The organism is Geodermatophilus telluris (assembly GCF_900102745.1).
Classification (GTDB): Bacteria; Actinomycetota; Actinomycetes; order Mycobacteriales; family Geodermatophilaceae; genus Geodermatophilus; species Geodermatophilus telluris.
In genome coordinates this window covers 57,672-114,034 of record NZ_FMZF01000005.1, presented here as the reverse complement: position 1 = coordinate 114,034, position 56,363 = coordinate 57,672, and the positions used below count along the sequence as shown (strand labels likewise).

Below are 56,363 nucleotides of genomic sequence, written 5' to 3'. Positions count from 1 at the left end.
CGGCGGCGTCCGCGGCGTCGTCCGCGCCCGGGAGTGCGCCGCGCTCCTCTCCGGGCAGGCGATGTCCCGACCCGAGAGCCTGCTGCGGTACTGGCTGGTCACCAGCGACCTGCCCGTGCCAGAGGTCCAGGTCCCCGTCCTCGACCGCCGGGGCCGCGAGGTCGCCCACGCCGACCTCGGCTACGCCCGGTACCGGGTCGCCGTCGAGTACGAGGGGCGCCACCACGCCGAACCCGGACAGTTCGACCGCGACGTGGACCGGTACTCCCTGATGGCGGCCGGTGGGTGGCTCGTCCTGCGCTTCGCCCGGCGCCACTTGGGTGCCCCCGCGGTCGTCGTGGAGCGGACCCGGCGGGCCCTGCTGAGCCGGGGCTGGCGCCCGGTGGGCTGAGTCGCCCGGCGCGAGAGTGCACTCGTTGCCGCCGACACGCGAGGACTCGCCGGCGCGGACGGCAACGAGTGCTTCGTGGGCCCCGTCAGCCGTCGAGGCGGGCCAGCTGCTCGGGCGTCAGCTCCAGGTCGGCCGCGGCGGCGGAGTCCTGGATGGACGCCGGGCGCGAGGCGCCGGGGATCGGGACGACGACGTCGGCCTGCGCGAGGTGCCAGGCCAGCGTCACCCGGTACACCGAGACGCCCAGCTCGGCGGCGACCTCCGCGAACGCCGGCGCGGTGGCCTCCAGCGACCCGGCCGCCGAGACCCCGCCGAACGGGCTCCACGGCAGGAACGCCAGCCCGTGCGCCGCGCAGTGCGCCACCTCGTCGGCCGAGAACCGCCAGCCGGGGGAGAACTGGTTCTGCACGCTCACCAGCGCCGGGCCCACGATCGAGCGGGCGACGTCGATCTGCGCGACGTCGGCGTTGGAGACGCCGACCATCCGCACCAGCCCGTCGTCGGCGAGCTGCCGCAGCGCGCCCATCGACTCCTCCCACGGCGTGTCGGGGTCGGGCCGGTGGAACTGGTAGAGCCCGATCGCGTCCACGCCGAGGCGCCGCAGCGAGGCCTCGCAGGCCCGCCGCAGGTAGGCCGGTGACCCGTCGAGCAGCCAGTCGCTGCCCTGCCGGGTGTGCCCGCCCTTGGTCGCCACCAGCACGCCCGAGGTGTCGCCGCCGTAGGAGGCGAGCGCCTCGGCCACGAGCGACTCGTTGTGCCCGAACTCCGACTCGTCGGCGGCGTAGGCGTCCGCGGTGTCGACGAGCGTCACGCCGGCGTCGAGCGCGGCGTGCACGGTGGCGACGGCGTCCTCGCGGGACGGCCGGTCGGTCTTGGTGGACAGGGGCATCGCCCCGAGCCCGATGGCGCTGACGGTCTGGTGTCCGATGCGTCGCTGCTGCACGGGGGTGTCGTGCCCCGCGGGTAGCGTCGCTACCCGTGACGAGCCTGTTCGACGAGCCGGTGGAGGCCGGGGGCGAGGCCGTCGACCCGGGCGCGCCGCTGGCGGTGCGGATGCGCCCGCGCTCGCTCGACGAGGTCGTCGGCCAGTCGCACCTGCTCGGCCCGCGGGCGCCGCTGCGCCGCCTGGTCGAGGCCGACGAGCCGATGTCGCTGGTCCTCTACGGCCCGCCCGGCACCGGGAAGACGACGCTGGCGCACGTCATCTCGCTGGCCACCAAGCGGCAGTTCGTGCAGCTGTCCGCGCTCGACGCGGGCGTCAAGGAGGTCCGCGCGGTCATCCAGAGCGCCAAGCGGGAGCTCACCTACGGCGGCCGGCGGACCGTGCTGTTCATCGACGAGGTGCACCGCTTCTCCAAGACCCAGCAGGACAGCCTGCTGTCGGCGGTCGAGGACCGGATCGTCAGCCTGATCGCCGCCACCACCGAGAACCCGTTCTTCTCCGTGGTCAGCCCGCTGCTCTCGCGCAGCCTCGTGCTGGCGCTGCAGCCGCTGTCCGACGACGACGTCCGCACGCTCCTGCGCCGCGCGCTCACCAGCGACCGCGGCCTCGACGGCGCGGTGACGCTGTCCGCCGAGGCCGAGGAGCACCTGGTCCGCATCGCCGGCGGCGACGGGCGCAAGGCGCTGACCGCGCTGGAGTCCGGCGCCGGCGCCGCGCGGGCGGTCGGCGCGACCGAGGTCGACCTCGCCACCCTGGAGACGGCGGTCGCGCAGGCCGCCGTGCGCTACGACCGCCAGGGCGACATGCACTACGACGTCGCCAGCGCGCTGATCAAGTCCATCCGGGGCAGCGACGTCGACGCCGCGCTGCACTACCTGGCCCGCATGGTCGTGGCGGGGGAGGACCCGCGCTTCATCGCCCGCCGCCTGGTCATCTCCGCCAGCGAGGACATCGGCATGGCCGACCCCACGGCACTGCAGACCGCCGTCGCCGCGGCCGACGCCGTCGCCTTCATCGGCATGCCCGAGGGGCACTTCCCGCTGGCGCACGCCGTCGTCCACCTGGCCACCGCGCCGAAGTCCAACGCGGTCACCGTGGCGATCTCGGAGTCGGTGGCCGACGTCCGCGCCGGCCTCGGCGGACCGGTGCCGCCGGGACTGCGCGACGCCCACTACGGCGGGGCGGGGAAGCTGGGCCACGGGAGGACCTACGTGTACCCGCACGACGCGCCCGAGGGGATCGTGCCGCAGCAGTACCCGCCCGACGCGCTGGTCGGGCGCGACTACTACCGGCCCACCGGCCGGGGCGCGGAGGCCGGGATCGGGGCGCGGCTGGCGAAGCTGCGGGCCATCCTCCGGCGCGCCCGCTGACCGCCGGAGGCCGCGACTACTGTGACGACGCCGGTCGTGCCGTCCGGCCGCACGACGAGAAGAGGAGACGCCGCGTGTCCGCAGGAGAGTGGGCCGGACTGATCGCCGCCCTGGCGCTGGTGCTGCTGGTGGTGCTGCTGGCCGTCCCGCTGCTCAAGCTGGGGCGCACCCTGGACGAGACGACGCTGACGATCCGCCAGGTGCGGGAGCAGAGCCAGCCGATCCTCGGCCAGGCGCAGACGACGATCGCCCAGGTCAACAGCAACCTCGAGCGGGTCGACGACATCACCGGCAACGCGGCCAACGTGTCGAGCAACGTCGCGGCGCTGACCAGCGTCGTCGCGGCCACCGTCGGCAGCCCGCTGATCAAGGTCGCCGCGTTCAGCTACGGCGTGCGCAGCGCCGCGCGGAAGCGCCGCGAGGGCCAGGCGATCGCCGAGGCCGCCGCCCGTGACAAGGCCTCGCGCCGCGAGCGCCGCGCCGCCCGGCGGGCCGCCTGATGCGCCGGCTGTTCTGGCTGGCCATGGGCATCACCATCGGCGCGCTCGTCGTCCGCAAGGTCTCGCGCGCCGCCGAGCGGATGACGCCGGCCGGGATCGGCGCCTCGATCGCCGAGGGGCTGCGCGACCTCGCCGACGCCATCGGCGACTTCGGTGCCGACGTCCGCGCCGCCGCCGCGGCCCGCGAGGAGGAGCTGCGCAGCGGCACCGGCCTCGACGCGCCGCTGCCCGAGCGCGACCAGGCGCAGCTGCCCGGGGGGATGCTCCCCGGGCGCACCGGGCGGCACGGCGCCTGACCCGCCGTCCGCTGACCTCCCGGCGGCCGCGCGCCGACCGCGCCGCCGCCACCGCCCGCAGGAGACCCGAGCACTGATGCAGACCGCCGAGATCCGCCGCCGCTTCCTGCAGCACTTCGAGCAGCGCGGCCACACCGTCGTCCCCAGCGCGTCGCTGGTCTCGCCCGACCCCTCGTTGCTGTTCACCGTCGCCGGGATGGTGCCGTTCATCCCGTACCTGACCGGCCGCGAGCCGGCGCCGTTCCCGCGCGCCACGAGCGTGCAGAAGTGCGTGCGCACCCTCGACATCGAGGAGGTCGGCAAGACCACCCGGCACGGCACGTTCTTCCAGATGAACGGCAACTTCTCCTTCGGCGACTACTTCAAGGAGGGGGCCGTCCAGCACGCCTGGGACCTGGTCACCGGGCCGGTGGCCGGCGGCGGCCTGGGCTTCGACCCCGACCGGATCTGGGTGACCGTCTACCTCGACGACGACGAGGCCGCCGACGCCTGGCACCGCATCGCCGGCCTGCCCCTCGAGCGCATCCAGCGGCTGGGCAAGAAGGACAACTACTGGCACACCGGCGCCGACGGCCCCGGCGGCCCCTGCTCGGAGATCTACTTCGACCGCGGCCCGGAGTTCGGCCCGGACGGCGGCCCGCTGGTCGACACCGCCGGCGACCGGTTCCTCGAGATCTGGAACCTGGTCTTCATGCAGTACGAGCTCACCGACGTCCGGAGCAAGGAGGACTTCACGGTCGTCGGCGAGCTGCCGAAGAAGAACATCGACACCGGCATGGGCCTGGAGCGGGTGGCCTACCTGCTGCAGGGCGTCGACAACATGTACGAGATCGACGAGGTGGCGCCGGTGCTGCGCCGCGGCGCCGAGCTGGCCGGGGTGACCTACGGCAAGGACCACGAGGCCGACGTGCGGCTGCGCGTGGTCGCCGACCACGTCCGCAGCGGCCTGATGCTCATCGGCGACGGCGTCACCCCCGGCAACGAGGGCCGCGGCTACATCCTGCGCCGGCTGCTGCGCCGCGCCGTCCGCTCGATGCGGCTGCTCGGCGTCGACGCCGCCACGCTGCCCGAGCTGCTGCCGGTCTCCCGGGACGCGATGAGCCCCAGCTACCCGGAGCTGGCCACCGACTTCGACCGGATCGCCTCGGTCGCCTACGCCGAGGAGGAGGCGTTCCGGCGCACGCTGTCCTCGGGGACGGCGCTGTTCGACACCGCCGTGGCGCAGGCCAAGGCCGCCGGCACGCCGGCGCTGTCGGGCGAGCAGGCGTTCTCGCTGCACGACACCTACGGGTTCCCCATCGACGTCACCCTCGAGATGGCCGCCGAGCAGGGCGTGACCGTCGACGAGGCGGGCTTCCGCGCGCTCATGCAGCAGCAGCGCGACCGGGCCCGCGCCGACGCCCGCGCCAAGCGGACCGGCTCGGTCGACGTCCTGGCCTACCGCCGGCTGCTCGCCGAGCACGGCCCCACCGACTGGCGCGCCTACGACACCCTGCGCACCGACTCCCGCGTGCTGGGTCTGGTCGCCGAGCTCGACGGGGACGACGCCGGTGCCGCCGAGGCCGGTGCCGGCGAGGTCGTGCGGGTGGTGCTCGACCGCACGCCCTTCTACGCCGAGTCCGGCGGCCAGGTAGCCGACGCCGGCACGCTCACCTGGGACGGCGGCCGCGCCGAGGTGCTCGACGTGCAGCGCCCGGTCAAGGGCCTGGTCGTGCACCAGGTGCGGGTCCTCGAGGGGGCGCTCACCGCGGGTGCGGAGCTCGCCGCCGAGGTCGACCGCGAGTGGCGGCTGTCGGCCTGCCAGGCGCACTCGGGCACCCACGTGGTGCACGCGGCGCTGCGCCAGGTGCTCGGCCCGCAGGCGCTGCAGTCGGGCTCCTACAACCGCCCCGGCTACCTGCGGCTGGACTTCGCCTGGCAGGGCGCGCTCACCCAGCGGCAGCGCGGCGACATCGAGGACGTCGCCAACGCCGCCGTCCGCGCCGACCACCGGGTCAGCGCCAGCTACATGACGCTGCCCGAGGCGCAGGCCATCGGCGCGCTGGCGCTGTTCGGCGAGACCTACGGCGAGCAGGTGCGCGTGGTGGAGATCGGCGGGCCGTGGTCGCGGGAGCTCTGCGGCGGCACCCACGTCGCGGGCTCGGCGCAGATCGGCACGCTGGCGCTGACCGGCGAGTCCTCCGTCGGGTCGGGCTCCCGCCGCGTGGAGGCCGTCGTCGGCCTGGAGGGCTTCCGCTACCTGGCCCGCGAGCGCGACCTGGTGCGCCAGCTCGGCGAGCTGCTCAAGTCGCCTCCCGACGGGCTGCTCGACCGGGTCGGCGGCATCCTGTCGCGGCTGCGCGAGACCGACCGGGAGATCGCGGAGCTCCGCGCCCAGCAGACCCAGGCCGCGGCCGGGCAGCTGGCCGGGCAGGCGCGCGACGTCGGCGGGGTCGCCGTCGTCACCGCCGCGCCGGCGGGGCTCTCCGGCGGGGACCTGCGCACGCTGGCCCTCGACGTCCGCGGCCGGCTGGGGGAGCGCCCGGGTGTCGTCTTGCTCGCCTCGGAGGCCGGGGGCAAGGTGGCTCTCGTCGCGGCGCTCAACCCCGCCGCGCAGGAGCGCGGCCTGTCGGCCAACGACGTGCTGCGCGCCGCGGCGCCCGCGGTCGGTGGCCGGGGCGGAGGCAAGGCCGACGTCGCCCAGGGCGGCGGTACGGACCCGGGCGGCATCCCCGCTGCCCTCCAGGCCGGCGAGACGGCGGTCGCGACCGCCGCAGGGAGGTGACCGGAGTGCCCGAGCAGCGCCCCGACGAGACCGGTGACATGGGCGAGCGGCGGCAGCAGGGCCGCCCCGCGGTACCGCCCTCGCGCCCACGGCGGACCCCGCCGCAGCAGCCGGTGCACCACCCCACCGAGGCGATCGACCTGCGCGCGGGCTTCCCGCCGGTGTCCAACGAGACCACCGAGATCGACCTGTCGCGGGGGCTGCCGGCCGGGCTGCCGCTGCCGCCGCGGCGCACCCGCCAGGGCCGGCGGCTGGGCCTCGACGTCGGCACCGTGCGGATCGGCGTGGCGCTGTCGGACCCCACCGGCACGCTGGCCAGCCCGCTGGAGACCGTCGAGCGCCGCCGGGACGGCGCCGACCTCGACCGGATCGCCGCGCTCGTGGTGGAACACGAGGTGACAGAGGTGATCGTGGGGGAGCCGAGGCACCTCTCGGGTGCGTCGGGTGCCTCCGCTCGGGAAGCGCGTGCCTACTCTCGGTCACTCGCCGGGCGCATCGGCAGCGTGCCCGTGCACCTCGTCGACGAGAGGCTCTCCACCGTGACCGCAGCCAGTTCCCTGCGCGCGAACGGGCTCGACAGCCGTGCCCAGCGCCCCGTGATCGACCAGGCCGCCGCCGTGGTCATCCTCCAGGCGTATCTGGACAGCCAGCGGGGGCGCTCGTGAGCGGTCCGGTCCCGCCGTACGGGCGGGGCCGGCACGCGGGACCCGACGTCCTCGGCGCCACCGGCCGGGCCGGCGGCTGGTACGGCAACCAGGCCGCCGACGTCCCCCGCACGACCCAGCTGCCGGTGGGCCCGGTGCCCGCCCGCCCCGCTCCCGCCCGGCGCGGCGCCGACCTGCTCGACCGGTCCCCGGCGCTCAGAGGCCGGCACTCCGCCCCCAGCGACGGCGACGACCGCACCGGCCCGCTGCCCGGCGGCCCGAGCAGGCCGGGTCCGGCCCCCGGCCTCCCGCCCCGCCCGCCGGGCGCCTGGTCGCGGATGCCGCGCCGGCCGGCCGACGACGACACCGCGCAGATCGGCGACGACGGGCACGCCGACACCGCGCACATCGAGGCCGTCGACGGGCCCGCGCCGCTGCCGCCGGCCGCCGACCCGCACGGGGACGACGAGGACGCCACCGGCGGCCTCGACGTCCTCGGTGGCGGCCGTCGCGAGGAGCGCCGCCGCGGGCGCCGGGCCCGCCGGGCCGCTGCCGCGCACCCCGAGGACGAGCACCCGCACGACGACCACCTGCCCGACGACCACCTGCACGACGACCCGTACGACGGGTACGACGAGCAGCCGCACGACGAGCACCTGATCGACGAGCACCTGATCGACGAGCACCACGACGACGAGCACCACGACGACCCGCTCGCCGCCCACCTCGCCGGGCACGCCGACGACGACCGCGGGAGCGGCCGCCGGCGCACCCGCGGCGGGCGTCGCCGCCGCGGCCCGCTGGTCAACCTGCTCGCGCTGCTCGTCCTCGCCGGCCTCGTCACCGCCATCGTCCTGGGCGGCCGGGCGCTCATCGGCCTGGTCAACCCCGAGGCGCAGGACTACGCGGGCGCGGGCACCGGCACCGTCGAGGTCCGCATCGGCGGGGGCGACACCCTCAGCGACATCGCCCGCACGCTGGTCGACCAGGACGTCATCGCGTCGGCCGACCCGTTCGTCGAGGCCGCCGAGGCCGACCCCGCCTCGATGGGCATCCAGCCGGGCGTCTACTCGCTGCGCGCGCAGATGAGCGGGCAAGCGGCGCTCGACCTGCTGCTCGACCCCGCGAGCCGGCTGGTCTCCCGGGTCACCGTGCCCGAGGGCTTCACGGCGAGCGCCACGCTGCAGCGGGTCGCCGAGGCCACCGGCCTGCCGATCGAGGAGGTGCAGGCGGCCGCCGCCGACCCCGCCGCGCTGGGCCTGCCGGCCTACGCCAACGGGCAGCTCGAGGGCTTCCTGTTCCCGGCCACCTACGACGTCGAGCCCGGCGACAGCGCCACCGAGGTGCTGCGCGGCATGGTGGCCCGGTTCACCGAGGTCGCCACGGACCTGCAGCTCGAGCAGCGGGCCGCCGCGTCCGGGCGCTCGGTGTACGACGTGGTCGTGGTCGCCTCCATGATCCAGTCGGAGACCCGCCTGGACGAGGAGCGCCCCGACGTGGCGCAGGTCGTCTACAACCGGCTCGCCCAGGGCATCCCGCTCGGCATCGACGCCACCCTGGCCTACGGCCTGCAGAAGAACGGCAACGACCTCACCGTCACCGACCTGCAGACCGACGGCCCCTACAACACCCGCACGCGGGCCGGGCTGCCGCCGTCGCCGATCAGCTCCCCGGGGGAGGCCAGCCTGGAGGCGGCGCTGGTGCCGACCACCGGCGACCTCCTGTACTACGTGCTCGAGTCCGAGGACGGCCGGCACTTCTTCACCGCCGACTACGCGGAGTTCCAGGCCGCGCGGCAGCGGTGCGCCGACGCCGGCCTCGGGTGCGGTGGCTGACCGGCCCGTGCCCGACCCCGCGCCCGGCCGGGCGGCCGTCCTCGGCCGCCCGGTCGCGCACTCCCTGTCGCCGCTGCTGCACCGCGCCGCCTACGCCGCCCTCGGCCTGACCGGCTGGACCTACGACCGGCTCGACCTCGGCCCCGAGGACCTGCCGGTGCTGCTGGCCGGCCTGGGCCCGGAGTGGCGCGGCTTCTCGGTGACCATGCCGTGCAAGCAGGCGGCGGTCGCGGTCGCCGACACCGTCGAGCCGCTGCCCCGGCTGCTCGGCGCGGCCAACACCCTCGTGCACACCGGCCAGGGCTGGTGCGCGGAGAACACCGACGTCCACGGCGTGGGCATGGCGCTGCAGACCGGTGGCGTGCAGCGCGTCGCGCACGCCGCGATCGTCGGCGCCGGGGGGACGGCGGCCGCGGCGGCGGTGGCGCTGGCCGAGCTCGGCGCCGAGCACGTCGACGTCCTGGTGCGGGCGCCGGACCGCGCGGCCGACGTCGTCCGGGTGCTCGGCGCGCTCGGCGTCGGGGCCTCCGTCGCGCCGCTGACACCCGGGCCGGTCGAGGCCCCGGTGGTGGTCAGCACGGTGCCGATCGGCGCGCACCCCGACCTGGCCGGGCTCGGCTGGCGGTCGGGGCAGACGCTGCTCGACGTCCTCTACGCGCCGTGGCCCACGCCGCTGGTCGCGCGCGCACTCGAGGCCGGCGTCGCGGTGATCAGCGGCATCGAGGTGCTGTTCTGGCAGGCCACCGTCCAGGTGGAGCTCATGACCGGGCAGCCGGCGCCGATCGGTGCCATGCGCGCCGCGCTGGACGCCCGCTGACCCCCGCCGTCCCGCCCGCGCTGCTGCTCGCGGCCGCGCTGCTGACCGCCGCCGCGGCCGGCCCGCTGCTCGCCCGCACCGCCGTACGCCTCGCCGCCCGGGATCCCGCGGCACGGGCCGGCCGGACCCGGGCGGTGCTCAGCGCCGTGCTGCTCGCCGTCCTCCTGTGCGGGGCGGTGCTCCTCTGCGGCGCCCGCCCGGCGACGCTGGCGCTGGCCTGGGCCGCCGGGGCCGCCGTCGTCCTGGCGCAGGTCGACCTCGCCGTCCACCGGCTGCCCGACCGGGTCACCCTCCCCGCCGGCGCCGTCTGCGCGGCCGCGCTGCTCGCCGACGCCGCCCTGCTGGGCACCTGGCCCGCGCTGCTGCGGGCGCTGCTGGCCGCGGCCGCCGCCGGCGGGGTCGCGCTGCTGGCTGCGCTGGCCGCCCCCTCGGGCCTCGGCCTCGGCGACGTCAAGCTGCTCGCGCTGCTGGGGCTCGTCCTCGGCTGGGCCGGGTGGGGCGTGCTGCTGGCCGGCGTCCTCCTCGGCCTGCTGTGCGGCGCCGCCGTCTCGCTGGTCCTGGTGGCCACCCGCCGGGCCGGCTGGCGCACCCCGGTGGCGTTCGGCCCACCCCTGCTGCTCGGCGCCGTCCTCGCCCTGGCCCTCGAGGGCCCGCTGGCGTGATCCCCCGCGCGATGATCAGGTGACTGATCGTGGAGTGTCCCACCCGACGTCCCACGGTCGGGTAGGACGCTCGATGATCAGGTGACCTGATCGTGGCGGCCCCCGCCGCGGGAGGTCGGCGTCGGCGCGACTGGCACAATCCGGGGCATGTTGCGCTGGCTGACCGCCGGTGAGTCGCACGGCCAGCAGCTCACCGCCATCCTCGAGGGGCTGCCCGCCGGCGTGCAGGTGCAGACCGCCGACCTCGACGTCGACCTCGCCCGCCGCCGTCTCGGCCACGGCCGGGGCGCCCGGATGTCCTTCGAGCAGGACGTCGTCACGCTCACCGGCGGCGTGCGGCACGGGGTCACCCAGGGCGGGCCGGTCGCGGTGCAGGTCGGCAACACCGAGTGGCCCAAGTGGCAGACGGTGATGGCCGCCGACCCGGTCGACCCCGAGGTGCTCGCCGGGCAGGCGCGCAACGCCCCGCTGACCCGCCCGCGCCCCGGGCACGCCGACCTCGCCGGCATGCAGAAGTACGGCTTCGACGACGCCCGCCCGGTGCTCGAGCGCGCCAGCGCCCGCGAGACCGCGGCCCGCGTCGCCCTCGGCGCGGTCGCCAAGGCGTTCCTCCGCCAGGCGCTGGACGTCGAGGTCGTCAGCCACGTCGTCGGCATCGGACCGGTCACCGTGCCCGACGGCGTGCTGCCCGGCCCCCAGGACAACCCGCGCATCGACGAGGACCCGGTGCGCTGCGCCGACCCGGCCACCAGCGAGGTCATGGTCGCCGAGGTCGACGACGCCCGGAAGAACGGCGACACCCTCGGCGGCGTCGTCGAGGTCGTCGTCCACGGCCTGCCGCCGGGCCTGGGCAGCCACGTGCACTGGGACCGCCGGCTGGACTCCCGCCTGGCCGCCGCGCTCATGGGCGTGCAGTCGGTCAAGGCGGTCGAGGTCGGCGACGGCCTGGAGACCGCGCGGCGCCGCGGCTCGGTCGCCCACGACGAGATCATCTCCGAGGACGGCCGGCTGCGCCGGGTCACCGACCGCGCCGGCGGCATCGAGGGCGGCATGACCAACGGCGAGGTGCTGCGGGTGCGCGCCGCGATGAAGCCGATCTCCACCGTGCCGCGCGCGCTGGCCACCGTCGACGTCGCCACCGGGGACGCCGCCGTGGCCATCAACCAGCGCAGCGACGCCTGCGCGGTGCCCCGCGGGTCGGTGGTGATGGAGGCGATGGTGGCCCTCACGCTCGCCGACGCCGCGCTGGAGAAGTTCGGCGGTGACTCGGTGGCCGAGACCCGGCGCAACGCGCGGGCCTACCTCGACGCCCTCCCGTACCGGTGACCGCGCCGCTGCTGGTCCTCGTCGGCCCGCCCGCGTCGGGCAAGACCACGGTCGGGACGGCGGTCGCGGCCGCCCTCGGCCTGCCCTTCCGCGACACCGACGCCGACGTCGAGGCCGAGGCCGGCACCACCGTCGCCGACCTGTTCGTCACCCACGGCGAGCCGCACTTCCGCGCGCTGGAGGAGCGGGCGGTGGCCCGCGCGCTCGCCGGGCACGACGGCGTGCTGGCCCTCGGCGGCGGTGCGGTGCTCAGCGCGGGCACCCGGGCGCTGCTGGTGGCCCACGGCCGCGCCGGCGGCACCGTCGTCCACCTCGACGTCGACCTGGCCTCGGCGGTCCGGCGGGCCGGGCTGGCCCGCGACCGCCCGATCCTCGGGGTCAACCCGCGGGCGATGCTGCGCACCCTGCTCGAGCAGCGCGCGCCGCTCTACGCCGAGGTGGCCACCGTGGTCGTGCCCACCGGCGGCCGCGACCCGCAGGACGTCGTCGCCGAGGTGCTGGCCGCGCTGCCCGCCGGGGCCGACCGGTGAGGCGGGTGACCGTCGCCGGTGAGCGGCCCTACGACGTGGTGATCGGCGCCGGCGCGCAGGCCGAGCTGGGCCTGCTGCTGGCCGGGACGGCGAAGGCGGCCGTCGTGCACGCCCCGCCGCTGGCCGCGCTGGCCGGCGCCGCCGTCGAGACGCTGCAGACCGCGGGGGTGGCCGCCGAGGCCGTCGTCGTCCCCGACGGGGAGGCGGCCAAGACCGCCGCGGTCGCCGCCCGGCTGTGGGACGAGCTCGGCCGGCTCGGGCTGACCCGCTCCGACGCCGTCGTCGGCGTGGGCGGGGGAGCGGTCACCGACCTCGCCGGGTTCGTCGCGGCCACCTGGCTGCGCGGCGTGCGCGTGGTCCACCTGCCCACCAGCGTGCTCGGCATGGTCGACGCCGCGGTCGGCGGCAAGACCGGCATCGACACCGCCGCCGGCAAGAACCTCGTCGGCGCGTTCCACCCGCCGGCCGGCGTGCTCGCCGACACGGACGCGCTCGCCGGGCTGCCCGAGGCGGAGTTCCGCTCCGGCCTCGCCGAGGTGGTCAAGTGCGGCCTCATCGCCGACGCCGGCATCCTCGACCTGCTCACCGCCGACCCCACCGGCCGCCGCGACACGGAGGAGCTCGTCGAGCGCGCGGTGCGGGTCAAGGCCGACGCCGTGGGGCAGGACCTCTACGACACCGGTGTGCGCGAGTTCCTCAACTACGGGCACACGCTGGGGCACGCCATCGAGCGGGTGGAGGACTTCGGCTGGCGGCACGGCGAGGCGGTCGCCGTCGGGCTGGTGTTCGCCGCCGAGCTGGCCGGGCAGGCCGGGCTGCTGACCGCCGCGGAGGTCGCCCGGCACCGCGACCTGGTCGCCGCCATGGGCCTGCCCACGGTGTACCGCGGCGACTGGGCGGCACTGCAGGCCGTCATGCGGGTGGACAAGAAGGCCCGCGGCGCGACGCTGCGGTTCGTCGTCCTGGACGGGATCGGCAACCCCCGCATCCTCGCCGACCCCGAGCAGGCGTGGCTGGACGCGGCGTGGGCCGCGGTATCGGAGGCAGCGTGACGATCCAGGTGCTCAACGGCGCCAACCTCGGCCGGCTCGGGACCCGCGAGCCGGAGAAGTACGGGACGACGACGTACGCGATGCTCGTCGCGCTGGTCGAGGAGACCGCCCGCAGCCTCGGCGTGGCCGCCCGGGTGCGCCAGACCGACTCCGAGGGCGAGCTGCTCGGCTGGGTCCACGCGGCCACCGACGCCGGCGACCCGATCGTCATCAACCCCGGCGGCTGGTCGCACACCTCCGTGGTGCTGCACGACGCGCTGGCCGCCGTGCACGCCCCCGTCGTCGAGGTGCACATCACCAACATCCACCGGCGCGAGGAGTTCCGGCACCACTCCTACGTCTCGCGGGTGGCCGACGGCGTGATCGCCGGGCTCGGCGTGCAGGGCTACGAGCTGGCGCTGCGCTGGCTCGTGGCGCGGGGGGCCTCGTGAGGACGGCGGAGCGCCGGGAGCGGCTGCGGGCGACGGCTGCCGAGCGCGGCCTGGACGCCGTCCTGGTCACCACCCTGCTCAACGTCCGCTACCTGACCGGGTTCACCGGCTCGAACGGCGCGCTGCTGCTGCGCACCGACGGCGGCGACGTCTTCGGCACCGACGGCCGCTACACCACCCAGGCCGGCACCCAGGTGCCCGACGTCGAGCTGCTCGTCGACCGGGCGACCGTGGCCGGGCTCGCCCGGGAGGCCGTGCGCCGGGGCGCGGGCCGGATCGGCTACGAGAGCCACGAGGTCACCGTCGACGGCCTCGGCCAGCTCGAGCGGGTGCTCGTCGACGCCGCGGCCGGCGCGACGGTGCCCGAGCTGGTCAGCGTGCGGCGGGCGGTCGAGGTGCTGCGCGCGGTCAAGGACGACGACGAGGTCGAGGCGCTGCGCCGGGCCTGCGCGGTGGCCGACCGGGCGCTGGGCGAGCTGGCCGCCGAGGGGGCGCTGCGGCCCGGGCGCACCGAGCTGCAGGTGGGCCGCGAGCTCGACGCCCGGATGCTGGCGCTGGGCGCCGAGGCGCCGTCGTTCGAGACGATCGTGGCCACCGGCGCCAACTCGGCGATCCCGCACCACCGGCCCGACGGCACCGAGCTGCGCGGCGGCGACCTCCTCAAGCTCGACTTCGGCGCCACCGTCGACGGCTACCACTCCGACATGACCCGCACGGTGGTCCTGGGCTCGGCCGCGGACTGGCAGCGGGAGGTGTACGCGCTCGTCGCCGAGGCCCAGGCGGCCGGGCGGGCGGCGCTGGCCGTCGGCGCCGACGTCGTCGCCGTGGACGCGGCCTCCCGCGACGTCATCGTCGCCGCCGGGCACGGCGAGCACTTCACCCACGGCCTCGGGCACGGGGTGGGCCTGGAGATCCACGAGGCGCCGGGCATCGGCCCGCTGGGCGCGGGTACCCTGGCCGCCGGCATGGCCGTCACCGTGGAGCCCGGGGTGTACCTCCCCGGCCACGGCGGTGTCCGGATCGAGGACACGCTCGTCGTCACGGCGGACGCGCCGGAGTTGTTGACCCTCACGAGCAAGGAACTGCTGGTCCTCTAGATGGCTACCACCAACGACCTCAAGAACGGCATGGTCCTCAACCTCGACGGCCAGCTGTGGTCCGTCACCGAGTTCCAGCACGTCAAGCCCGGCAAGGGTGGCGCGTTCGTGCGGACGACGCTGAAGAACGTGCTCTCGGGCAAGGTCGTCGACAAGACCTTCAACGCCGGCACCAAGGTCGAGACCGCCACCGTCGACAAGCGGAACATGACGTACCTGTACAAGGACGGCACCGACTTCGTCTTCATGGACGGCGACACGTTCGACCAGATCCCGGTCCCGGCCGAGACGGTGGGCGACGGCGCGAACTACCTGCTGGAGAACACCGACGCCGTGGTCGCGGTGCACGAGGGCGTGCCGCTCTACGTGGAGCTCCCGGTGACGATGGAGCTCGTCGTCGAGCACACCGACCCGGGCCTGCAGGGCGACCGCTCCACCGGCGGCACCAAGCCCGCCACCCTGGAGACCGGCGCGCAGATCAACGTGCCGCTGTTCGTCAACACCGGCGACAAGCTCAAGGTCGACACCCGCGACGGCCGGTACCTCGGCCGCGCCAACTGACGCCCCCGGCCCCGCACCGCTGACATGGCTGCCCGCACCAAGGCGCGCAAGCGCGCCGTCGACGTCCTCTACGAGGCCGACCTGCGGGGCGCCGACCCGGTGGAGCTGCTCCGCGAGCGCGTCGCCGACCCCTCCCCGCCGGTGCCCGACCACGCGGTCCGGCTGGTGGAGGGCGTGGCCGCGCACGCCGCGCGCATCGACGAGCTGATCGGCCGGCACGCCCGCGGCTGGTCGCTCGAGCGGCTGCCCGACGTCGACCGCGCGATCCTGCGGATGGCGGTCTTCGAGCTGCTCTGGGCCGACGACGTCCCCGACGCGGTGGTCATCGACGAGGCCGTGGAGCTCGCCCGCGCGCTGTCGACCGACGACTCGCCGGCCTACGTCAACGGCGTCCTCGGCGCCATCCTCGACGCCGAGGTGCCCACCTCCTCCTGACCGCCGGGCCCCGCACCGTCAGCCGTGCCGGCCCACACCGGCCCCGGCGGCGGCCAGCATCGCGGCCATCCGCGCACTGGACTGCCGCCGGTGCGCGCGGCGCAGCGCCTCGCGACGGCGGGCGGCGAGCAGCAGGTCACGGTCGGGCAGGACGACCGGCGGGGTCGAGCTCATGGGTGCTCCTCGCGTCAGGGCGCCGGCATCCCGGCGCAGCCCGGACGCTAGGGGCACCCCCCGACAGTGTCGCGCGCTCCGCACCCGCCCGGTCGCACTCGGTGAGGCACCCCACGGTTGGCCGCGTGCACGCACTGCGGACGCGCAGGCCCGGAGACGGCGAGGCCCGCGCCGGCGGTGCCGGCGCGGGCCTCGGAGGGCTCCCCGCTCAGCGGGGGCCGCGGCGGCGGTCGCCCCAGCCCTCGTCCTCGTCGTCGGCCATGAGCGCGGCGCCGTCCATGCCCGGGTTGAGCACACCCCACTCGATGAGCCGGGTGGTCAGCTCGTCAGGGCTCATGTCGTAGATGATCGCCAGCGACTTGAGGTCCTCGGCGCGGATGGAGAGCACCTTGCCGTTGTAGTCGTGGCGCTGCGCCTGGATGGTCGAGGCGTAGCGGGCCAGCGGGCCGGCCTCGTCGGCGGGCAGCGAGCCCAGCGACTCGAGGTTGAGCACGATCTTCGTCGTCGACGTCACGGCCGACGACGGCCGCGGGTCGGGCAGCAGCTCCGACACCGGCACGCCGTAGAAGACGGCCAGCTCGGAGAGCCGCTGGACGGTCACCGCCCGGTCGCCGCGCTCGTAGGAGCCGACGACGACGGCCTTCCAGCGGCCGTGTGACTTGTCCTCCACGCCCTGCAGGGACAGGCCCTGCTGGTTGCGGATGGCGCGCAGCCGGGCACCGAGGGCCCGCGAGTAGTCGGTGCTCATGAGTGTCCGCTCACTGTCCGTCGTCGTGATCTCGGCAATGTCGTCACGCAGCGTACTGGGTGTTCGCACGAGACGACAGCGGCCTCATCCTCTCCGGTCATCGGGGACACCCGCGCCCACCTGCGGGGCTGCGGTGCGCGACGACGGTCACACGACGGGGTGCAGTACCGTCGGCACCGGTCCACCCACTCCTTTAACGACCCGTCCCGTGAGGCGGGGAAGGAGGCCTGATGGCCAGCTCGACCGAGCCTGCCCCCGGCCAGGCCGCACCCGCGGCACTGCTCGCCCCCGCCGACGTCGCCCGCGTGGTCGACCGGATGGCCCACCAGCTGATCGAGAAGGCCGGCGACGCCCTCGCCGACCTGGTGCTGGTCGGCATCCCCACCCGCGGCGCCCCGCTCGCCCGGCGGCTGGCCGCCCGCGTCGAGGCCTTCTCCGGCGCCCGCGTCGACACCGGCACCGTCGACATCACCCTCTACCGCGACGACCTGCGGCTGCGCGGCGTCCGCGCGCTGGAGGACACGGTGCTGCCGCCGGCGGGCATCGACGGCCGCCTGGTCGTCCTCGTCGACGACGTGCTGTTCTCCGGCCGCTCGGTGCGCGCCGCCCTGGACGCGCTGCGCGACCTCGGCCGGCCCCGGGCGGTGCAGCTGGCGGTGCTGGTCGACCGCGGCCACCGGGAGCTGCCGATCCGCGCCGACTACGTGGGCAAGAACGTGCCGACGTCGCGCGCGCAGACGGTGCGGGTGCACCTGACCGAGACCGACGGCACCGACGAGGTGCTGGTCACGGAGGGAGCCGCGTGAAGCGCCACCTGCTGGAGTCCGCCGACCTCGACCGCGCCGACGCCACCCTCGTCCTGGACACCGCCGCGCAGATCGACCAGGCGCTGGCCGGCCGCGAGGTCAAGAAGCTGCCCACGCTGCGCGGCCGCACGGTGGTCAACCTCTTCTACGAGGACTCCACCCGCACCCGCATCTCCTTCGAGCTGGCGGCCAAGCGGCTGTCGGCCGACGTCATCAACTTCTCCGCCAAGGGCAGCAGCGTGTCCAAGGGCGAGAGCCTCAAGGACACCGCGCTCACCCTCGAGGCGATGGGCAGCGACGCGATCGTCGTCCGGCACTCGGCGTCGGGCGCCCCGCACCGGCTGGCCCACTGGGTGCAGGGCAGCGTGGTCAACGCCGGCGACGGCACCCACGAGCACCCCACCCAGGCGCTGCTGGACGCCTACACGATCCGGCGCCGGCTGGGCCGCCTCGATGGGGTCCGGGTGGTGGTCGTCGGCGACGTGCTGCACAGCCGGGTGGCCCGCTCCAACGTCTGGCTGCTCACCACGCTCGGCGCGGAGGTCACGCTGGTCGCCCCGCCGACGCTGCTGCCGGTGGGGGTCGGCTCCTGGCCGGTGACCGTCTCCTACGACCTCGACGCCGTGCTGCCCAAGGCCGACGTCGTGATGATGCTGCGGGTCCAGCTGGAGCGGATGACCGCGTCGTTCTTCCCCAGCGCCCGCGAGTACAGCCGCCGCTACGGCCTCGACGCCGTGCGGATGGCCGCGCTGGGCGACGACGCGATCGTCATGCACCCCGGCCCGATGAACCGCGGCATGGAGATCGCCGCCGACGTCGCCGACTCGGTCCGCTCGACGATCGTCGAGCAGGTCGGCAACGGCGTCTCCGTCCGCATGGCCGTGCTCTACCTGCTCCTCGGAGGGAACGCGTGACCGTCCTGATCAAGGGCGCGAGGGTCCTCGGCGGCGAGCCCGCCGACCTGCTGCTCGCCGACGGCCGGGTCGCCGAGGTGGGGCAGCGGCTGGACGCCGCCGGCGCCACCGTCGTCGACGCCGGCGGGCTGGTCGCGCTGCCCGGCCTGGTCGACCTGCACACCCACCTGCGCGAGCCCGGCCGCGAGGACGCCGAGACCGTCGAGACCGGCAGCCGGGCCGCGGCGCTGGGCGGGTTCACCGCGGTGCACGCGATGGCCAACACCGACCCGGTCGCCGACACCGCCGGCGTCGTCGAGCAGGTGTGGCGGCTGGGCCGGAAGGCCGGGCTGGTCGACGTCGTCCCGGTGGGCGCGGTCACCGTCGGCCTGCGCGGCGAGCGGCTGGCCGAGCTCGGCGCCATGGCCGACTCCGCTGCCCGGGTGCGGGTGTTCTCCGACGACGGGCACTGCGTCGCCGACCCCGCCCTCATGCGTCGCGCGCTGGAGTACGTCAAGGCCTTCGACGGCGTCGTCGCCCAGCACGCCGAGGAGCCGCGGCTGACCGCCGGCGCGCAGATGAACGAGGGCGACCGCTCCGCGCGGCTGGGCCTGGCCGGCTGGCCGGCCGCCGCCGAGGAGGCGGTCATCGCCCGCGACGTGCTGCTCGCCCAGCACGTGGGCGCGCGGCTGCACGTCTGCCACGTGTCCACCGCCGGGTCGGTGGAGATCCTGCGGTGGGCCAAGTCGCGCGGCGTGCAGGTGACCGCCGAGGTCACCCCGCACCACCTGCTGCTCACCGAGGCCTGCGCCGAGAGCTACGACCCGGTGTTCAAGGTCAACCCGCCGCTGCGCACCGACGAGGACGTGCTCGCCCTCCGGCAGGGCCTGGCCGACGGCACGATCGACGCCGTCGCCACCGACCACGCGCCGCACGCGGTGGAGGACAAGGAGAGCGAGTGGGCCTCCGCCCGGCCCGGCATGCTCGGGCTGGAGCAGGCGCTCGCCGTCGTCGTCCAGGCGCTGGTGGAGCCGGGCCTGCTCGACTGGGCCGGCGTCGCCGACCGGATGTCGGTGCGCCCGGCGGCCATCGGCCGCCTCAGCGGGCTCGGCGACCGGGCGCACGGCCGCCCGCTGGCCGCCGGTGAGCCGGCCAACCTGCTGCTGCTCGACCCCGCGGCCCGGTCGGTCGTCGACCCGGCCGCGCTGGCCAGCCGCAGCCGCAACAGCCCCTACGCCGGCCGGGAGCTGCCCGGCCGGGTCGTCGCCACGTTCCTGCGGGGCGAGGCGACCGTGCTCGACGGAAAGGCAGTGCGTTGACAGACGCGATCCTCGTGCTCGAGGACGGGCGGACGTTCCGCGGCGAGGCCTACGGGCAGGTCGGGACGACGGTCGGCGAGGCGGTGTTCGCCACCGGGATGACCGGCTACCAGGAGACGCTGACCGACCCCAGCTACGCGGGCCAGATCGTCACGATGACCGCGCCGCACGTCGGCAACACCGGCGTCAACGGCGAGGACGACGAGAGCCGCCGCATGTGGGTGGCCGGCTTCGTCGTCCGCGACCCGGCCCGCCGCCCGGCCAACTGGCGGGCCACCGGCAGCCTGGACGACGAGCTGCGCGCCCAGGGCGTCGTCGGCATCAGCGGCATCGACACCCGCGCGCTGACCCGCCACCTGCGCGAGCGCGGCGCCATGCGCGCCGGGATCAGCAGCGAGACCACCGACGCCGACGCGCTGCTGGCCCGGGTGCGCGCCGCCGAGGGGATGGTCGGCGCCGACCTCGCCCCGCAGGTGAGCACCGAGCAGCCCTACGTCGTGCCGGCGGTGGGGGAGCGGCGGTTCACCATCGCCGCGCTCGACCTCGGCATCAAGACCGCCACCCCGCGGCACCTGGCCGAGCTCGGCGTCGAGACGCACGTGCTGCCCTCCACCGCGACGGCCGCCGACCTGCTCGAGCACGGCCCCGACGGCGTCTTCCTGTCCAACGGTCCCGGCGACCCGGCCGCGGCCGACTACGCCGTCGCCGCGGTGCGCGGCGTGCTGGACGCCGGACGGCCGCTGTTCGGCATCTGCTTCGGCAACCAGATCCTCGGCCGCGCGCTGGGCCTGGGCACCTACAAGCTGCGCTTCGGCCACCGCGGCCTGAACCAGCCGGTGCTCGACCGGGTCAGCGGCACCGTCCGGGTGACCAGCCACAACCACGGCTTCGCCGTCGACGCGCCGCTGGACCGGCCCACCGACACCCCGTACGGCCGGGTGGAGGTCAGCCACGTGGGCCTCAACGACGACGTCGTCGAGGGGCTGCGGCTGCTCGACGCCCCGGCGTTCAGCGTGCAGTTCCACCCGGAGTCGGCCGCCGGCCCGCACGACGCGGCGCCGCTGTTCGGCCGGTTCGTCGACCTCATGCAGTCCACCCGCGACGGGGGCCCGGCCGTCAGCCCGGCGACGACCGTCGAGCACAGCACCGGGGAGAGGGCCTGATGCCCAAGCGCACCGACATCTCGCACGTCCTGGTCATCGGCTCCGGGCCGATCCTCATCGGCCAGGCCGCGGAGTTCGACTACTCCGGCACCCAGGCCTGCCGCGTGCTGCGCAGCGAGGGCCTGCGGGTCAGCCTGGTCAACAGCAACCCGGCGACGATCATGACCGACCCCGACGTCGCCGACGCCACCTACGTGGAGCCGCTGACGCCGGAGTTCGTCGAGCGGGTCATCGCCAAGGAGCGGCCCGACGCGCTGCTGGCCACCCTCGGCGGGCAGACCGCGCTCAACATCGCCATCGGCCTCTACGAGAACGGCACGCTGGAGCGCTACGGCGTCCGGCTCATCGGCGCCGACGTCGACGCGATCAACCGCGGCGAGGACCGGCAGCTGTTCAAGGACATCGTCCGGTCGATCGGCGCCGACGCCCCGCGCTCGCGGGTCTGCGCCAGCGTCGAGGAGGCGCTGGAGACGGCGGAGGAGGTCGGCTACCCGGTCGTCATCCGGCCGAGCTTCACGATGGGCGGCCTGGGCTCGGGCTTCGCCACCGACGAGCCGATGCTGCGCCGGATGGCCGCGCACGGCCTGGCCGACTCGCCCGTCCACACCGTGCTGATCGAGGAGTCGGTGCTCGGCTGGAAGGAGTACGAGCTCGAGCTGATGCGCGACCGCAGCGACAACGTGGTCGTCATCTGCTCCATCGAGAACGTCGACGCGATGGGCGTGCACACCGGCGACTCGGTCACCGTGGCGCCGGCGATGACGCTCACCGACCGCGAGTACCAGCGGATGCGCGACGTGGGCATCGCGGTGCTGCGCGAGGTCGGCGTCGACACCGGCGGCTGCAACATCCAGTTCGCCGTCAACCCCGCCGACGGGCGGCTGGTCGTCATCGAGATGAACCCGCGCGTCTCCCGGTCGAGCGCGCTGGCGTCCAAGGCCACCGGCTTCCCGATCGCCAAGATCGCCGCGAAGCTCGCCATCGGCTACACGCTCGACGAGATCACCAACGACATCACCGGCGTCACCCCGGCCAGCTTCGAGCCGGCGCTGGACTACGTCGTGGTGAAGATCCCGCGGTTCGCCTTCGAGAAGTTCCCCGGCGCCGACCCGCGGCTGACCACGACGATGAAGAGCGTCGGCGAGGCCATGGCGCTGGGCCGCAACTTCCCCGAGGCGCTGGGCAAGGCCATGCGGTCCACGGAGACGAAGGTGGCCGGCTTCTGGACGGGGCAGCCCGACGGCCGCTCGGCCGCCGAGCTGCTGGAGGCGCTGCGCACCCCCGTCGACGGGCGGCTCTACACCGCCGAGGCCGCCCTGGCGGCGGGGGCCACCGTCGAGCAGGTGGCCGAGGCCAGCGGCTTCGACCCGTGGTTCGTCGACCAGGTCGCGCTGGTGCAGGAGGTCGCGGCGGAGGTCCGCGACGCGCCCGCGCTCACCCCGGAGCTGCTGCGCCGGGCCAAGCGGCACGGCCTGTCCGACCGGCAGGTGGCGGCGCTGCGGCCCGAGCTGGCCGGCGAGGACGGCGTCCGCAGCCTGCGCTGGCGGCTGGGCATCCGGCCGGTGTTCAAGACCGTGGACACCTGCGCCGCGGAGTTCGCCGCCCGCACCCCGTACCACTACTCCTCCTACGACGAGGAGACCGAGGTGGAGCCGCGGGAGAAGCCGGCGGTGCTCATCCTCGGGTCGGGGCCGAACCGGATCGGGCAGGGCATCGAGTTCGACTACTCGTGCGTGCACGCGGTCATGGCGCTGCAGGACGCCGGCTACGAGGCCGTGATGGTCAACTGCAACCCCGAGACGGTCTCCACCGACTACGACACCGCCGACCGGCTGTACTTCGAGCCGCTGACCTTCGAGGACGTCCTCGAGGTGGTCGAGGCCGAGCGCGCCGCCGGTCCCGTGGCCGGGGTCATCTGCACCCTCGGCGGGCAGACGCCGCTGGGCCTGGCGCAGCGGCTCAAGGACGCCGGCGTCCCGGTGCTGGGCACCTCGCCGGAGTCCATCGACGACGCCGAGGACCGCGGGGCGTTCTCCCGGGTGCTGGCCGACGCCGGCCTGCTCGCGCCCACGCACGGCACCGCGACCACCTTCGCCGAGGCGCGGGAGATCGCCGCGGGCATCGGCTACCCGGTGCTGGTGCGCCCCTCCTACGTGCTCGGCGGGCGGGGCATGGAGATCGTCTACGACGACGCCACGCTCGAGGCCTACATCGCCAAGGCCACCGACGTCAGCCCCGCCCACCCCGTGCTGGTCGACCGGTTCCTGGAGGACGCCGTCGAGATCGACGTCGACGCGCTCTACGACGGCGTCGAGCTCTACCTCGGCGGCGTCATGGAGCACATCGAGGAGGCCGGCATCCACTCCGGCGACTCCGCGTGCGCGCTGCCGCCGATCACCCTGGGCTCGGCCGACCTCGCCGGCATCCGCGCGGCCACCGAGGCGCTGGCCGCCCGGATCGGCGTCCGCGGGTTGATGAACGTGCAGTACGCGCTCAAGGACGACGTCCTCTACGTGCTGGAGGCCAACCCCCGCGCCAGCCGCACGGTGCCGTTCGTGTCCAAGGCGACCGCCGTCCAGCTCGCCAAGGCCGCGGCCCGCATCGCCGTGGGCGAGTCGATCGCCGACCTGCGCGGCGCCGGCGTGCTGCCGGCCACCGGCGACGGCACCGACCTGCCCGAGGACGCGCCGATCGCGGTCAAGGAGGCGGTGCTGCCCTTCCACCGGTTCCGCACCGTCGAGGGCCACGGCGTGGACACCGTGCTGTCGCCGGAGATGAAGTCCACCGGCGAGGTCATGGGCCTCGACGACGGTTTCGGCACCGCGTTCGCCAAGTCGCAGGCCGCCGCCTACGGCTCGCTGCCGACCTCGGGGGCGGTGTTCGTGTCGGTGGCCAACCGGGACAAGCGGGCCGCCGTCTTCCCGGTCAAGCGGCTGGCCGACCTCGGCTTCCGGGTGCTGGCCACCACGGGCACCGCGCGGGTGCTGCGGCGCAACGGGGTCGAGTGCGAGGTGGTCGGCAAGTACAGCGAGGGCCCGGGCAACGTGGTCGAGCGCATCCAGGCCGGCGACGTCGACATCGTCGTCAACACGCCCTTCGGATCGCCGGGCAACAGCGGGCCGCGGCTGGACGGCTACGAGATCCGCACGGCCGCCGTCGCCGCCGGGATCCCGTGCATCACCACGGTGCAGGGCCTGGCCGCGGCGGTGCAGGGCGTCGAGGCGCTGCTGCGCGGTGACCTGGGCGTCCGCAGCCTGCAGGAGGTCCACGCCGGTCTCGCCGCCGCGCTCACGGCCACCCCGTGAGCGTCGTCGGAGCCGTCGGCGGCGACCTGGTCGCGCGCGGGCTCCTCGACGGGCTGCCGGCGGCGTACCTGTCCGGCGTCACCCGGTTCGCCACGCCGCCGGCCGCGGAGCTCGACGCACTGCGGGCCGACGCCGAGGGCCTGGCCGCCCGGCTGGCGGCGGGGGAGGCCGGCGACGCCGACCTGCCGCTGCTCACCCGGGTGGCGTTCTTCGCCGGGCACGGCGCGGTGCTGGCCGGCTGCGGGGTGCGGACGCCGTCCTACGACCTGGTCGGCTCCTACCGGGACAACCTGCGCACGCCGGTCGGGCCGCGACTGGACGCCCGGCCGCGGGCGGGGGACCGGCGCTGGCGGGTGCTCGGCCGCGAGGTCGGCTTCCCGCTCGGCGTGCCCGCGTGCGTGCTCAACGGCGGGGAGGAGTGGGTGCGCTACCACGCCCGCAACGGGTTCAGCGTGCTCACCTACAAGACGGTGCGCAGCCGCGCCCACGAGCCGAACGCGCAGCCCAACTGGACGTTCGCGCCCCGCCCGCCCGGCGACGTCGTCGTCTCCGACCCGTGGGACTGGGTGGCGCCGGGTGACCCCGGCGTCAGCACGGTCAACTCCTTCGGCGTCCCCTCGCCGGCGCCCGAGGAGTGGGGGCCCGACCTCGAGCGGTCGCTGGCCGCCGTCGACGACGACCAACTGCTGCTGGTCAGCGTGATGGGCTCCGGCGACGGTCCCGCGCTGGTCGAGGACTTCGCCGCGACGGCGCGGCTGGCGCAGGACGCCGGCGCGGGCGTCGTCGAGCTGAACCTGTCCTGCCCGAACACGCTGTCGGCCTCGGCCGACGAGGGCGTGAAGCCGCCGCTGTGCCTGGACGCCGACGCCACGGTCGCCGTCGTCGAGGGCGTGCGCCGGGCGCTGGACGACCGCACCGGGCTGGTCGCCAAGCTGTCCTGGCTCGACGCCGGCCGGCTGGCCGCGCTCGTGCCGCGGCTGGCGCCGCTGGTCGACGGGGTCGCCGGCATCAACACCGTGGCCAGCCGGGTGGTGCGCGCCGACGGCGCGCCGACCTTCCCCGGCCGCGCGGTCGCCGGCCTGTCCGGGGCGGCGGTGCGCGACGCCGCGCTGGACTTCACCACGCGGCTGGTGGCGCTGCGGGAGGCCGGCGGGCACGCCTTCGACGTGCTGGCGATGGGCGGGGTCACCGACCCGGCCTCGTTCGCGGCGCTGTGGGCGGCCGGCGCCGACGCCGTCCAGTCGGCCGCCGGTGCCTTCGCCGACCCCTTCCTCGCCCGCGACTGCGTCGCCGCGCACGGCGACACGCTGTCCCGGTCGGTGCCGCGGTGAGCGCGCCGTTCGGGCAGCGGCTGGCCGACGCCGTCGCCGCCCGCGGGCCGCTGTGCGTCGGCATCGACCCGCACGCGCCGCTGCTGGAGCGCTGGGGCCTGCCCGACGGCCCCGAGGGGCTCGCCCGGTTCACCGACGCCGTCGTCGACGCGCTGGCCGGCACCGTCGCCGTCCTCAAGCCGCAGAGCGCGTTCTACGAGCGGCACGGCTCGCGCGGCCTGGCCGTGCTGGAGGACGGCGTCGCCCGCGCCCGTGCCGCCGGCGCGCTGGTGCTGCTCGACGCCAAGCGCGGGGACATCGGCTCGACCATGGACGCCTACGCCGACGTGCTGCGCCCCGACCACCCGCTCGCCGTCGACGCGCTGACCGTCAGCCCCTACCTCGGCCCCGGCTCGCTGCAGCCGGCCGTGGACACCGCGCGGGCGCACGGCGGCGGGTTGTTCGTGCTGGCCCGCACGTCCAACCCGGACGCGGGCACGCTGCAGCACGCGGTCGTGGGGGAGCGGTCGGTGGCCCAGGTCGTCGTCGACACCGTGCGCGGCTGGAACACCCCCGGCTGGGTGGTCGGCGACCCGCTGCCCGACCCCGCCGCGGTGCGCGACCTCGGCAGCCGCTGGGGCGCCGGCACCGGCAGCTTCGGCGTCGTCGTCGGGGCGACCCTGCGCGACCTCGACGTCGACCTGACCGGGCTCGGCGGGCCGGTGCTCGCGCCCGGGCTGGGCGCGCAGGGCGGGTCCGTGGCCGACCTGCGCCGGCTGTTCGGGCAGGGTGCCGCCGTGGTCCCCACCGTGTCCCGCGACGTGCTCGCCGCCGGACCCGACCCCGCCGCGCTGCGGGCGGCCGCCGCGCGCTGGGCCGGGGAGCTGGCCGCGTGAGGCGCGACCTGACGTCGGCGCTGCTGCTCGGCCTGGCCCTCGTCGGCGCCGGCGTGCTGGTCTCCCGGCAGGCGGGCACCGCGCCGCCCGCCGTCGCCCACAGCGGGTCCTACGCGCCGCTCACCGCCACCGACGCGTACGGCGGCGGCCGCACCGGTGGCTGGGCGGTGACCTGGACGACCGGTTCCCTGGTCGGGGCGGCGCTCGCCGTCCTCGGCCTGCTGGTGCTCGCCGCGGTCGGCGGGTGGGTGCTCGGCCGGCGCTCCCGGCTACCCGCGACCCCCGCCTGACCGGGCAGGCCCGGCGTGTCGCGCCGGACGGCCCGGGCGTGTCGCCACCCGGGCCGCGAGCGGACGTCCCGGTTCCGTATGCTGTCTGAACAGGGCTCCTGACTCTCCGTCATGCAACTGCTCGACGCAGCGTCACCTGCGCACGACGCGCGGTCGAAATCCTCGTCCGTCGGGCGCGTGACCTGCGGATTCCCGGTTACTAGGTTGATCGCCGGGCCCGAGCGCACGGGGACCGGACCCGCGGCACCACCGCCACACAGCACAGAGACGCCGGGCCGACCGGCGACGACACGATCGGACGCACCATGCCCCTCCCTGACCTGTCCCCCGAACAGCGCGCCGCCGCCCTGGAGAAGGCCGCCGCCGCCCGCAAGGCGCGCGCCGAGCTCCGCGAGCGGCTCAAGAGCAAGGGCACGACGGTCGGTGACGTCCTCCGCCAGGGGGAGACCGACGAGGTGATCGGCAAGATGCGGGTCTCCGCGGTGCTGGAGAGCCTGCCCGGTGTCGGCAAGGCGCGGGCTGCGAAGATCATGGAGCGGCTCGAGATCTCCCCGACCCGCCGGGTCCGCGGCCTGGGCGCCAACCAGCGCCGGGCGCTCGAGGCCGAGTTCGGTGGGGAGCAGGTGGTCGCCGAGCAGGTGCCCGCCGACTCGACCGCCTGAGCCGGGGGCCGACCCCACCTCCGCAGGACCGACGAGGACGACGCGTTGCCCGAAGCACCCGAACCACCCGCCACGGCGCGCCTGACGGTGCTGTCCGGCCCCTCCGGGGTCGGCAAGGGCACCGTCGTCGCCGAGGTCCGCCGTCGGTACCCCGACGTGTGGGTGTCGGTGTCGGTGACCACCCGGGGACGCCGGGCCGGTGAGGTCGACGGGGTGCACTACCACTTCCTCACCGACGCCGAGTTCGACCGGCTCGTCGCCGAGGACGGCCTGCTGGAGTGGGCCGAGTACGCCGGCAACCGCTACGGCACGCCGGTGGCCCCGGTGCGCGAGCGACTCGCCACCGGGGCCCCGGCCCTGCTGGAGATCGAGCTGCAGGGTGCGCGCCAGGTGCGGGCACGGGCCCCGGAGGCGCAGCTGGTCTTCCTCGCGCCGCCCTCCTGGGCCGAGCTGGAGAACCGGCTGGCCGGCCGCGGCTCCGAGCCGCCGGCGGTGCAGCAGCGCCGGCTGGCCATCGCGCAGGCCGAGCTGGACGCCGCCGGGGAGTTCGACGTCGTGGTGGTCAACGACGACGTCACCCGGGCCGCGGACGAGTTGGTAGGCTTGCTGACTGCGCCGTCGTCCGGGAGGTCGGTCGGCGCCTCCGAGTGACGGCCGCCCGAGGCCCCCACTCCCGCCGAACCAACGAGGAGCACGCCCGCCCGTGTCCGGAGTCGCACCTGCCCCCGAGGGCATCACCAACCCGCCGATCGACGAGCTGCTCGAGCGCACCAGCAGCAAGTACGGGCTGGTCATCTTCGCCGCCAAGCGCGCGCGGCAGATCAACGCCTACTACAGCCAGCTCTCCGAGGGCCTGCTGGAGTACGTCGGCCCGCTGGTCGACACCGCTCCGCAGGAGAAGCCCCTCTCCATCGCGCTGCGCGAGATCAACGAGGGTCTGCTGACCCACACCGCCGGCGAGAACTGAGCAAGGACCCCGTCGCCCCCCACCCTTCGCAGGCTCAGGGTGGGCCCCTGCGACGGGGCCGGCCGCCGGTGACGGATCGACGTCACCGCTCGTCGGTGTGACGCCCCCGGTACTCGGTACCGGGGGCGTCGGCCTGTCCGGGGCAGGATGAGGCCATGAGCCGGATCGTGCTGGGGGTCGCCGGCGGTGTCGCCGCGTACAAGGCCGCTCTGCTGCTGCGGGCGCTGACCGAGGCCGGGCACGACGTGCGCGTCGTCCCCACCCCGGGCGCGCTGCACTTCGTCGGCGCGGCCACCTTCGAGGCGCTGTCGGGGCACCCGGTCACCACCGACGTGTGGTCCGACGTCCCCGAGGTCGCCCACGTCCGCATCGGGCAGACCGCCGACCTCGTCGTCGTCGCCCCCGCCACCGCCGACCTGCTGGCCCGGGCGGCTGCCGGCCGCGCCGACGACCTGCTCACCGCCACCCTGCTCACCGCGCACTGCCCGGTGGTGTTCGTGCCGGCGATGCACACCGAGATGTGGCTGCACCCGGCCACCCAGGACAACGTCGCCACGCTGCGCCGCCGCGGCTCGGTCGTGCTGCCGCCCGCCGTCGGCCGGCTCACCGGGCCCGACTCCGGCCCCGGACGGCTGCCCGAGCCGCACGACGTCGCCGCGCTGGCCCAGGTGGCGCTGACCGCCGGGCCCGACGCGCTGCGCGCCGACCTCGCCGGCCGCCGGGTCGTGGTCAGCGCCGGCGGCACCCGCGAGCCCCTGGACCCGGTGCGCTACCTGGGCAACCGCTCCTCGGGGAAGCAGGGCTGGGCGCTGGCCCGGGTCGCCGCCGCCCGCGGCGCCGACGTCACCCTGGTTGCGGCCAACGTCGACCTGCCCGCGCCGTTCGGCGTGCGCGTCGTGCCGGTCGGGACGGCGGAGGAGCTGCGCGCCGCCGTGCTGGCCGAGGCCCCCGACGCGGACGTCGTGGTGATGACCGCGGCCGTGGCCGACTTCCGGCCGGCCACGGTCGCGGCCGCCAAGCTGAAGAAGAAGGACGACCCTGCCGAGGTCCCCGAGGTGCGGCTGGTGCGCAACCCCGACGTGCTCGCCGAGCTGGTGACCAAGCGCGCGGCCGGCCAGCTGGTGGTCGGCTTCGCCGCCGAGACCGGCGACGCCGACGGCGACGTGCTCGCCCACGCCCGCGCCAAGCTGGCCCGCAAGGGGTGCGACCTGCTGGTGGTCAACGACGTCTCCGGCGGCGGGGTGTTCGGCCGGCCGGACAACGCGGCGGTCGTGCTGGCCGCCGACGGCTCGGCCACCCAGGTCCCGCACGGGAGCAAGGACGCCGTCGCCGCGGCCGTGTGGCAGACCGTCCTCCCGCGGCTGGCCTGACCCGCACGCTGCCGGTGCACCGGACACGCCGGTAACGTCATCGCTCGGCCGGGCAGCCACCCGCGCCGCGACCTCAGTCACCGAAGCAGGGAGAACCGAGTGCCACGCCGCCTCTTCACGTCCGAGTCGGTGACCGAGGGCCACCCGGACAAGATCGCCGACCAGATCAGCGACGCCATCCTCGACCAGATGCTGGCGCAGGACCCGCGCAGCCGCGTCGCCGTCGAGACGATGATCACCACCGGGCAGGTGCACATCGCCGGCGAGGTGACCACCGCGGGCTACGTCGACATCGCCGAGGTCGTCCGCCGGACCATCCTCGGCATCGGCTACGACTCCTCGCGCAAGGGCTTCGACGGCGCCTCCTGCGGCGTGAGCGTCTCCATCGGCGCGCAGTCGCCCGACATCGCCCAGGGCGTGGACACCGCCTACGAGGCGCGCACCGCCGGCACCGCCGACGACGCGATCGAGCGCCAGGGCGCCGGCGACCAGGGCCTGATGTTCGGCTACGCCACCGACGAGACCCCCGAGCTGATGCCGCTGCCCATCGCGCTGGCCCACCGGCTCTCCCGCCGGCTGGCCGCGGTCCGCAAGGACGGCTCGGTGCCCTACCTGCGCCCCGACGGCAAGACCCAGGTCACCGTCGTCTACGAGGACGACCGGCCGGTCGGCGTCGACACCGTCGTCGTCTCCTCGCAGCACGCCGAGGACATCTCCATCGACCAGCTGCTCACCCCGGACGTGCAGGAGCTCGTCGTCGAGCCCGAGCTGCAGGCCCTCGGCCTGCCCGCCGAGGGGTACCGGCTGCTGGTCAACCCCACGGGCAAGTTCGTCATCGGCGGCCCGATGGGCGACGCCGGGCTGACCGGCCGCAAGATCATCGTGGACACCTACGGCGGCATGGCCCGGCACGGCGGCGGCGCGTTCTCCGGCAAGGACCCCTCGAAGGTCGACCGCTCGGGCGCCTACGCGATGCGGTGGGTGGCCAAGAACGTCGTCGCCGCGGGCCTGGCCCGCCGCTGCGAGGTGCAGGTGGCCTACGCCATCGGCGCCGCGCACCCGGTCGGCCTGTTCGTCGACACGCACGGCACCGGCACGGTGGCCGACGACGTCCTGGAGAAGGCGGTCACCACGGTGTTCGACCTGCGCCCGGGCGCGATCGTGCGCGACCTGGACCTGCTGCGGCCGATCTACGCGCCGACCGCCGCCTACGGCCACTTCGGCCGCACCGACGTCGAGCTGCCGTGGGAGCGCACCGACCGGGTCGAGGCCCTGCGCAGCGCCGTCGGCGCCTGACGGCCGCGCCCGCCTCGCGGTGGCCCACGCCAGCGCGCCCGAGGACCTCGCCCTGCACGGGGTGCGGGTCCTCGGGTTCCCGACCACGGCGCGCGTCGCGAGCCGCTTCGGCCTCGACCGCGGCGTCGTCGAGGAGGCCCTGCTCGACGCCGAGGCCCGCGGCTGGGTGCGGCGGCTGGCCTTCGGCGGCAGCGAGGGCTGGTCGCTGCTCGACGCCGGCCGCGCGGAGGGCGAGCGCCGGCTGGCCGCCGAGCTCGACGCCGCGGGCGCCCGGGACGCCGTCGCCGGCGTGCACGCCCGCTTCCGGCCGCTCAACCGCCGCTTCGGCGCCGCCTGCACCGACTGGCAGGTGCGCCCGACCCGGCTCGACCCGATGGCGGCCAACGACCACACCGACTGGCGCTGGGACGAGCGGGTGCTGCGCACGCTGCGGTCGGCGGGGGAGGGGCTCGCCGGGCTCTGCGCCGAGCTGACCGCCCACCTGGCCCGCTTCGGCGGCTACGCGGGGGTCTACGCCGCGGCGCTGCGGCGGGTGGACGCCGGTGAGCGCGGCTGGGTCGACGGGCCCGACCGCGACTCGCTGCACCTCGTGTGGATCCAGTTCCACGAGGACCTGCTGGCCACCCTCGGCATTGAGCGCGGCACGGACGCCTGACCGCCCGGTCCCGTCGGTGCGGGTGGGTAGCGTGCGACCACGTGCCCGCCGACCCCGCCGTCCCCGCGCCCGGGGGAGCGCCGCGGGTGGCACGGGTCGTCGTCGACGTGCCGCTGGCCCACCTCGACCGGCCCTTCGACTACGCCGTCCCCGACCAGCTGGCCGGGCAGGTGCGGGCCGGGTGCCGGGTGCGGGTGCGCTTCGCCGGCCAGCTGGTGGACGGCGTCGTGCTCGAGCTGGCCGACGCGAGCGACTCCGGCCGCAGGCTCGCGCCGCTGGCCAAGCTGGTCTCGCCCGAGCCGGTGCTCACCCCCGAGGTGGCCGCGCTCGCCCGCTCGGTGGCCCAGCGCTGGGCCGGCACCCTGACCGACGTGCTGCGGCTGGCCATCCCGCCGCGCCGGGCCGCCGCCGAGAAGCGCCCGCCCGGCGAGGCCCCGTCACCTCCCGCACCCCCCGACCCGGCCGGCTTCGCCCGCTACCCCGCCGGGCCGTCCCTGCTCGCCGCCGTCGCCGACGGGCGCCCGGCCCGGGCGGTGTGGACCGCGCTCCCCGGCGAGGACTGGCCGGCCCGGCTGGCCGAGCTGTGCCAGGCGGCCCTCTCCGGCGGGCGCGGCGCGCTCGTCGTCGTCCCCGACGGCCGCGACCTCGACCGGCTGGAGGCCGCGGCCGCCGCCCGGCTGCCGACGGGGTCGGTCGTCGTGCTGCGCGCCGACGCCGCCCCCGACGCCCGCTACCGGCGCTTCCTCGACGCCGTCCGCGGCAGCGCCCGGGTGGTGCTCGGCACCCGCGCCGCGGTGTTCGCGCCGGTCGCCGATCTGGGCCTGGTGGCGATCTGGGACGACGGCGACGACCTGCACGCCGAGCCCCGCGCCCCCTACGCGCACGCCCGCGACGTGCTCCTGCACCGCGCGCACCTGACCTCCTGCGCCGCGGTCGTGGCGGCCACCGCGCGGACCGCCGAGGCGCAGCTGCTCGTCGACAGCGGCTGGGCGCACGAGCTGACCGCCGACCGGCCCACCCTGCGCGCCGCCTCCCCGCGGGTGCAGGCCCTGGGCGAGGACTCCGAGCTCGCCCGCGACCCGGCCGCGCGCACCGCCCGGCTGCCCAGCCTGGCCCACCGGGTGGCGCGGGCGACGCTGGCCGAGGGCGCGCCGGTGCTCGTCCAGGTGCCCCGCGCCGGCTACGCGCCCGGGCTGTCCTGCGACCGCTGCCGCGCCCCCGCCCGGTGCGCGGTGTGCTCCGGCCCGCTCGGCGTCTCCCCGACGCCGGGACCGGGCGGCTCGCGCATCCCCGCGTGCCGCTGGTGCGCCCGCCCGGCCACCGTCTTCGACTGCCCGCACTGCCACGGCACGAAGCTGCGGGCCTCCGTCGTCGGCGCGGCCCGCACCGCCGAGGAGCTGGGCCGGGCCTTCCCCGGCGCCCCGGTGCGGGTGTCGGGGCGGTCGTCGGGCGTGCTGCCCTCGGTGCCGGCCGGGCCGGCGCTGGTGGTGGCCACCCCGGGCGCCGAGCCGGTCGCCGAGGGCGGGTACGGGGCGGCGCTGCTGCTGGACTCGTGGGCGCTGCTGGGCCGGGCCGACCTGCGGGCGGGGGAGGAGACGCTGCGCCGCTGGGCGAACGCCGCGACGCTGGTGCGCCCGCACGGCTCGGTGGTCGTCGCCGCCGACGCCGCCCACCCCGTCGTCCAGGCGCTGGTGCGCTGGGACCCGGGCTGGCTGGCCGAGCGCGAGCTCGCCGACCGCCGGGCGCTGGGCTTCCCGCCGGCCACCCGCATGGCGGCGCTGTCGGGCTCCCCGGCCGCGCTGGCGGAGTTCCTCGCGGCCGCCCGGCTGCCCGACGACGCCGACCTGCTCGGCCCGGTGCCCGAGCCCCCGCGGCCCGGCCAGGAGGGCGAGCGGGAGCGCTACCTCGTGCGGGTGCCGCGCGGTGCGGGCCTGGCGCTGGCCACCGCCCTGGCCGAGGTGCAGGGCGTGCGCAGCGCGCGCAAGGCGAGCGAGCACGTGCGCGTGCAGCTCGACCCCCTCGAGCTGGTCTGAGCGGCGCTCAGCGCCCGGCGGCCATCGCCTGCAGCTCGGCCTCCACGGAGGCTTCCCGCTCGACCTCGGCGGCGGCCCGGTCGGCCGCCAGCCGCCAGTGCACCGGCGCGACCGCCGCCGCGTGGGCGAGCCCGCCGGCCGCGCCCAGCCACCGGTGCGGGCGGAGGACGCCCCGGCGGGCGAGGGCGCGCTGCGCCGGCCGGTCGAGCGCCCACAGCAGCAGGCCGACGGCCCACCCGGAGACGCCGGCCCGGACCAGCGCCCGCCGCTCGTGCGCGGGGGTCGGCGGCACCTCGCCGGTCCGCCGGAACTCCCGCAGCGCGGCGGGCAGCTCCCCGCTGAGCTGGTCGGCCACGACCAGGGCGACGGCGCCGGCGCAGGTCCGCACCCGCGCGGGCGACCACGGCGGGGCGTTCCGGGAGGCGAGCACGGCACCGACGGCCACCCCCTCCGCGAGGGTGCTCACCACGGCACGGCACCGGTGGGCCAGGAGCGAGGTCACGGGGGCCACGGTAGGGCCGCCGCCTACGATCGGCGGGTGAGCGTGACCCCCATCCGGCTGCTGGGCGACCCCGTCCTGCACCGGCCCGCCGCGCCGGTCGTCGACTTCGACGCCGAGCTGCGCGGGCTGGTGGCCGACCTGACCGAGACCATGCACGCCGCCGGGGGCGCCGGCCTCGCCGCACCGCAGCTCGGCGTCGGCCTGCGGGTGTTCACCTGGTACGTCGACGGCGAGGTCGGCCACCTCGTCAACCCGTCGGTCGACCTGGTCGGCGAGGAGACCGAGGAGGCGCCCGAGGGCTGCCTGTCCATCCCCGGCTACCGCTTCGACTGCCGCCGCCACCTGCACGTCGTCGCCACCGGCTGGGACCAGCACGGCGACCCGGTGCGGGTCGAGGGCTCGCACCTGCTGGCCCGCGCGGTCCAGCACGAGGTCGACCACCTCGACGGCGTGCTGTTCGTCGACCGGCTCGACCCCGAGGCGCGCGCCGCCGCGCTCGCCGCGCTGGCCGAGGCCGAGTGGACCGGCATGGCCGCCTGGGTCCCGCGCGTGGAGGTGAGCCCCCACTGAGGCTCCTGTTCGCCGGGACGCCGGAGGCCGCCGTCCCCTCGCTGGAGGCCCTGCTGGCCTCCGGCCACGAGGTGGCCGCCGTGCTCACCCGGCCCGACGCCCGCTCCGGCCGCGGCCGCACGGCCAGCCGCTCCCCGGTGGCCGAGCGCGCCGACGCCGCCGGCCTGCCCGTGCTGCAGCCCCGCTCGCCGCGCGAGCCGGAGTTCCTCGCACAGCTCGCCGACCTCGCCGTCGACTGCGCGCCCGTGGTCGCCTACGGCGCGCTGGTGCCGCCCGCCGCGCTGGACGTCCCCGCGCACGGTTGGGTCAACCTGCACTTCTCGCTGCTGCCGGCCTGGCGCGGCGCCGCCCCCGTGCAGCACGCGGTCATGGCCGGCGACGAGGTGACCGGCGCCTGCACGTTCCGGCTCGAGCAGGGCCTGGACACCGGGCCGGTGTTCGGCGTGGTCACCGAGCCGATCGGCCCGCGCGACACCGCCGGCGACCTGCTCGGCCGGCTCGCCGTCAGCGGCGCCCGGCTGCTGGTGGCCACCCTCGACGGCATCGCGGCCGGCGAGCTCGTCCCGCAGCCCCAGCCGGCCGAGGGGGTCAGCCTGGCGCCGCGCATCGAGACCGCCGACGCCCGGGTGGACTGGGCGCTGCCGGCGCACGTCGTCGACCGGCGGGTGCGCGGGGTGACGCCCGCCCCGGGCGCGTGGACGACCTGGCGCGGCGACCGGCTGCGGGTGGGCCCGGTGCAGCCGCTGCCGGAGGCCCCGGAACTCGCGCCGGGGGAGGTCGCCGCGGGCCCCGGCGGGGTCGTCGTCGGCACCGGCCGCGGCGCGGTGCGCCTCGGCGACGTGCAGCCGGCGGGCAAGCGCCTGCTGCCGGCGGCGGACTGGGCCCGCGGCGCGCGCCCGGCGCCCGGCGAGCGGCTGGGCGCGTGAGCCGCCCGCCCCGGCGCCCGTCCGGCCGCCGCCCCGAGCGGCGCCCGCGGCGGGCACCCCTCGACGGCGCCCGGCTCACGGCCTACGACGTCCTCGACGGCGTCTCCGCGCGCGAGGCCTACGCCAACCTGCTGCTGCCCCAGCTGCTGCGCGAGCGCGACCTCGAGCCGCGCGACGCCGCCTTCGCCACCCAGCTGGCCTACGGGGCGCTGCGCGCGCAGGGCACCCTCGACGCCGTCCTTGCCACGCTGGTCGACCGGCCGCTGGCCGACCTCGACCGCCGGCTGCTGGACCTGCTGCGGCTGGGCGCCTACCAGCTGCTCGACCTGCGGGTGCCCGCGCACGCCGCCGTGGCCACCACCGTCGACCTCGTCCGCGCCATCGTGGGGCCCGGCGCCTCGGGCCTGGCCAACGCGGTGCTGCGCAAGGTGGCCGCCGGCGGCGACCGCGCCGCGTGGCTCGAGCGGCTCGGCGCGGGCGGCGACCGGCGGCTGGCGCTGGCCACCGACCACCCCGGGTGGATCGTGGCCGCCTGGCGCGACGCCCTGGGCGGGGATGCCGAGCTCGAGGCCGCGCTGCTCGCCGACGACGCCGCCCCCGAGGTGCACCTGGTCGCCCGGCACGTGGACCGCGAGGCGCTGGCCGCGGAGTCCGGCGGGACGCCCGGGCCGTGGTCGCCGTACGCGGTGCGCCTCGGCGGGGGAGACCCCGGGCGGCTGCCGTCGGTGCGCTCCGGTGCGGCCGCGGTGCAGGACGAGGGCAGCCAGCTCGCCGCGCTGCTGCTCACCCGGGCACCGCTGGAGGGACCCGACGCCCGCTGGCTGGACGTGTGCGCCGGCCCCGGCGGCAAGGCCGGGCTGCTGGCCGCCGTCCGCCCGGCCGGGGTGCACCTGACCGCCGCCGACCGGGCGCCGCACCGCGCCGAGCTGGTCCGCGGCGCGCTGGCCGGCGAGGACGACGTCGAGGTGCTGGTCGCCGACGGCCGCGAGCCCCCGTGGGCGCCCGGTTCCTTCGACCGCGTGCTCCTCGACGCGCCGTGCACCGGGTTGGGGGCGCTGCGCCGCCGTCCCGAGGTGCGCTGGCGGCGGGGACCGGAGGACGTCGGCCCGCTGGTGGAGCTGCAGACGGCGCTGCTCGACGCGGCGCTGGCCTCGGTGCGGCCGGGCGGCGTGGTCGCGTACGTGACCTGTTCCCCGCACACCGCCGAGACCGTCGCGGTCGCCGACGCCGCGGCCGCCCGCGACGACGTCGAGGTGCTGCCCGTGGCGCCGCTGCTCGACGGCGTGCCCGGGGTGGAGCGCGGGGCCTACGGGCAGCTGTGGCCGCACCGGCACGGCACCGACGCGATGTTCCTGGCCCTGCTCGGCCGCACCCGCTGAGTCGACCGACGACGCCGCGCGGTGTCGACCTGGTGCGGTCTCACCCGTCGGGAGGCGACCCCAGGTCGACACGGGGCGCCGGGGTGCGGCCGGCGCCGGACCTCGCGCACCCCGCGGCCGTCGCCTAGCCTGCCCCGTCGTGCCCTGGCTGCCCGACGACTTCGCCCACCCGCTGCGCGCCGACCTGCCCACCGGGCAGCACCTGCGCCCGATCCGCGCGGCCGACACCCCGATCGACCTCCCGGCCGTCATGGGCTCCCGCGAGCGGCTGTGGGCGGTCTACGGCGAGGCGTGGGGCTGGCCGCCGGCGACCATGACCGAGGAGCAGGACCGCGAGGACCTCGCCCGCCACGAGCACGAGATCGAGGCGCACGAGAGCTTCAACTACGCGCTGGTCGACGAGGACGAGACCGAGCTGCTCGGCTGCGTCTACGTCGACCCGCCGGAGAAGGCCGGGGACGCCGACGCCGAGGTCTCCTGGTGGGTGGTCGACCGGCTGGTCGGCACCGAGGTCGAGGCGGCCCTGGACGACTTCGTGCCGCGCTGGCTGGCACGGGAGTGGCCGCTGCGCGCCCCGAGGTACGTCGGCCGCGACCTGACCTGGGCCGAGTGGGTGGCGCTGCCCGACCGCGACTGACCCGGACGGACGGGCCGTCCGCACCCCGCACCTAGACTCGGCAGACGTGCCCCGCGCCCCGATGATCGCCCCCAGCCTGCTCTCGGCGGACTTCGCCCGGCTGGCCGACGAGGTGGCCCGGGTGGCCGACGCCGACTGGCTGCACGTCGACGTCATGGACGCCCACTTCGTGCCCAACCTGACCCTCGGCCTGCCCGTCGTCGAGGCCATCGAGGCGGTCAGCCCGGTCCCGCTGGACTGCCACCTGATGATCGAGGCGCCCGAGCGGTGGGCGCCCGGGTACGCCGAGATCGGCGCCCGCAACGTCACCGTGCACGCCGAGGCCTGCACCGGCGACCCCCGCGACGTCGCCCGCGACATCCGCGCCGCCGGGGCGCTGGCGGGGCTCGCGGTCAAGCCGGGGACGCCGCTGGAGGACTACGAGGACGTCCTGCGCGACTTCGACACCCTGCTGGTGATGACCGTGGAGCCCGGCTTCGGCGGCCAGGCGTTCATCGCCGAGGTGCTGCCCAAGGTGCGCCGGGCTCGGGAGCTGGTCGACGCCGGCCACCTCACCGTGCTGGTCGAGGTCGACGGCGGCGTCAACGCCGACACCATCGAGCAGGCCGCCGCGGCCGGCGCCGACGTCTTCGTCGCGGGCTCCGCCGTCTACGGCGCCGACGACCCCGCCCGCGCCATCGCCGCGCTGCGCGCGCGGGCCACGGCGGCGGCCGCCGGGTGACGCCCCAGGAACAGGCGGCGATGAGCCGGGCCCGGGCGCTCGGTGAGAGCGTCCTCGGCACCACCAGCCCGAACCCCGCCGTCGGCGCCGTGGTCCTCGACGCCGACGGCGCCGTGGTGGGGGAGGGCGCCACCTCCCCGCCCGGCGGGCCGCACGCGGAGGTGCACGCCCTGGCGCAGGCCGGCGAGCGGGCCCGCGGTGGCACCGCCGTCGTCACCCTCGAGCCCTGCGCGCACACCGGCCGCACCGGCCCGTGCGCCGACGCGCTGCTCGCCGCCGGCGTGGCGCGGGTCGTCGTCGCGGTGCCCGAGCCCACGCGGCTGGCCGTCGGCGGCGCCGGGCGGCTGCGGGCCGCCGGGGTGGACGTCGAGGTCGGCGTCGAGCAGCGGGCCGCCGAGGAGGGCGCGCTGGCGGCCTGGCTGACCGGCGTCCGCGAGCAGCGCCCGCAGGTGGTCTGGAAGGTCGGCGCCACCCTCGACGGGCGGGTCGCCGCCGCCGACGGCACCAGCCGCTGGATCACCGGGGAGACCGCGCGCGCCGCCGTCCACCGGCTGCGCGCCACCTGCGACGCCGTGCTCGTCGGGTCCGGCACCGTCCTCACCGACGACCCGCAGCTCACCGTCCGTGACGCCGAGGGCCGTGACGCCGCCCGCCAGCCGCTGCGGGTGGTGCACGACCGCCGCGGCCGCCTGCCGGCCGGCGCCCGGGTCCTGGACGACGCCGCCCCCACCCACGTCAGCCGGGCCGGGAGCCCGGCGGAGCTGCTGGCCGAGCTGTTCGACCGGGACGTGCGCCGGGTGCTGCTCGAGGGCGGCCCGACGCTGGCCGCGGCCTTCCTGCGCGAGGGGCTCGTCGACGAGGCCGTCGTCCACCTGGCCCCCAAGCTGCTCGGCGCCGGTCCCTCGCTGGTGGGGGACCTGGGAATCCCGACGATCGCCGGCGCGCTTGCCCTCGAGGTGCGGGACGTGACCCTGCTGGGCGGGGACGTGCAGATCCGCCTGCGGCCCACCCGTCACACTGGGGGCCGAGGGCACGCGGACGGGAGGGGCTGAGGTGTTCACCGGCATCGTCGAGGAGGTCGGCTCCCTCGCCGCGCGCGAGGACGCCGGCGACGCCGCGGTCCTGCGCATCCGCGCCGACCGCGTGCTCGAGGACGTGCACCTCGGCGACTCGATCTCGGTCAACGGCGTCTGCCTGACCGTGACCGCCAGCGACGGGCAGGAGTGGACCACCGACGTGATGGGCGAGACGCTGCGCCGCAGCAGCCTCGGCGCGCTGGCCGCCGGCGACCCGGTCAACCTGGAGCGGGCCGTGGCCGCGGGCGGGCGGCTCGGCGGGCACGTCGTGCAGGGCCACGTCGACGGTGTCGGCACGGTGCTCTCGCGCACCCCGGCCGAGCACTGGGAGGTCGTCCGGGTGGCGCTCCCGCCGGAGCTGGCCCGCTACGTCGTCGAGAAGGGCTCGATCACCGTCGACGGCGTCTCGCTCACCGTCAGCGCGCTGAGCGCCGCCGACGACCCCGAGCCCTGGTTCGAGGTCAGCCTCATCCCCACGACCCTGCGCGAGACCACGCTGGGCCGGCGCGCCCCGGGGGACCCGGTCAACCTGGAGGTCGACGTGATCGCCAAGTACGTGGAACGCCTGCTCGGAGCGCGGTCGTGACCGGCCCCGTGCGCCTCGACTCGGTCGAGAGCGCCATCGCGGCGGTCAAGGCCGGCCGGCCCGTCGTCGTCATCGACGACGAGGACCGGGAGAACGAGGGCGACCTGATCTTCGCCTCCGAGCTGGCCACCCCCGAGCTGGTGGCGTTCATGGTCCGCTACACCTCGGGCTACATCTGCGTGTCGGTCACCGAGGCCGACGCCGACCGCCTCGACCTGCCGCCGATGTTCCGGGTCAACCAGGACCGCCGCGGCACCGCCTACACGGTGACCGTCGACGCCCGCGAGGGGATCACCACCGGCATCTCGGCCAGCGACCGCGCGCACACCATCCGGCTGCTCGCCGACGCGCAGACCTCCTCGGCCGACCTCGCCCGCCCCGGCCACATCGTGCCGCTGCGCGCCAAGGACGGCGGCGTGCTGCGCCGGCCCGGCCACACCGAGGCCGCCGTCGACCTCGCCGTCCTCGCGGGCCTGCGCCCCTCCGGCACGCTGTGCGAGCTGGTCAGCGAGAAGGACCCCACCGGCATGGCCCGCGCCGAGGAGCTGCGCGTCTTCGCCGACGAGCACGACCTGTGCCTGATCTCCATCGCCGACCTCATCGCCTACCGCAAGCGGTTCGACAAGCTGGTCGAGCGGGTCGCCGAGGCCACCGTGCCGCTGGCGCCGGGCACCTTCACCGCGGTCGGCTACCGCAGCTCCTACGACGAGCGGGAGCACGTCGCCTTCGTCTACGGCGACATCGGCGACGGCGAGGACGTGCTGGTGCGCGTGCACTCCGAGTGCCTCACCGGCGACGTCTTCGGCTCGCTGCGCTGCGACTGCGGCCCCCAGCTGCAGGCGGCGCTGGCCGCCGTCGCGCACGAGGGCCGCGGCATCGTGCTCTACATCCGCGGGCACGAGGGCCGGGGCATCGGCCTGCTGCACAAGCTGCAGGCCTACCAGCTGCAGGACGCCGGCGTGGACACCGTCGACGCCAACCTCGACCTCGGCCTGCCCGCCGACGCCCGCGACTACGGCACCGGCGCGCAGATCCTCGTCGACCTCGGCGTGCACACCATGCGGCTGCTGACCAACAACCCGGCCAAGCGCGCCGGCCTGGAGGGCTACGGCCTCAAGGTGACCGGCCGGGTGCCGCTGCCCAGCCACGTCACCGCCGAGAACCTGGCCTACCTGCGCACCAAGCGCGACCGGATGGGCCACCTGCTCGACATCATCGAGCCCGAGACCGAGTCCGGACCCGCCGACGTCCCCACCGCGGCCACCGTGCCGGGCACCGACGTCCCCCTGCGGCAGACGGAGCAGCAGCTGTGAGCGGCACCGGACGGCCGGAGGCCGGCGCGGTCGACGCCGCGGGCCTGTCGCTGGGCATCGTGGCCACCACCTGGCACGCCGAGATCACCGACGCGCTGCTCGAGCGGGCGCTCGCCGCCGCCCGGGCCAGCGGGGTCCCCGAGCCGACCGTCGTCCGGGCGCCGGGCGCGGTGGAGCTGCCGGTGGTCGCCCAGGCGCTGGCCGAGCGGCACGACGCCGTCGTCGCGCTCGGCGTGGTGATCCGCGGCGGCACCCCGCACTTCGAGTACGTCTGCGACGCCGTGACCGCCGGGCTGACGCGGGTCGCGCTCGACGCCGGCCGGCCGGTCGGCAACGGCGTGCTCACCTGCGACACCGAGGAGCAGGCGCGCGACCGCGCGGGGCTGCCCGGGTCGGCGGAGGACAAGGGCTGGGAGGCCGCCGTCGCCGCGCTGGCCACGGCGCTGACCCTCCGCGCGCTGCGCACCCCGCCGCGCGCCACCGGCTTCCAGGCCGTGCCGGTGGCCGGGGAGGCCCGCGCGTGAAGACCTTCGACGAGCTGTTCGCGGAGCTCTCGGGCAAGGTCGCGACCGGCGACCCCGCGTCGGGCACCGTGACCGCCGTCCGCGACGGCGTGCACGCCGCCGGCAAGAAGGTGGTCGAGGAAGCCGCCGAGTCGTGGATGGCCGCCGAGCACGAGGGCCCCGAGCGGACGGCGGAGGAGATCAGCCAGCTGCTCTACCGGGTGCAGGTCCTCATGCTCGCCCGCGGGCTGACGCTCGACGACGTCTACACCCACCTCTGAAGAAGGACCCCGTCCTGCTCACCCCTCGCACGCTCGGGGGGAGCCTCCGGACGGGGCCGAACCGCTCCCCGAAGGAGAGACCGTGCTGCGTGTGGCCGTCCCGAACAAGGGCGCCCTGAGCGAGCCCGCGGCGGCGATGCTGGCCGAGAGCGGCTACCGGCAGCGCCGCAGCACCAAGGACCTCGCCGTCTACGACCCCGACAGCGACACCGAGTTCTTCTACCTGCGGCCGCGCGACATCGCCGTCTACGTCGCCTCGGGCACGCTCGACGTCGGCATCACCGGCCGCGACATGATGCTCGAGACCGCCCCGGCCGACGGGGAGGGCCCGACCGCCGTCGAGGTCATGTCGCTGGGCTTCGGCCGGTCCTCCTTCCGCTTCGCCAGCCCGGTGGAGTCGGCGATCGACTCGGTCGAGCAGCTGGCCGGCAAGCGGATCGCCACCGCCTACCCGGTGCTGCTGCAGCGCTTCCTCCAGGAGTCGGGCGTCAAGGCCGGCGTGGTCAAGCTCGACGGCGCGGTGGAGACCGCCTGCCGGCTCGGCGTGGCCGACGCCGTCTGCGACGTCGTCGAGACCGGCACGACGCTGCGCGCCGCGGGCCTGCGGATCATCGGCGAGCCGGTGCTTAGCAGCGAGGCGGTGCTCGTCCGCCGCGAGGGCGCCGAGGAGATCCCCGCCGTCGCCCAGCTGCGGCGGCGGCTGCGCGGCGTCCTGGTGGCCCGGCAGTACGTGCTGCTCGACTACGACTGCCCCAACGAGCTGCTCGCCCGGGCGACCGCGCTGACGCCGGGCCTCGAGGGGCCGACGGTCAGCCCGCTGCAGACCGAGGGCTGGTCGGCGGTGCGGGCGATGGTCCGCCAGAGCGACACCAACCGGGTCATGGACGAGCTGTGGGAGCTCGGCGCCCGCGCCATCCTGGTCACCAGCATCCACGCCTGCCGGCTCTAGCCGTGCGCACCGTGGTGCTGGCCGTCGTGCTGCTGGCGCTGGCCGGGTGCGCGGGGCGGGGGAGCGGGGCGGCGGCACCGGGGACGCCGGACGGCCCCGCCGACCGGCTCGTCGTGGAGGTCGACCGCGGGGACGGCAGCCCGGTGGAGCGGTACACGCTCACCTGCGGCGACGTCCCGGGGGGTGACCACCCCGACGCGGCCGGGGCCTGCGCGCACCTCGCCGGCCTCGACGACCCGTTCGCGCCGCTGCCGCCCGGCCGGGCCTGCGCCGAGGTCTACGGCGGCCCGCAGACCGCCCGGGTGACCGGCACCTGGCACGGCGCCGCCGTCGACCTCGCGCTCTCGCGCACCGACGCCTGCCGGACCGCGCAGTGGGACGCGCTCGGCCCGCTGCTGCCCGGGCCGGTCGGCGTCGGCGACGAGCTGCCCGACTGACCCGGCTGCCCGACCGACCCGCTGCGGACGGCAGCGGCCCCCTCCCGGGTGCCGGGAGGGGGCCGCTGCGGTGCGGGGTGCGGAGCCGGGTGCGGTCAGCGCACCCGCAGGGTGCGGTCGACCAGGTCGATCGCGGTGCACAGGCCCAGCGCCATGGCCCGGCCGCTGGTGGAGCCGGTGGCCAGCAGGCCCTCGATCGCCGGGCCCAGCGGGCGCTCGCCGACCAGCCCGGCCAGCACCGCCGCGTACTCGCCGCTGACCCGCCCGGCCGCGGCGTGCCGCAGCAGCGCCCGGGACAGCTCGGTGGTGCGCCCGGCGGCCAGGGCGTGCACCCCGGCGGCGAACCGCTCGGCGGCGGGGTGCCCGAGCAGCACCAGCCCGGCCATCGTGCCGGCCATGACGTCGTCACCGGCGGGGGTCAGGCCGGGGCCCAGGCCCACCAGCCGCACCGCGGTGCGCAGCGCGGCGTCGAGGTCGGCCCGGCGGACGGCGCCGCGCAGCGCGGCCAGCGGGCCGCCCGGCCCCCCGGGCAGGCCGGGCAGGGTGAACGCGCTGTGCGGGACGCCCTCGCCGTAGAGGGTGTTGCGCAGCTGGCGCACCCCCTCGGGCAGCAGCGCCGGGCGCGGGCTGGGCAGCCGCGGCCGCGGGTCCCACCAGGCCGCCGCGCGGACGACGAGGTCGCCGACGACGATCCGGCCCCCGCCCACCTCGGCGGGCGCGCCGCTGGGCAGGGCGACCAGCGGGCGGCCGTTGCTGGGCCGGAAGAGCACGCAGCCCAGCGGCAGCCGGGCCGCGTCGCTGGTGAGCACGCCCACGACGTCGCCCCCGCGCTCGGTGGGCACCTGCAGGTACACCGCGGCCGGCGCGCTCATCAGCACGCGTGCGTGGCGGACCGGGCCGCGGAGGAGGTCGGCGACCCCCGTGCTGGCCGACGCCGGCACCGCCGACGGCGTCCGGACGGGCGCGCCCGAGCGCACCGCGTCCTGGGCCGCACGGGGGAGGGGGATCGTGGGGACCCCGGCGCGGGCGGCACGGCCCCCGACGCCGGCCCCCGAGCCGGGAGAGGAGTGGTCGATGGTGCGCATGGCTGGCCCTTCGCCGTCAGGTCGGGGGCGACCCTCCGCTCAGGGCCCCCGACCGGTCCGGTCCCTCCACCGGGAGCGGGCGGGGCGCCGGGTGCGGCGACCGCCTACCATCCAGCGGACGGAACGGACCGGGTCTCGAAGCTAAGCGGCGCGTCGCACGTCCTCGTATGGCGAATGTGGCCAAGAATGGGGGCGGCCGTCCAGGCACACATGCCAGGTTCCTGCAACTGGAGACATCGGGCGGCCGACGAGGAGGGCGAGTCGTGACTCAGGGTGAGGCCTACATGGCCTCAGGGTCGTACCCGACGGCGCCGCTGTCGTTCCCCCGCGGCCGCCAGCAGGCCGGCGGCGGGCGCTCGGGGCCGGCCCGGGACGACCGCTCCGGCTGGCGGGACCGGGTGGGCCTGCGGGTGGACGAGGCCCTGCGCCTGCCCCGCCTGGCCGGCGCCGAGGTGGTCGCGGGCCGGGCCGGGTTGGAGCGGACGGTCCGGCACATGGTCGTCGACGACCCCACCGCCCCGCTGGCCGCCGCCGGGCCCGACGTCGTGGTCGTCCTGGGCGCGCGGCTGCCCCCGGCCGACCCCGCCGACTGCCGGGCGCTGGTGGAGCGCCTCGACCACCTGGGCACCGCGGCGCTGGCCTACCGGCGCACCGAGGGCCCGCCGCCGCTGCCCGCCGAGGTGCTGGCCGAGGCCGACCGGCGGGCGCTGCCGGTCGTCGCGCTGCCGGCCACCGTCCGGCTCGACGAGGCGGTCTCGGAGGTCCTCGGCGCGGTCGTGCGCAAGCAGGGCGAGGCCCTCGTGCTCTCGGCCCGCATGCACGACCAGTTCATCGACGTCGCGCTCTCCGGCGGCGGGCTGGCCGAGGTCACCGAGCAGCTGGCCACCTTCCTGGAGGGCGCGGCGGTGCTCGGCCTGGGTCCCGACCGGGAGATCGTCACCAGCGCGGGGCCGCCCGACGACGTCGCCGAGATCAGCGACTGGCTGTGGCTGCTCGACGCCGAGGCCGAGGACGAGCTGGCCATGATGGCGCCGTCCAGCCGGGTCTCGGGCGTGCGCGCCGACCAGACCGTCGTCACCCCGGCCGACGTGCTGGCCGACGCCGACCTGTCCCCGGCCGACGGCATCCTGCTCGTCCCGGGCCACCACGAGCTGCCCGGCGGGGTGGGGGAGTACGCCGTCGCCCCGATCATGGCCGGCGACCAGCGGCACGGCTGGCTGGTCGCGGTGCACCGCAGCGGGCAGATGGTGGTCGGCGCCGGCGGGGTGCTGGAGCGGGCCGCCGTCGTCTCGGCGCTGTCGGTGATCCGCCAGCAGGCCGTGCACTCGGTCGAGCTGCGCTTCCAGGGCGACCTGGTGCGCCGGCTGGTCGCCGGGTCGCTGCGGCACACCGAGCGGGCGCTGGCGCAGACCCGCTCGTTCGGCTGGCGGCTCGACGGGCCGGTCGCCGTCCTGGTGACCGCCACCGAGACCGCCGCCGACCCGCAGGCCGACCCCACCCGCGCCCTCGACGTCCTCGACCGGCTGGCCGACGGCTGGCGGGCGGCGCTGGAGTCGGAGGTGTCCGGCGCGGCGGTGGCGGGGCTGTCCACGGAGATCGTCACCGTGCTGCCGCTGGACGAGCGGACGCCGGAGGACATCACCGCGCTGGTCACCGCCGTCACCTCGCGGGTCAACGCGCGGGTGCGCCGGGTGGGCCGGGTGCTGGCCACCGGGATCGGCCGCCCCGCGCTGTCGCTGTCGGCGCTGGGCGAGGCGCACCAGCAGGCGCAGCGGGCCCTCGGCGTCGGCCAGGAGATCCACGGCCCGACGGCGGTCACCCACTTCGACCAGCTCGGCGTCTTCCGGCTGCTCTCGCTCATCCCGGACTCCACCGAGCTGCGGTCCTACGTCGACGAGGTGCTCGGCTCGCTCGCCGACGCCTCCGACCCCGACTCGGCCGACCTGCGCGAGACGCTGCGGGTGCTGCTGGAGACCAACCTCAACGTCGCGGAGTCCGCGCGCCGGCTGCACTTCCACTACAACACGATGCGCTACCGGATCGGCAAGCTGGAGCGGCTGCTCGGGCCCTTCACCACCGACCCGACGCTGCGGCTGAACCTGCTGCTGGCGCTGCACGCGGCCCGGATGCGCGGGCTGGACCAGCCGCACCGGCCGCCCGTGGACTCCGGCCTGCTGCCGCCCGACGACGGGTACGACGCGCTGGCCTGAGCGGCCCCGGGCGCGGACGTGCCCGCGCTCGGGCAGCATCGGTCGGGTGACCGCACCGGTGGAGGAGCTCGTCGGCCGGATGCGGGCGCTGCTCGAGGAGCTGGAGGCCGACGGCGACCCGGGCCGGTTCTTCCTCGGCACCTACCTGCGCACCACCGAGGCGGTGGACGCCGCCATCGACGGCGGGCTCTTCGAGGACCCGGACTGGGTGACCGCCTGGGACGTCGACTTCGCCGAGTTCTACCTCGACGCGCTGGAGGCGCACCGCCGCGACCCGGCGTCCCCGCCCGCGCCGTGGCGCGCGGCGTTCGGCACCGACCCGCGCACCCGGCCCGAGGGGCACGTGCTGCTCGGCATGAACGCGCACATCAACTTCGACCTGCCGCAGTCGCTGGTGCGGGTGGTCCCCCCGGCCGACTTCGCCGACCCCGCGGTGCTCGAGCGCCGCCGCCGCGACCACGAGCGCATCGACGCCGTCCTGGCCGGGCGGGTGGCGCACGAGGACGTGGCGCTGCAGGCGGCGGGCTCCCGGCGCACCGTCGTCGACCGGGTGATGGCCGGGGCCAACCGGACGGCGGCGCGCGTGCTGCTGCGGGAGTCGCGGCGGCGGGTGTGGGCCAACACGGTGGCGCTGCACGAGGCGCGGCTGGTCGGTCCGGAGGAGCACGCGCGGCGGGTGGCGCAGCTGGAGGAGGTCAGCGCCGCGCGGGTGGCCGACCTGCGCCGCGGGGGCCCGGTGCTGCTGCGCCTGGCCCTCTTCGGCTTCGGCGTCGAGCTGCCGCGGGAGGGCGGCGACGATCAGGTGACCTGATCGTCGAGTGTCCGACCCGACGTCCCACGGTCGGGTAGGACGCTCCGCGGTCAGGTAGGACGCTCCGCGGTCAGGTAGGACGCGCCGCGATCAGATCACCTGGTCATCGCACGGGGTCCGGCGCCGGGCCGGGCGCGCTCGACCAGGACCGCAGCACCTCCCCGTGGCTGCGCACCAGCCGCCGGTAGCTGCGGTCGAGGTCCTGCGGGAGGGCGAACCCCCCGGCCGCCTCGAGGGCGGCGAAGCCGTGCAGCAGCGACCGCAGCCCGCGGACGGCGTCGACGGCGTCCTCGCCGGAGAGCCCGAAGCCGGCGAGCGCCGACAGCACCACACCCATGACCTCGTGCGCGGCGGCGCGGTGGTCGGCGGCACCGGCGGAGGTGTCCCCCTCCCCGGCGGGCGCCCGCAGCGTGGCGGCGTAGGCCCCCGGACGGCGGCGGGCGTACCCGCGGTAGGCCTCGGCGAGGGCGAGCAGCGCGTCCTCCCCGGCGCGGCCGACGGTGGCGGCGGACAGCTCGGCGGCCAGCTCCCGCTCGGCCGCCGCCGCGGCGTGCGCGTGCAGCGCGGGCAGCCCCGCGACGTGCTTGTAGAGGCTGGGCAGCCGCACGCCGCACCGCTGCGCCACCGCGGCCAGGGTCAGCCGGTCCAGCCCCACCTCGTCGGCCACCCGCAGCGCCTCGGCGACCACGGCGTCGCGCGACAGGCCCGCCCTAGGCACGGGCGGTCCAGCGCCCCAGCCGCTCCAGGACGGCGGGGAGGAGGACGTCGGGCCGCTGCGCGGCGGGGTAGTGGCCGGCGTCCTCGACGAGCAGCACCTCGGCCTCGCCGCCCAGCGCCGACGCGGCCCACGCGGCCTCGGCGGCCGGGTCGGGCCAGTCGGGGTCCCGGGCACCCACGACGACCAGGGCCGGCGCGCGGACGTCGCCCAGCCGCGCCTCGGTGGCGGCGTGCGAGGCGCGCGTCGTCCGGGAGAAGGCCGCGGCGCGCCCCGGCCGGCGCAGGGCGGCCCCCACGCTCGCCAGGTACCCGTCCTGGTCGGCGGGGACGTGCCCGGCGTAGAGCCGGGGCAGCCATGCCCGCCAGACGGCCGCCGCCCAGGGGCGCGCGGTGGCCAGCCGGAGGAGGGCCCGCTGCCAGGCCGGGGCGTCCCCGTCGCGGAGGAACGGCCCGGCGAGGACCAGCCCGCCGACCGCGTCGGGGCTCTCCGCGGCCAGCAGGGCGGCCACGCTGGCGCCCATCGAGGTGCCCACCACCACCGCGGGGCCGCCGAGCGTCCCGATCAGTGCCCGGAGGTCGTCGACCGACGCGGGGACGTCGTAGGCGGGGAAGGTCGCGTCGGAGTCGCCGTGCCCGCGCAGGTCGACCGTCGCGACGCGGTAGCCGCCGGCCACCAGCCCCGGCGCCAGGTGCCGGTAGCCCTGCCGGAGGTCGCCCATCCCGGGGACGCAGACGACGAGCGGCCCTTCGCCCTCGACGTCGAAGGCGATCCGGCCGCCGGGACGGTCCAGGTGCTGCGTCATCGTGCCCACCCCTCAGCTTCGGCTAGTACCAGTAGCCGTAAAGCTAGCGCCATTAGCCAAAGCGGGGCAAGGGTCAGTCGGAGAAGACCTCGATGGAGGCGCCGATCTCGACCAGCCGCTCGTAGAGGTGCTCGTAGCCCCGCGCGATGATGTCGACGTTGCGCAGCACCGAGGTCCCGCGCGCGGCGAGCATCGCCAGCAGGATGCAGACGGCCGGCCGCAGCGCCGGCGGGCAGACCACCTCGGCGCTGCGCCACCGGGTCGGGCCGGTGACGAGCACGCGGTGCGGGTCCATCAGCCGGACGTCGGCGCCCAGGCGGGTGAGGTCGGACAGGTGGATCGCGCGGTTGTCGTAGACCCAGTCGTGGATGAGCGTCGAGCCGGTGGCCGAGGCCGCGATCACCGCGAAGAACGGCAGGTGGTCGATGTTGAGGCCCGGGAACGGCATCGGGTGGATCTTGTCGATGGGCGCCTTGAGCTGCGAGGGCGAGATCGTGACGTCGGCCAGCCGGGTGTGCCCGTTGTCGGCCCGGTACTCCGGTGAGAGCGCGTACTGCAGCCCCATCTCGGCGAGCACCGCCAGCTCGATCTCGAGGAACTCGATGGGAGCGCGGCGCACGGTCAGCTCCGAGCCGGTGACGATGCCCGCGGTGAGCAGGCTCATCGCCTCGACCGGGTCCTCGCTGATCGTGTAGTCGACGTCGGCGTCGAGCACCGGCCGGCCGTGCACGGTCAGCGTCGTCGTCCCGAGGCCCTCGACGCCGACGCCGAGCAGCTGCAGGTACAGGCACAGGTCCTGGACCATGTAGTTGGAGCTGGCGTTGCGGATGACCGTGGTGCCGTCGGTGCGGGCGGCGGCCAGCAGCGCGTTCTCGGTGACGGTGTCGCCGCGCTCGGTCAGCACGATCGTGCGCCGCGAGCCGGGCCGGGGCTCGACGGCGGCGTGGTACTCGCCGGCGTGCGCCTCGACGGCCAGGCCGAAGGGGCGCAGCGCGATCATGTGCGGCTCGACGGTGCGGGTCCCGAGGTCGCAGCCGCCGGCGTAGGGCAGCCGGAAGGTCCGGGCCCGGTGCAGCAGCGGGCCGAGGAACATGATGATGCTGCGGGTCCGGCGGGCGGCGTCGGCGTCGATGCCGTCGAGGTCGAGGTCGTCGGGGACGACGAGGGTCAGGTCGCGGCCGGTGCCGTCCCAGGTGGCCGAGACGCCGATCGAGCGCAGCACGTCGAGGATGCGGTCCACCTCGACGATGCGGGCCACGTTGCGCAGCGTCGTCCGGCCGCGGTTGAGCAGCGAGGCGCACAGCAGCGCGACCGCGGCGTTCTTCGACGACTTCACCGTGACGCTGCCGCGCAGCGGCGTCCCGCCGGTCACCCGCAGGTGGGTCGGGCCGGACGCGCCCACGCCGAGCAGCTCGCTGTCGAGGGCGTCGGAGAGCCGGCCGAGCAGCTCGAGGGTCAGGTTCTGGCCGCCCTGCTCGATGCGGGCGACGTCGGTCTGGTCGGTGCCCAGCCGCTCGGCGAGCTGCTGCTGCGTCAGCCCGCGGTGCCGGCGCGCGTCGCGGACCAGCAGGCCGATCCGGCGGGTCGTGCCCGGGGCCAGGGGAGGAGGGGCATCGGCCGTCGGCGTGCGGAGGGTCGGGTCGGTCGACGTCACGGGGGGCCACGGTATCGCGCGTGCGGGACACGCCCGCCGGGGCGCGCCGGTGGAACGGGAGGGACCGGTCCGGCCACACTGTCGGGCGTGCAGGTACTGGTCACCGGAGGCAGCGGTCAGCTCGGTCGCGTCCTGGTCCCCGCGCTGCAGGCAGCCGGGCACGAGGTGCGGCAGATGTCACGCCGGGGGACGGGTCCGGGCGGGGTCCGCGGTGACCTCGCCACCGGGCGCGACCTGGCGGCGGCGGTCGGCGGGTCGGAGCTGGTCGTGCACGCGGCCAGCGACCCGCGCGGCGACCCGTGGCAGGTCGACGTCGCGGGCACCCGGCGGCTGGTGCAGGCGGTCGACCGCGACCGGCTGCGGCACCTCGTCTACGTCTCGATCGTCGGCGTCGACCGGGTGCCCTTCGGCTACTACCGCGCCAAGTTCGCCGCCGAGCAGGTGCTGCTGGCCTCCGGGCTGCCGGTGACGCTGGCCCGGATCACCCAGTTCCACCCGTTCGTCGACGAGCTGCTGGCCACCGCTCGCCGCGGGCCGGTGCTGCCGGTGCCGATGGGCTGGCAGGCCGCCCCGGTCGACGTCGCCGAGGCCGCCGGCTTCCTCACCGAGGTCGTCGCCGGGCCGCCGCTGGGCGACGTCGTGGAGTTCGGCGGTCCCGAGGCGCTGTCGGCGGCCGACCTGGCCCGGCTGTGGGTGGCCGCGCGGGAGCCCAACGTGCACGTGGTGTCCACCCCGCTGCCGGGCCGGCTCAGCGCCGCCTTCCGCGAGGGCGGCGTGCTGCCCTCGCCGGGAGCCGCCCGGGGCCGGCGCACCTACGCCGAGCACCTGCGCGGCCAGCACCTGCACGGCTGAGCGACCGCGCCGTCCCTGCCGTTCTCCGCGGCGGGGCTGCCACGTCCGGGAACCGCCAGCCCCCGGCCGCCGGCGGTCCCTAGGGTCCGGGTGTGACCCGTTCCCCCGCCGCGGCCGTGCTGGCCGCCGTCGTCGTCACGGTGCTCGCCTGGGCCTCGGCGTTCATCGGCATCCGCGCGGTCGGGGAGGACCTCTCGCCCGGTGCGCTGGCGCTGGGCCGCCTGCTGGTCGGGACGGCGGTGCTCGCGCTGCTGTCCCTGCGGCGCGGCTGGGTGGCCCCGACGCGGCGCGAGTGGGGACTGCTGGTGCTGTGCGGGGTGGCCTGGTTCGGCGTCTACAACGTCGCGCTCAACGCCGCCGAGCGGCACCTCGACGCCGGGACGACGGCGATGCTGGTCAACACCGGTCCGATCCTGATCGCCGTGCTCGCCGGCCTGGTGCTCGGCGAGGGCTTCCCGGGGCGGCTGGTGGCCGGGCTGACCGTCGCCTTCGCCGGGGTGCTGCTCATCGGCGTCGCCGGGCGCGACGGCGGCACCGACCTGCTCGGCGTCGTCCTGTGCCTGCTCGCCGCGGTGACCTACGCCGTGGGCGTCGTCGCGCAGAAGCCGGTGCTGCGCCGGCTGCCGCCCCTGCAGGTGACGGTCACGGCCTGCGCGGTCGGGGCGGCGTGCTGCCTGCCGTGGTCGGGCGCGCTGGCCGCCGAGCTCGCCGTCGCCCCGGCGTCGTCGGTGCTGGGCACGGTGTACCTCGGCGTGGTGCCCACCGCGCTGGCCTTCAGCACGTGGGCGTACGCGCTGGCGCGGGTCCCGGCGGGGCGCCTGGGCGTGACCACCTACCTGGTGCCGCCGCTGGTGGTGCTGCTGTCGTGGCTGCTGCTCGACGAGGTGCCGCCCGCGCTGGCCGTGGCCGGGGGCGCCGTGTGCCTGGCCGGGGTGGCGCTGGCCCGCAGCCGCGGGCGGGCGCGCCCCCCGGCCACGCCCGCCCCGTCAGGAGCGGCTGCAGCGGCGCCCGTGCAGGGGCACGCCGCGAGCGGGCGAGCGGTGGGGGGCACGGGGGTCCTTCCTCAGAGGTAGGCGCGCGGGTCCACGGCCGGCGGCAGCTCGCCCGGGACGATCCGCCGTCCGGTCACCGACGTCGGGATCAGTCGCAGCCAGCGGCCGTGCTCGCCCGGCGCCCAGGGCTGCACGCCGGTGGCCTCGGTGCGGGCCACCAGCTCGGCGCGGTGCCCGGCGCCGACCTCCTCGGCGACGCCGCGGACGAGCACGCTCCACCCGCTGCGGGTGCGCCGGTCGATCTCGTCGACCTCGAAGGTGACGTTGGCGTGGTCGGCGGCGGCCAGCTTGGTGCCCGGCGCGGTGCGGATGACGATCGTCGTCCCGTCCAGCGCGTAGGTGACCGGGAACACCAGCGGGTGGTGCTCGGCGTTGACGGCCAGCCGGCCGATCTCCTGGGTGGCCAGCAGCCGGGAGCACTCGTCGGCGGAGAGCTCCTCCATCGTGGGTCCGGTCATGCGCCCATCGTGGCGGGGGGACCGGGCACCCGCGACCGGTTCAGCGGCGGCGGGGGCCGGCCCAGGGGTCGTCGGGATCCAGGTCGTCGGCCGGGTCGTCGTGGAGGTCGTCCTGCGGGCCGGCCTCGCCCCGGCGGGCCAGGGCCTGCAGGGCGTCGTCGCGCTCGGCCTCGCGGCGCGCCCGCGCCGCCCGCTCCCGCTCGCGCTCGGCGGCGCGCAGCTGGCGCCGGGTGGGCCCCCCGGTGGCGGGCTCGGCGCGGGTGCCGGTGAGCCGCCACAGCACGGGACCGGTCAGCGCCAGGCCGATCGGGACCACGTAGGCCGCGACCCGCTCGGTGCCGCCCGCCCCGAGCAGCTCGACCACCCCGGCGCCGTAGAAGACCGTCGCCGCGGCGCCGAGCAGGCCCAGCAGCGCCAGCGTCGTCCCCAGCGCCTCCGACCACGGGCGGACGGCGTAGGCGAGCGCGATCAGCCCGGCCGCGCCGGCGACCAGGTACAGGACGGCGCCGGCGGTGTGCAGGGCCGGCGAGGTCAGCCGCGGGAAGACGCCGACCAGCAGCACCCCGAGCGCGGCCGCGCCCAGCAGCGCCACCGCGGGGCGGGCCGCCCGGCCGCGCAGCGCCGGCAGCAGCGCCACCGCGCCGCCGCCGATCAGGCCGGCTTGCACGACGAAGGAGGCGTTCATCAGCGCGTGCCCGGGCCAGGTGACGTCGCCGAGCGCGCTGACGACGTCGGCCGACCGCGAGTAGGGCAGCCCGGCGCGCAGCTGCACGACCGTCTCGACGACGAAGAACTGCAGGGTCAGCAGCCAGGCGAGGGCGCCCCCGGCGATCCGTCTCATCGGCACGCACCCCATGGTCCCAGCCGCGCCGGGGCCGCGGTCCGCGCGCGGGAGGCGGTCAGGGGAGGTGGGCGAGGAGCGCGGCGTACTGGGTCGGGGTCAGGTAGGAGGGGTTGCTGCCGGCGGGCACCCGCAGCACCTCGGCGCCGGCGACGGCGGGGTCGGCCAGCAGGTCGGCGCGCGGCACCGGCACCGGCAGCAGGGTCAGCCGGACGGGCACCAGCGGCCCGCGCTCGTCCTCGCCGACCTCGCCCGCGACCACCCCGGTGGCGTGCACGCCCGGGCGGTCGCGGCCGGAGAGCCAGAGCAGGCACGGGCTACCGGGCGCGACCAGCCCGACGCGGTAGGACCGGAACAGGCAGCGGGTGAGCGTCCGCTCCTCGCCGGGGCGCCACCCGGGGACGACGGCCGACGGCGGCCGCGCGGTCTTCACCACCCAGCAGGCGACGTCGGCGGGCTGCAGGCGGGTCACCGGCCCATCCCAGCAGCAGGGCACGATGACCGCGTGGCGCGCCCCGACCGTCGACCCCGGCCCTGAGCGGCGCGGGCCCGCTGCCGCGGGGGCACCGCGCGGGCGAGCCGGGGCTGCGCCGCGCGTCGACGGCGGTCTTCCTGGCCGGGCTGGCCGTCTTCGCCGTCCTCTACGCGCCGCAGGCCCTGCTGCCCGAGCTGACCCGGGCGTTCGAGGTCACCCCGGCCGCGGCCACGCTGTCGGTCTCCGGTGCGACGGCGGGGCTGGCCGTGGGGCTGCTGGTGCTCGGGCCGCTGTCGGACCGGGTGGGCCGCACCGCCGTCCTGCGGGCGGCGCTGGTCGCGGCCACCGTGCTGGCGGTGCTCCTGGCGCTGGTGCCGGCCTGGGAGCCGCTGCTGGTGCTGCGGGCGCTGCAGGGCTTCGCGCTGGCCGGGCTGCCCGCCGTGGGCGTGGCCTACCTGCGCGAGGAGCTCGACGCCTCGGTGAGCTCGCGGGCCATCGGGCTGTTCGTCGGCGGCACCGCGATCGGCGGGCTCAGCGGCCGCCTGCTGGCCGGGGCGCTGGCCGACCTGGGGGGCTGGCGGGCCGCGCTCGGGGCGACCGCGGGGCTGGCGGTGGCGTGCACGGCCGCGGTCTGGGTGCTGCTGCCGGCCTCCCGCCGCTTCGTCCCGGTGCCGCGCGGGACGCCGGTGCTGCAGCAGCTGGCCCGCGGGTTCGGCGACCCGGTGCTGCTCGGCCTCTACGGGCTCGCCGCGCTGCTCATGGGCGGCTTCGTCGCCGTCTACAACGCCGGCACCTTCCGGCTCGAGGCGCCGCCGTACGGCCTGTCGCCGGCGCTGGCCGGGCTGGTCTTCCTCAGCTACCTGCTCGGCTCGGTGAGCTCCCCGCTGGCCGGCGGGCTGGCCGAGCGGGTGGGCCGGCGGGTCGTCGTCCCGGCGGGGATCGTGCTCACCGCGGCCGGGCTGCTGCTCACCCTCGCCGAGCCCCTCGCGCTGTTCGTCGCGGGGCTGGCGGTGCTCACCGTGGGCTTCTTCGCCGCGCACGGCGTGGCCAGCGGGTGGGTGGCGGCCCGGGCGGCGCTGGGGGAGCGGCCGGTCGGGCAGGCCGCCTCGCTGTACTCGTTCTGGTACTACGTCGGCTCCTCGGTGGGCGGCACCGTGGCCGGCCGGGCGTGGGCGGACGCCGGGTGGCCGGGCGCGGCCGCCGTCGCCGGCACCGGCGTCGGCGGGGCGCTGGTGCTCGCGCTGCTGCTCGGCCGCAGCCGCAGCCTGCAGGCTCGCTGAGGGCCGGCGGGGGCACCGGACCCGCGGCCCGGTGCCCCCATCGACGTGCTGGAACGGCCCTCCTGCAGGCCCCGCGCCGAGCGGAGCGAGGCGTGGGGGGCAGGAGGGTCCCTACTCGGTGGCGGCGTGGAACTCCGCGCCGGCCGGGTCGGCGTCGTCGGAGCCGACGGCCTGCCGCTCCTGCTCGGTGCGGTGCTGCAGCGCCTCGTCGTTCGGGCGCGGGTCGCTCTTGCCGTGCTCCTGGCGCGTCCTCGGCGCCGACTCCTCGGTGTCCATGACGTCGTCGAGGGTGGGGCGGTCGGGTGGGGTGGTCATCGCGGTCCCTCCGGGGTCGGTTGTCCACCGGAGCCCATAGCCGCCCCGCCGCGGGGGAAACCCGTCAGCGCTGCTGGAGGGAGCCCGCGGGGAGCCAGGCCTCGACGAGCACCGGCCCGTGCGGCCCGGGGACGGCGTAAGCGACGCGGCCCTGCCAGCCCTCGGGCCGCTGGCGCCACTCGACCAGCAGCCCCGGCACGGTGCCCGGGGCGCCGGGCGGGGCGTGCACCCAGCAGTGCCGGCCGGCCCCGTCCTGCCGCGGGGGTGGGTCCGGCGTGGGCGACGTCGAGAGCGGCGGTGCGGGCGGCGGGCGGACGCCGGAGTCGGCGGCCCGCTCGCCCAGCGACGGCCGCGACCTGCCCCGGTGCATCCCGCCAGCCACCTGCGCA

General features: G+C 76.7%; 61 protein-coding genes (1 of these 61 only partly in view). 48 read left to right on the top strand and 13 right to left on the bottom strand.

What is annotated here, in order from left to right; translation table 11 throughout:
• Nucleotides 1–391 carry the 3' end of an endonuclease domain-containing protein gene (locus BLQ97_RS16440; RefSeq protein ID WP_091367110.1) on the top strand. It extends 485 nt beyond the left edge of the window, so 391 of the gene's 876 nt are visible here — the last part of the coding sequence; the start codon falls outside the window, past its left edge; it ends in the stop codon at nt 389–391.
• An 85-nt stretch (nt 392–476) separates the two neighbouring features.
• Here the strand turns inward: BLQ97_RS16440 and BLQ97_RS16435 are convergent, their stop codons facing one another.
• Entirely contained in the window at nt 477–1,334 is an 858-nt protein-coding gene (locus BLQ97_RS16435; protein WP_091367109.1) for an aldo/keto reductase, read from the bottom strand.
• Between the two features lie 35 nt (nt 1,335–1,369).
• Here BLQ97_RS16435 and BLQ97_RS16430 point away from each other — a divergent pair, with 35 nt between their 5' ends.
• The 15 genes from BLQ97_RS16430 (at nt 1,370) to nusB (ending at nt 15,654) form a co-directional block, all read left to right on the top strand.
• Nucleotides 1,370–2,704, top strand: coding sequence for a replication-associated recombination protein A (locus BLQ97_RS16430; RefSeq protein WP_091367108.1), 1,335 nt, complete (start codon nt 1,370–1,372; stop codon nt 2,702–2,704).
• A 74-nt stretch (nt 2,705–2,778) separates the two neighbouring features.
• Entirely contained in the window at nt 2,779–3,204 is a 426-nt protein-coding gene (locus BLQ97_RS16425) for a DUF948 domain-containing protein (protein WP_091367107.1), read from the top strand.
• A complete protein-coding gene (locus BLQ97_RS16420; protein WP_091367106.1) occupies nt 3,204–3,500 on the top strand; it encodes a hypothetical protein in 297 nt (98 codons plus the stop codon). The genes BLQ97_RS16425 and BLQ97_RS16420 overlap by 1 nt, the downstream gene beginning before the upstream one ends.
• A 76-nt stretch (nt 3,501–3,576) precedes the next feature.
• On the top strand, nt 3,577–6,264 hold the full coding sequence (gene alaS, locus BLQ97_RS16415) for an alanine--tRNA ligase (protein WP_091367105.1): 2,688 nt from the start codon (nt 3,577–3,579) through the stop codon (nt 6,262–6,264).
• Nucleotides 6,265–6,269: 5 nt separating this feature from the next.
• Complete coding sequence (gene ruvX / locus BLQ97_RS16410; RefSeq protein WP_217637230.1) at nt 6,270–6,929, top strand: Holliday junction resolvase RuvX; 660 nt, start codon at nt 6,270–6,272, stop codon at nt 6,927–6,929.
• A complete protein-coding gene (gene mltG, locus BLQ97_RS16405; RefSeq protein WP_091367104.1) occupies nt 6,926–8,743 on the top strand; it encodes an endolytic transglycosylase MltG in 1,818 nt (605 codons plus the stop codon). The genes ruvX and mltG overlap by 4 nt, the downstream gene beginning before the upstream one ends.
• Complete coding sequence (locus BLQ97_RS16400; RefSeq protein WP_245692301.1) at nt 8,736–9,560, top strand: shikimate dehydrogenase; 825 nt, start codon at nt 8,736–8,738, stop codon at nt 9,558–9,560. The genes mltG and BLQ97_RS16400 overlap by 8 nt, the downstream gene beginning before the upstream one ends.
• 134 nt (nt 9,561–9,694) lie before the next feature.
• On the top strand, nt 9,695–10,222 hold the full coding sequence (locus BLQ97_RS16395) for a prepilin peptidase (RefSeq protein WP_245692300.1): 528 nt from the start codon (nt 9,695–9,697) through the stop codon (nt 10,220–10,222).
• Nucleotides 10,223–10,369: 147 nt separating this feature from the next.
• On the top strand, nt 10,370–11,548 hold the full coding sequence (gene aroC, locus BLQ97_RS16390) for a chorismate synthase (RefSeq protein ID WP_091367102.1): 1,179 nt from the start codon (nt 10,370–10,372) through the stop codon (nt 11,546–11,548).
• Entirely contained in the window at nt 11,545–12,078 is a 534-nt protein-coding gene (locus BLQ97_RS16385; RefSeq protein WP_091367101.1) for a shikimate kinase, read from the top strand. The genes aroC and BLQ97_RS16385 overlap by 4 nt, the downstream gene beginning before the upstream one ends.
• A gap of 5 nt (nt 12,079–12,083) precedes the next feature.
• Entirely contained in the window at nt 12,084–13,130 is a 1,047-nt protein-coding gene (gene aroB, locus BLQ97_RS16380; protein WP_245692298.1) for a 3-dehydroquinate synthase, read from the top strand.
• On the top strand, nt 13,127–13,561 hold the full coding sequence (gene aroQ, locus BLQ97_RS16375; RefSeq protein WP_175471783.1) for a type II 3-dehydroquinate dehydratase: 435 nt from the start codon (nt 13,127–13,129) through the stop codon (nt 13,559–13,561). The genes aroB and aroQ overlap by 4 nt, the downstream gene beginning before the upstream one ends.
• Nucleotides 13,558–14,658, top strand: coding sequence for a M24 family metallopeptidase (locus tag BLQ97_RS16370; protein ID WP_091367099.1), 1,101 nt, complete (start codon nt 13,558–13,560; stop codon nt 14,656–14,658). The genes aroQ and BLQ97_RS16370 overlap by 4 nt, the downstream gene beginning before the upstream one ends.
• The gene (efp, locus tag BLQ97_RS16365; protein ID WP_091367098.1) at nt 14,659–15,219 is read left to right on the top strand and encodes an elongation factor P; all 561 of its coding nucleotides are present in this window, start codon (nt 14,659–14,661) and stop codon (nt 15,217–15,219) included.
• A gap of 24 nt (nt 15,220–15,243) precedes the next feature.
• Nucleotides 15,244–15,654, top strand: a complete 411-nt coding sequence (gene nusB, locus BLQ97_RS16360) for a transcription antitermination factor NusB (protein ID WP_091367097.1) — start codon at nt 15,244–15,246, stop codon at nt 15,652–15,654.
• Nucleotides 15,655–15,672: 18 nt separating this feature from the next.
• On the opposite strand, the gene BLQ97_RS23415 is transcribed toward nusB, so the two are convergent.
• Together BLQ97_RS23415 and bldD are read right to left on the bottom strand one after the other, a co-directional pair.
• Entirely contained in the window at nt 15,673–15,828 is a 156-nt protein-coding gene (locus tag BLQ97_RS23415) for a hypothetical protein (protein ID WP_175471782.1), read from the bottom strand.
• 208 nt (nt 15,829–16,036) lie between these two features.
• A complete protein-coding gene (bldD, locus tag BLQ97_RS16355; RefSeq protein WP_091110675.1) occupies nt 16,037–16,576 on the bottom strand; it encodes a transcriptional regulator BldD in 540 nt (179 codons plus the stop codon).
• 230 nt (nt 16,577–16,806) lie between these two features.
• Here bldD and pyrR point away from each other — a divergent pair, with 230 nt between their 5' ends.
• The 15 genes from pyrR (at nt 16,807) to BLQ97_RS16280 (ending at nt 33,541) form a co-directional block, all read left to right on the top strand.
• On the top strand, nt 16,807–17,382 hold the full coding sequence (gene pyrR / locus BLQ97_RS16350; RefSeq protein ID WP_091367096.1) for a bifunctional pyr operon transcriptional regulator/uracil phosphoribosyltransferase PyrR: 576 nt from the start codon (nt 16,807–16,809) through the stop codon (nt 17,380–17,382).
• On the top strand, nt 17,379–18,296 hold the full coding sequence (locus tag BLQ97_RS16345; protein ID WP_091367095.1) for an aspartate carbamoyltransferase catalytic subunit: 918 nt from the start codon (nt 17,379–17,381) through the stop codon (nt 18,294–18,296). Before pyrR ends, BLQ97_RS16345 begins: the two co-directional genes overlap by 4 nt.
• Nucleotides 18,293–19,594, top strand: a complete 1,302-nt coding sequence (locus BLQ97_RS16340; protein ID WP_091367094.1) for a dihydroorotase — start codon at nt 18,293–18,295, stop codon at nt 19,592–19,594. The genes BLQ97_RS16345 and BLQ97_RS16340 overlap by 4 nt, the downstream gene beginning before the upstream one ends.
• Complete coding sequence (gene carA / locus BLQ97_RS16335) at nt 19,591–20,757, top strand: glutamine-hydrolyzing carbamoyl-phosphate synthase small subunit (protein WP_091367093.1); 1,167 nt, start codon at nt 19,591–19,593, stop codon at nt 20,755–20,757. Before BLQ97_RS16340 ends, carA begins: the two co-directional genes overlap by 4 nt.
• Nucleotides 20,757–24,062 (top strand): carbamoyl-phosphate synthase large subunit, encoded by a 3,306-nt coding sequence (gene carB, locus BLQ97_RS16330; protein ID WP_091367092.1) that lies wholly within the window; start codon nt 20,757–20,759, stop codon nt 24,060–24,062. The genes carA and carB overlap by 1 nt, the downstream gene beginning before the upstream one ends.
• Nucleotides 24,059–25,393, top strand: coding sequence for a beta/alpha barrel domain-containing protein (locus BLQ97_RS16325; protein WP_245692296.1), 1,335 nt, complete (start codon nt 24,059–24,061; stop codon nt 25,391–25,393). The genes carB and BLQ97_RS16325 overlap by 4 nt, the downstream gene beginning before the upstream one ends.
• Entirely contained in the window at nt 25,390–26,268 is an 879-nt protein-coding gene (gene pyrF / locus BLQ97_RS16320) for an orotidine-5'-phosphate decarboxylase (protein ID WP_091367091.1), read from the top strand. Before BLQ97_RS16325 ends, pyrF begins: the two co-directional genes overlap by 4 nt.
• Nucleotides 26,265–26,558: a hypothetical protein gene (locus tag BLQ97_RS16315; protein WP_091367090.1), complete on the top strand. Its 294-nt coding sequence runs from the start codon at nt 26,265–26,267 to the stop codon at nt 26,556–26,558. Before pyrF ends, BLQ97_RS16315 begins: the two co-directional genes overlap by 4 nt.
• A 305-nt stretch (nt 26,559–26,863) precedes the next feature.
• Nucleotides 26,864–27,220, top strand: a complete 357-nt coding sequence (mihF, locus tag BLQ97_RS16310) for an integration host factor, actinobacterial type (RefSeq protein WP_091110693.1) — start codon at nt 26,864–26,866, stop codon at nt 27,218–27,220.
• A gap of 45 nt (nt 27,221–27,265) precedes the next feature.
• The gene (gene gmk / locus BLQ97_RS16305; protein ID WP_091367089.1) at nt 27,266–27,871 is read left to right on the top strand and encodes a guanylate kinase; all 606 of its coding nucleotides are present in this window, start codon (nt 27,266–27,268) and stop codon (nt 27,869–27,871) included.
• Between the two features lie 52 nt (nt 27,872–27,923).
• Nucleotides 27,924–28,187 carry a DNA-directed RNA polymerase subunit omega gene (gene rpoZ, locus BLQ97_RS16300; protein WP_012949163.1) on the top strand — a complete coding sequence of 88 codons (264 nt, stop codon included), beginning with the start codon at nt 27,924–27,926 and terminating at the stop codon, nt 28,185–28,187.
• Between the two features lie 155 nt (nt 28,188–28,342).
• Entirely contained in the window at nt 28,343–29,557 is a 1,215-nt protein-coding gene (gene coaBC / locus BLQ97_RS16295) for a bifunctional phosphopantothenoylcysteine decarboxylase/phosphopantothenate--cysteine ligase CoaBC (RefSeq protein ID WP_091367088.1), read from the top strand.
• Between the two features lie 99 nt (nt 29,558–29,656).
• Complete coding sequence (metK, locus tag BLQ97_RS16290; RefSeq protein ID WP_091367087.1) at nt 29,657–30,853, top strand: methionine adenosyltransferase; 1,197 nt, start codon at nt 29,657–29,659, stop codon at nt 30,851–30,853.
• Nucleotides 30,854–30,872: 19 nt separating this feature from the next.
• On the top strand, nt 30,873–31,508 hold the full coding sequence (locus BLQ97_RS16285) for a transcriptional regulator (protein WP_091367086.1): 636 nt from the start codon (nt 30,873–30,875) through the stop codon (nt 31,506–31,508).
• Nucleotides 31,509–31,549: 41 nt separating this feature from the next.
• A complete protein-coding gene (locus BLQ97_RS16280) occupies nt 31,550–33,541 on the top strand; it encodes a primosomal protein N' (protein WP_245692294.1) in 1,992 nt (663 codons plus the stop codon).
• 7 nt (nt 33,542–33,548) lie between these two features.
• Here BLQ97_RS16280 and BLQ97_RS16275 read toward each other — a convergent pair whose 3' ends face one another.
• A complete protein-coding gene (locus BLQ97_RS16275) occupies nt 33,549–34,043 on the bottom strand; it encodes a hypothetical protein (protein WP_091367084.1) in 495 nt (164 codons plus the stop codon).
• 36 nt (nt 34,044–34,079) lie between these two features.
• On the opposite strand from BLQ97_RS16275, the gene def reads away from it, so the two are divergent.
• The 12 genes from def (at nt 34,080) to BLQ97_RS16215 (ending at nt 43,421) form a co-directional block, all read left to right on the top strand.
• Nucleotides 34,080–34,613 carry a peptide deformylase gene (gene def / locus BLQ97_RS16270; RefSeq protein WP_091367083.1) on the top strand — a complete coding sequence of 178 codons (534 nt, stop codon included), beginning with the start codon at nt 34,080–34,082 and terminating at the stop codon, nt 34,611–34,613.
• Nucleotides 34,562–35,539 carry a methionyl-tRNA formyltransferase gene (fmt, locus tag BLQ97_RS16265; protein ID WP_245692293.1) on the top strand — a complete coding sequence of 326 codons (978 nt, stop codon included), beginning with the start codon at nt 34,562–34,564 and terminating at the stop codon, nt 35,537–35,539. The genes def and fmt overlap by 52 nt, the downstream gene beginning before the upstream one ends.
• A complete protein-coding gene (locus BLQ97_RS16260) occupies nt 35,536–36,918 on the top strand; it encodes an RsmB/NOP family class I SAM-dependent RNA methyltransferase (RefSeq protein WP_091367082.1) in 1,383 nt (460 codons plus the stop codon). Before fmt ends, BLQ97_RS16260 begins: the two co-directional genes overlap by 4 nt.
• A 139-nt stretch (nt 36,919–37,057) precedes the next feature.
• Complete coding sequence (locus tag BLQ97_RS16255; RefSeq protein WP_091367081.1) at nt 37,058–37,555, top strand: GNAT family N-acetyltransferase; 498 nt, start codon at nt 37,058–37,060, stop codon at nt 37,553–37,555.
• 46 nt (nt 37,556–37,601) lie between these two features.
• A complete protein-coding gene (gene rpe, locus BLQ97_RS16250) occupies nt 37,602–38,276 on the top strand; it encodes a ribulose-phosphate 3-epimerase (protein WP_245692291.1) in 675 nt (224 codons plus the stop codon).
• Nucleotides 38,273–39,328, top strand: coding sequence for a bifunctional diaminohydroxyphosphoribosylaminopyrimidine deaminase/5-amino-6-(5-phosphoribosylamino)uracil reductase RibD (ribD, locus tag BLQ97_RS16245; protein ID WP_342670511.1), 1,056 nt, complete (start codon nt 38,273–38,275; stop codon nt 39,326–39,328). The genes rpe and ribD overlap by 4 nt, the downstream gene beginning before the upstream one ends.
• 1 nt (nt 39,329) lies before the next feature.
• Complete coding sequence (locus BLQ97_RS16240; protein ID WP_091367078.1) at nt 39,330–39,938, top strand: riboflavin synthase; 609 nt, start codon at nt 39,330–39,332, stop codon at nt 39,936–39,938.
• Nucleotides 39,935–41,251, top strand: coding sequence for a bifunctional 3,4-dihydroxy-2-butanone-4-phosphate synthase/GTP cyclohydrolase II (locus tag BLQ97_RS16235; RefSeq protein ID WP_091367077.1), 1,317 nt, complete (start codon nt 39,935–39,937; stop codon nt 41,249–41,251). Before BLQ97_RS16240 ends, BLQ97_RS16235 begins: the two co-directional genes overlap by 4 nt.
• Nucleotides 41,248–41,775, top strand: coding sequence for a 6,7-dimethyl-8-ribityllumazine synthase (gene ribH, locus BLQ97_RS16230; RefSeq protein WP_091367076.1), 528 nt, complete (start codon nt 41,248–41,250; stop codon nt 41,773–41,775). The genes BLQ97_RS16235 and ribH overlap by 4 nt, the downstream gene beginning before the upstream one ends.
• Entirely contained in the window at nt 41,772–42,035 is a 264-nt protein-coding gene (locus BLQ97_RS16225) for a phosphoribosyl-ATP diphosphatase (RefSeq protein WP_091367075.1), read from the top strand. Before ribH ends, BLQ97_RS16225 begins: the two co-directional genes overlap by 4 nt.
• 82 nt (nt 42,036–42,117) lie before the next feature.
• Nucleotides 42,118–42,984 carry an ATP phosphoribosyltransferase gene (hisG, locus tag BLQ97_RS16220; protein ID WP_091367074.1) on the top strand — a complete coding sequence of 289 codons (867 nt, stop codon included), beginning with the start codon at nt 42,118–42,120 and terminating at the stop codon, nt 42,982–42,984.
• Between the two features lie 2 nt (nt 42,985–42,986).
• Nucleotides 42,987–43,421, top strand: a complete 435-nt coding sequence (locus BLQ97_RS16215; RefSeq protein WP_091367073.1) for an SSI family serine proteinase inhibitor — start codon at nt 42,987–42,989, stop codon at nt 43,419–43,421.
• Nucleotides 43,422–43,516: 95 nt separating this feature from the next.
• On the opposite strand, the gene BLQ97_RS16210 is transcribed toward BLQ97_RS16215, so the two are convergent.
• Nucleotides 43,517–44,293, bottom strand: a complete 777-nt coding sequence (locus BLQ97_RS16210) for an oxamate carbamoyltransferase subunit AllH family protein (RefSeq protein WP_245692289.1) — start codon at nt 44,291–44,293, stop codon at nt 43,517–43,519.
• 476 nt (nt 44,294–44,769) lie between these two features.
• Here BLQ97_RS16210 and BLQ97_RS16205 point away from each other — a divergent pair, with 476 nt between their 5' ends.
• Nucleotides 44,770–46,716 (top strand): PucR family transcriptional regulator, encoded by a 1,947-nt coding sequence (locus BLQ97_RS16205; protein ID WP_245692287.1) that lies wholly within the window; start codon nt 44,770–44,772, stop codon nt 46,714–46,716.
• A 46-nt stretch (nt 46,717–46,762) separates the two neighbouring features.
• Nucleotides 46,763–47,527 (top strand): DUF5995 family protein, encoded by a 765-nt coding sequence (locus tag BLQ97_RS16200; RefSeq protein WP_091367070.1) that lies wholly within the window; start codon nt 46,763–46,765, stop codon nt 47,525–47,527.
• Nucleotides 47,528–47,630: 103 nt separating this feature from the next.
• Here the strand turns inward: BLQ97_RS16200 and BLQ97_RS16195 are convergent, their stop codons facing one another.
• From BLQ97_RS16195 to BLQ97_RS16185, 3 genes are all read right to left on the bottom strand, one after another.
• Nucleotides 47,631–48,245: a TetR/AcrR family transcriptional regulator gene (locus BLQ97_RS16195; RefSeq protein ID WP_091367069.1), complete on the bottom strand. Its 615-nt coding sequence runs from the start codon at nt 48,243–48,245 to the stop codon at nt 47,631–47,633.
• The gene (locus tag BLQ97_RS16190) at nt 48,238–49,047 is read right to left on the bottom strand and encodes an alpha/beta fold hydrolase (protein WP_091367348.1); all 810 of its coding nucleotides are present in this window, start codon (nt 49,045–49,047) and stop codon (nt 48,238–48,240) included. The genes BLQ97_RS16195 and BLQ97_RS16190 overlap by 8 nt, the downstream gene beginning before the upstream one ends.
• A gap of 73 nt (nt 49,048–49,120) precedes the next feature.
• Nucleotides 49,121–50,701 carry a UDP-N-acetylglucosamine 1-carboxyvinyltransferase gene (locus BLQ97_RS16185; RefSeq protein WP_245692285.1) on the bottom strand — a complete coding sequence of 527 codons (1,581 nt, stop codon included), beginning with the start codon at nt 50,699–50,701 and terminating at the stop codon, nt 49,121–49,123.
• Nucleotides 50,702–50,788: 87 nt separating this feature from the next.
• Here BLQ97_RS16185 and BLQ97_RS16180 point away from each other — a divergent pair, with 87 nt between their 5' ends.
• Nucleotides 50,789–51,553 carry an SDR family oxidoreductase gene (locus tag BLQ97_RS16180; protein ID WP_091367068.1) on the top strand — a complete coding sequence of 255 codons (765 nt, stop codon included), beginning with the start codon at nt 50,789–50,791 and terminating at the stop codon, nt 51,551–51,553.
• Nucleotides 51,554–51,645: 92 nt separating this feature from the next.
• Nucleotides 51,646–52,626 carry a DMT family transporter gene (locus BLQ97_RS16175; protein WP_091367067.1) on the top strand — a complete coding sequence of 327 codons (981 nt, stop codon included), beginning with the start codon at nt 51,646–51,648 and terminating at the stop codon, nt 52,624–52,626.
• Here BLQ97_RS16175 and BLQ97_RS16170 read toward each other — a convergent pair.
• Genes BLQ97_RS16170 through BLQ97_RS16160 form a run of 3 tightly spaced genes read right to left on the bottom strand, consistent with a single transcriptional unit; the run spans nt 52,617 to nt 54,376 of the window.
• Nucleotides 52,617–53,063, bottom strand: a complete 447-nt coding sequence (locus tag BLQ97_RS16170; RefSeq protein WP_091367066.1) for a pyridoxamine 5'-phosphate oxidase family protein — start codon at nt 53,061–53,063, stop codon at nt 52,617–52,619. The two genes, BLQ97_RS16175 and BLQ97_RS16170, sit on opposite strands and share 10 nt — an antisense overlap.
• A gap of 40 nt (nt 53,064–53,103) precedes the next feature.
• A complete protein-coding gene (locus BLQ97_RS16165) occupies nt 53,104–53,904 on the bottom strand; it encodes a DUF998 domain-containing protein (protein ID WP_175471800.1) in 801 nt (266 codons plus the stop codon).
• A gap of 58 nt (nt 53,905–53,962) precedes the next feature.
• Nucleotides 53,963–54,376, bottom strand: coding sequence for a hypothetical protein (locus tag BLQ97_RS16160; protein WP_091367064.1), 414 nt, complete (start codon nt 54,374–54,376; stop codon nt 53,963–53,965).
• A 62-nt stretch (nt 54,377–54,438) separates the two neighbouring features.
• Between BLQ97_RS16160 and BLQ97_RS16155 the strand changes: the two genes are divergently transcribed.
• Nucleotides 54,439–55,659, top strand: a complete 1,221-nt coding sequence (locus BLQ97_RS16155; protein WP_342670515.1) for an MFS transporter — start codon at nt 54,439–54,441, stop codon at nt 55,657–55,659.
• A gap of 111 nt (nt 55,660–55,770) precedes the next feature.
• On the opposite strand, the gene BLQ97_RS16150 is transcribed toward BLQ97_RS16155, so the two are convergent.
• Both BLQ97_RS16150 and BLQ97_RS16145 read right to left on the bottom strand, forming a co-directional pair.
• Nucleotides 55,771–55,974, bottom strand: a complete 204-nt coding sequence (locus BLQ97_RS16150) for a hypothetical protein (RefSeq protein ID WP_091367062.1) — start codon at nt 55,972–55,974, stop codon at nt 55,771–55,773.
• Nucleotides 55,975–56,038: 64 nt separating this feature from the next.
• A complete protein-coding gene (locus BLQ97_RS16145; RefSeq protein WP_091367061.1) occupies nt 56,039–56,344 on the bottom strand; it encodes a hypothetical protein in 306 nt (101 codons plus the stop codon).
• Nucleotides 56,345–56,363: the final 19 nt, after the last annotated feature.

Excerpts from the sequence above, each read along its gene's own strand:
- BLQ97_RS16420 (WP_091367106.1), top strand. The coding sequence starts at position 3,204 with ATGCGCCGGCTGTTCTGGCTGGCCATGGGCATCACCATCGGCGCGCTC.
- alaS (WP_091367105.1), top strand. The coding sequence starts at position 3,577 with ATGCAGACCGCCGAGATCCGCCGCCGCTTCCTGCAGCACTTCGAGCAG.
- aroC (WP_091367102.1), top strand. The coding sequence starts at position 10,370 with ATGTTGCGCTGGCTGACCGCCGGTGAGTCGCACGGCCAGCAGCTCACC.
- efp (WP_091367098.1), top strand. The coding sequence starts at position 14,659 with ATGGCTACCACCAACGACCTCAAGAACGGCATGGTCCTCAACCTCGAC.
- nusB (WP_091367097.1), top strand. The coding sequence starts at position 15,244 with ATGGCTGCCCGCACCAAGGCGCGCAAGCGCGCCGTCGACGTCCTCTAC.
- BLQ97_RS23415 (WP_175471782.1), bottom strand. The coding sequence starts at position 15,828 with ATGAGCTCGACCCCGCCGGTCGTCCTGCCCGACCGTGACCTGCTGCTC.
- bldD (WP_091110675.1), bottom strand. The coding sequence starts at position 16,576 with ATGAGCACCGACTACTCGCGGGCCCTCGGTGCCCGGCTGCGCGCCATC.
- pyrR (WP_091367096.1), top strand. The coding sequence starts at position 16,807 with ATGGCCAGCTCGACCGAGCCTGCCCCCGGCCAGGCCGCACCCGCGGCA.
- carB (WP_091367092.1), top strand. The coding sequence starts at position 20,757 with ATGCCCAAGCGCACCGACATCTCGCACGTCCTGGTCATCGGCTCCGGG.
- mihF (WP_091110693.1), top strand. The coding sequence starts at position 26,864 with ATGCCCCTCCCTGACCTGTCCCCCGAACAGCGCGCCGCCGCCCTGGAG.
- coaBC (WP_091367088.1), top strand. The coding sequence starts at position 28,343 with ATGAGCCGGATCGTGCTGGGGGTCGCCGGCGGTGTCGCCGCGTACAAG.
- BLQ97_RS16210 (WP_245692289.1), bottom strand. The coding sequence starts at position 44,293 with ATGAGCGCGCCGGCCGCGGTGTACCTGCAGGTGCCCACCGAGCGCGGG.
- BLQ97_RS16190 (WP_091367348.1), bottom strand. The coding sequence starts at position 49,047 with ATGACGCAGCACCTGGACCGTCCCGGCGGCCGGATCGCCTTCGACGTC.
- BLQ97_RS16170 (WP_091367066.1), bottom strand. The coding sequence starts at position 53,063 with ATGACCGGACCCACGATGGAGGAGCTCTCCGCCGACGAGTGCTCCCGG.
- BLQ97_RS16165 (WP_175471800.1), bottom strand. The coding sequence starts at position 53,904 with ATGAGACGGATCGCCGGGGGCGCCCTCGCCTGGCTGCTGACCCTGCAG.
- BLQ97_RS16150 (WP_091367062.1), bottom strand. The coding sequence starts at position 55,974 with ATGACCACCCCACCCGACCGCCCCACCCTCGACGACGTCATGGACACC.
- BLQ97_RS16145 (WP_091367061.1), bottom strand. The coding sequence starts at position 56,344 with ATGCACCGGGGCAGGTCGCGGCCGTCGCTGGGCGAGCGGGCCGCCGAC.